The 56,109-nt window shown below is 71.9% G+C and carries 52 protein-coding genes (1 of these 52 only partly in view); 21 read left to right on the top strand and 31 right to left on the bottom strand.

Going from position 1 to position 56,109, the window contains the following annotated elements; genetic code table 11:
* The 3 genes in view from ABZT17_RS17110 to ABZT17_RS17100 are tightly spaced (at most 20 nt apart) and all read left to right on the top strand, a layout consistent with a single transcriptional unit that may run on beyond the window.
* Nucleotides 1-663 carry the 3' end of a carbohydrate-binding protein gene (locus ABZT17_RS17110; RefSeq protein WP_356349408.1) on the top strand. The gene continues 1,140 nt to the left of window position 1, outside the view, so 663 of the gene's 1,803 nt are visible here — the last part of the coding sequence; its start codon lies off the left edge, out of view; its stop codon occupies nt 661-663.
* A 20-nt stretch (nt 664-683) separates the two neighbouring features.
* A complete protein-coding gene (locus tag ABZT17_RS17105) occupies nt 684-3,038 on the top strand; it encodes a glycoside hydrolase N-terminal domain-containing protein (RefSeq protein ID WP_356349406.1) in 2,355 nt (784 codons plus the stop codon).
* Nucleotides 3,035-4,276, top strand: a complete 1,242-nt coding sequence (locus ABZT17_RS17100) for an SGNH/GDSL hydrolase family protein (protein WP_356349404.1) — start codon at nt 3,035-3,037, stop codon at nt 4,274-4,276. The genes ABZT17_RS17105 and ABZT17_RS17100 overlap by 4 nt, the downstream gene beginning before the upstream one ends.
* Here the strand turns inward: ABZT17_RS17100 and ABZT17_RS17095 are convergent.
* The 5 genes from ABZT17_RS17095 to ABZT17_RS17075 all read right to left on the bottom strand — a co-directional run bounded on the left by ABZT17_RS17095 (nt 4,273) and on the right by ABZT17_RS17075 (nt 11,222).
* Nucleotides 4,273-7,218 (bottom strand): AAA family ATPase, encoded by a 2,946-nt coding sequence (locus tag ABZT17_RS17095; protein ID WP_356349402.1) that lies wholly within the window; start codon nt 7,216-7,218, stop codon nt 4,273-4,275. The two genes, ABZT17_RS17100 and ABZT17_RS17095, sit on opposite strands and share 4 nt — an antisense overlap.
* 40 nt (nt 7,219-7,258) lie before the next feature.
* Nucleotides 7,259-7,612, bottom strand: coding sequence for a UBP-type zinc finger domain-containing protein (locus tag ABZT17_RS17090; RefSeq protein ID WP_356349400.1), 354 nt, complete (start codon nt 7,610-7,612; stop codon nt 7,259-7,261).
* The gene (locus ABZT17_RS17085) at nt 7,609-9,066 is read right to left on the bottom strand and encodes an ATP-binding protein (RefSeq protein WP_356349398.1); all 1,458 of its coding nucleotides are present in this window, start codon (nt 9,064-9,066) and stop codon (nt 7,609-7,611) included. The genes ABZT17_RS17090 and ABZT17_RS17085 overlap by 4 nt, the downstream gene beginning before the upstream one ends.
* Nucleotides 9,063-10,739, bottom strand: a complete 1,677-nt coding sequence (locus ABZT17_RS17080) for an FAD-dependent oxidoreductase (RefSeq protein ID WP_356349396.1) — start codon at nt 10,737-10,739, stop codon at nt 9,063-9,065. The genes ABZT17_RS17085 and ABZT17_RS17080 overlap by 4 nt, the downstream gene beginning before the upstream one ends.
* 126 nt (nt 10,740-10,865) lie before the next feature.
* On the bottom strand, nt 10,866-11,222 hold the full coding sequence (locus tag ABZT17_RS17075) for a VOC family protein (RefSeq protein WP_356349394.1): 357 nt from the start codon (nt 11,220-11,222) through the stop codon (nt 10,866-10,868).
* Between the two features lie 60 nt (nt 11,223-11,282).
* Here ABZT17_RS17075 and ABZT17_RS17070 point away from each other — a divergent pair, with 60 nt between their 5' ends.
* Nucleotides 11,283-12,155, top strand: coding sequence for a universal stress protein (locus tag ABZT17_RS17070; RefSeq protein ID WP_356349497.1), 873 nt, complete (start codon nt 11,283-11,285; stop codon nt 12,153-12,155).
* A 1-nt stretch (nt 12,156) separates the two neighbouring features.
* On the opposite strand, the gene ABZT17_RS17065 is transcribed toward ABZT17_RS17070, so the two are convergent.
* The 3 genes from ABZT17_RS17065 to ABZT17_RS17055 form a co-directional block, all read right to left on the bottom strand.
* Nucleotides 12,157-13,392 carry a DUF4032 domain-containing protein gene (locus tag ABZT17_RS17065; protein ID WP_356349392.1) on the bottom strand — a complete coding sequence of 412 codons (1,236 nt, stop codon included), beginning with the start codon at nt 13,390-13,392 and terminating at the stop codon, nt 12,157-12,159.
* A 41-nt stretch (nt 13,393-13,433) separates the two neighbouring features.
* Nucleotides 13,434-14,180 carry an MBL fold metallo-hydrolase gene (locus ABZT17_RS17060; protein WP_356349390.1) on the bottom strand — a complete coding sequence of 249 codons (747 nt, stop codon included), beginning with the start codon at nt 14,178-14,180 and terminating at the stop codon, nt 13,434-13,436.
* A 144-nt stretch (nt 14,181-14,324) separates the two neighbouring features.
* Nucleotides 14,325-14,951, bottom strand: a complete 627-nt coding sequence (locus ABZT17_RS17055) for an alpha-ketoglutarate-dependent dioxygenase AlkB (RefSeq protein ID WP_356349388.1) — start codon at nt 14,949-14,951, stop codon at nt 14,325-14,327.
* 130 nt (nt 14,952-15,081) lie between these two features.
* On the opposite strand from ABZT17_RS17055, the gene ABZT17_RS17050 reads away from it, so the two are divergent.
* Nucleotides 15,082-15,720 (top strand): TetR/AcrR family transcriptional regulator, encoded by a 639-nt coding sequence (locus tag ABZT17_RS17050; RefSeq protein WP_356349386.1) that lies wholly within the window; start codon nt 15,082-15,084, stop codon nt 15,718-15,720.
* 17 nt (nt 15,721-15,737) lie between these two features.
* Nucleotides 15,738-17,408, top strand: a complete 1,671-nt coding sequence (locus tag ABZT17_RS17045; RefSeq protein ID WP_356349383.1) for an FAD-binding dehydrogenase — start codon at nt 15,738-15,740, stop codon at nt 17,406-17,408.
* 4 nt (nt 17,409-17,412) lie between these two features.
* Here the strand turns inward: ABZT17_RS17045 and ABZT17_RS17040 are convergent, their stop codons facing one another.
* The gene (locus tag ABZT17_RS17040) at nt 17,413-17,763 is read right to left on the bottom strand and encodes a DUF488 family protein (RefSeq protein WP_356349381.1); all 351 of its coding nucleotides are present in this window, start codon (nt 17,761-17,763) and stop codon (nt 17,413-17,415) included.
* Between the two features lie 202 nt (nt 17,764-17,965).
* On the opposite strand from ABZT17_RS17040, the gene ABZT17_RS17035 reads away from it, so the two are divergent.
* Genes ABZT17_RS17035 through ABZT17_RS17020 form a run of 4 tightly spaced genes read left to right on the top strand, consistent with a single transcriptional unit; the run spans nt 17,966 to nt 22,658 of the window.
* A complete protein-coding gene (locus ABZT17_RS17035) occupies nt 17,966-19,327 on the top strand; it encodes a M1 family metallopeptidase (RefSeq protein ID WP_356349494.1) in 1,362 nt (453 codons plus the stop codon).
* 41 nt (nt 19,328-19,368) lie between these two features.
* Entirely contained in the window at nt 19,369-20,127 is a 759-nt protein-coding gene (locus tag ABZT17_RS17030; protein ID WP_356349379.1) for a L,D-transpeptidase family protein, read from the top strand.
* Between the two features lie 18 nt (nt 20,128-20,145).
* On the top strand, nt 20,146-20,853 hold the full coding sequence (locus ABZT17_RS17025; RefSeq protein WP_356349376.1) for a response regulator transcription factor: 708 nt from the start codon (nt 20,146-20,148) through the stop codon (nt 20,851-20,853).
* Nucleotides 20,850-22,658, top strand: coding sequence for a HAMP domain-containing sensor histidine kinase (locus ABZT17_RS17020; protein ID WP_356349373.1), 1,809 nt, complete (start codon nt 20,850-20,852; stop codon nt 22,656-22,658). Before ABZT17_RS17025 ends, ABZT17_RS17020 begins: the two co-directional genes overlap by 4 nt.
* Before the next feature lie 12 nt (nt 22,659-22,670).
* Here the strand turns inward: ABZT17_RS17020 and ABZT17_RS17015 are convergent, their stop codons facing one another.
* Complete coding sequence (locus ABZT17_RS17015) at nt 22,671-22,925, bottom strand: WhiB family transcriptional regulator (RefSeq protein ID WP_356349369.1); 255 nt, start codon at nt 22,923-22,925, stop codon at nt 22,671-22,673.
* Nucleotides 22,926-23,033: 108 nt separating this feature from the next.
* On the bottom strand, nt 23,034-24,248 hold the full coding sequence (locus ABZT17_RS17010; RefSeq protein WP_356349367.1) for a saccharopine dehydrogenase C-terminal domain-containing protein: 1,215 nt from the start codon (nt 24,246-24,248) through the stop codon (nt 23,034-23,036).
* Between the two features lie 109 nt (nt 24,249-24,357).
* Between ABZT17_RS17010 and ABZT17_RS17005 the strand changes: the two genes are divergently transcribed.
* Nucleotides 24,358-25,065 (top strand): TetR/AcrR family transcriptional regulator, encoded by a 708-nt coding sequence (locus ABZT17_RS17005; RefSeq protein WP_356349365.1) that lies wholly within the window; start codon nt 24,358-24,360, stop codon nt 25,063-25,065.
* A 347-nt stretch (nt 25,066-25,412) separates the two neighbouring features.
* Here ABZT17_RS17005 and ABZT17_RS17000 read toward each other — a convergent pair whose 3' ends face one another.
* Nucleotides 25,413-26,321 (bottom strand): LysR family transcriptional regulator ArgP, encoded by a 909-nt coding sequence (locus tag ABZT17_RS17000; RefSeq protein WP_356349362.1) that lies wholly within the window; start codon nt 26,319-26,321, stop codon nt 25,413-25,415.
* 66 nt (nt 26,322-26,387) lie between these two features.
* Between ABZT17_RS17000 and ABZT17_RS16995 the strand changes: the two genes are divergently transcribed.
* Complete coding sequence (locus ABZT17_RS16995; protein WP_356349359.1) at nt 26,388-27,002, top strand: LysE/ArgO family amino acid transporter; 615 nt, start codon at nt 26,388-26,390, stop codon at nt 27,000-27,002.
* Nucleotides 27,003-27,110: 108 nt separating this feature from the next.
* Nucleotides 27,111-28,418 carry an MFS transporter gene (locus ABZT17_RS16990; RefSeq protein WP_356349356.1) on the top strand — a complete coding sequence of 436 codons (1,308 nt, stop codon included), beginning with the start codon at nt 27,111-27,113 and terminating at the stop codon, nt 28,416-28,418.
* Nucleotides 28,419-28,422: 4 nt separating this feature from the next.
* Here the strand turns inward: ABZT17_RS16990 and ABZT17_RS16985 are convergent, their stop codons facing one another.
* The 3 genes from ABZT17_RS16985 to ABZT17_RS16975 form a co-directional block, all read right to left on the bottom strand.
* Nucleotides 28,423-28,878 (bottom strand): cyclic nucleotide-binding domain-containing protein, encoded by a 456-nt coding sequence (locus tag ABZT17_RS16985; protein WP_356349353.1) that lies wholly within the window; start codon nt 28,876-28,878, stop codon nt 28,423-28,425.
* Nucleotides 28,879-29,145: 267 nt separating this feature from the next.
* Nucleotides 29,146-30,633, bottom strand: a complete 1,488-nt coding sequence (locus ABZT17_RS16980; RefSeq protein ID WP_356349350.1) for an aminotransferase class I/II-fold pyridoxal phosphate-dependent enzyme — start codon at nt 30,631-30,633, stop codon at nt 29,146-29,148.
* Nucleotides 30,634-30,697: 64 nt separating this feature from the next.
* Nucleotides 30,698-30,919 carry a 3-deoxy-D-manno-octulosonic acid transferase gene (locus ABZT17_RS16975; protein WP_356349347.1) on the bottom strand — a complete coding sequence of 74 codons (222 nt, stop codon included), beginning with the start codon at nt 30,917-30,919 and terminating at the stop codon, nt 30,698-30,700.
* A gap of 201 nt (nt 30,920-31,120) precedes the next feature.
* Between ABZT17_RS16975 and ABZT17_RS16970 the strand changes: the two genes are divergently transcribed.
* The 6 genes from ABZT17_RS16970 (at nt 31,121) to ABZT17_RS16945 (ending at nt 35,173) form a co-directional block, all read left to right on the top strand.
* Complete coding sequence (locus ABZT17_RS16970) at nt 31,121-31,564, top strand: ATP-binding protein (protein ID WP_356349345.1); 444 nt, start codon at nt 31,121-31,123, stop codon at nt 31,562-31,564.
* A 176-nt stretch (nt 31,565-31,740) separates the two neighbouring features.
* On the top strand, nt 31,741-32,601 hold the full coding sequence (locus ABZT17_RS16965) for a SigB/SigF/SigG family RNA polymerase sigma factor (protein WP_356349343.1): 861 nt from the start codon (nt 31,741-31,743) through the stop codon (nt 32,599-32,601).
* Between the two features lie 32 nt (nt 32,602-32,633).
* A complete protein-coding gene (locus tag ABZT17_RS16960) occupies nt 32,634-32,876 on the top strand; it encodes a DUF5133 domain-containing protein (protein WP_356349492.1) in 243 nt (80 codons plus the stop codon).
* Nucleotides 32,877-32,971: 95 nt separating this feature from the next.
* Nucleotides 32,972-33,817, top strand: a complete 846-nt coding sequence (locus tag ABZT17_RS16955) for an ANTAR domain-containing protein (protein WP_356349341.1) — start codon at nt 32,972-32,974, stop codon at nt 33,815-33,817.
* Between the two features lie 56 nt (nt 33,818-33,873).
* Nucleotides 33,874-34,713 (top strand): DUF1206 domain-containing protein, encoded by an 840-nt coding sequence (locus ABZT17_RS16950; protein WP_356349338.1) that lies wholly within the window; start codon nt 33,874-33,876, stop codon nt 34,711-34,713.
* A 28-nt stretch (nt 34,714-34,741) separates the two neighbouring features.
* Nucleotides 34,742-35,173: a hypothetical protein gene (locus ABZT17_RS16945; RefSeq protein WP_356349336.1), complete on the top strand. Its 432-nt coding sequence runs from the start codon at nt 34,742-34,744 to the stop codon at nt 35,171-35,173.
* Between the two features lie 40 nt (nt 35,174-35,213).
* On the opposite strand, the gene ABZT17_RS16940 is transcribed toward ABZT17_RS16945, so the two are convergent.
* The 8 genes from ABZT17_RS16940 to ABZT17_RS16905 all read right to left on the bottom strand — a co-directional run bounded on the left by ABZT17_RS16940 (nt 35,214) and on the right by ABZT17_RS16905 (nt 44,962).
* Nucleotides 35,214-37,457, bottom strand: coding sequence for an FUSC family protein (locus ABZT17_RS16940; RefSeq protein ID WP_356349333.1), 2,244 nt, complete (start codon nt 37,455-37,457; stop codon nt 35,214-35,216).
* Nucleotides 37,458-37,536: 79 nt separating this feature from the next.
* Nucleotides 37,537-38,913 (bottom strand): NAD(P)/FAD-dependent oxidoreductase, encoded by a 1,377-nt coding sequence (locus ABZT17_RS16935; protein WP_356349331.1) that lies wholly within the window; start codon nt 38,911-38,913, stop codon nt 37,537-37,539.
* Nucleotides 38,914-39,131: 218 nt separating this feature from the next.
* Nucleotides 39,132-40,832: a SpoIIE family protein phosphatase gene (locus ABZT17_RS16930; protein ID WP_356349329.1), complete on the bottom strand. Its 1,701-nt coding sequence runs from the start codon at nt 40,830-40,832 to the stop codon at nt 39,132-39,134.
* Complete coding sequence (locus tag ABZT17_RS16925) at nt 40,829-41,884, bottom strand: ATP-binding SpoIIE family protein phosphatase (protein ID WP_356349326.1); 1,056 nt, start codon at nt 41,882-41,884, stop codon at nt 40,829-40,831. The genes ABZT17_RS16930 and ABZT17_RS16925 overlap by 4 nt, the downstream gene beginning before the upstream one ends.
* Entirely contained in the window at nt 41,884-42,324 is a 441-nt protein-coding gene (locus tag ABZT17_RS16920) for an anti-sigma regulatory factor (RefSeq protein WP_356349324.1), read from the bottom strand. Before ABZT17_RS16920 ends, ABZT17_RS16925 begins: the two co-directional genes overlap by 1 nt.
* Nucleotides 42,324-42,743 carry an STAS domain-containing protein gene (locus tag ABZT17_RS16915; protein WP_356349321.1) on the bottom strand — a complete coding sequence of 140 codons (420 nt, stop codon included), beginning with the start codon at nt 42,741-42,743 and terminating at the stop codon, nt 42,324-42,326. The genes ABZT17_RS16920 and ABZT17_RS16915 overlap by 1 nt, the downstream gene beginning before the upstream one ends.
* Nucleotides 42,740-43,639 carry an STAS domain-containing protein gene (locus tag ABZT17_RS16910; protein WP_356349318.1) on the bottom strand — a complete coding sequence of 300 codons (900 nt, stop codon included), beginning with the start codon at nt 43,637-43,639 and terminating at the stop codon, nt 42,740-42,742. Before ABZT17_RS16910 ends, ABZT17_RS16915 begins: the two co-directional genes overlap by 4 nt.
* 135 nt (nt 43,640-43,774) lie before the next feature.
* Entirely contained in the window at nt 43,775-44,962 is a 1,188-nt protein-coding gene (locus ABZT17_RS16905) for a PP2C family protein-serine/threonine phosphatase (protein WP_356349316.1), read from the bottom strand.
* Between the two features lie 57 nt (nt 44,963-45,019).
* Between ABZT17_RS16905 and ABZT17_RS16900 the strand changes: the two genes are divergently transcribed.
* Complete coding sequence (locus tag ABZT17_RS16900; RefSeq protein WP_356349490.1) at nt 45,020-45,493, top strand: MarR family transcriptional regulator; 474 nt, start codon at nt 45,020-45,022, stop codon at nt 45,491-45,493.
* 82 nt (nt 45,494-45,575) lie between these two features.
* Here the strand turns inward: ABZT17_RS16900 and ABZT17_RS16895 are convergent, their stop codons facing one another.
* Nucleotides 45,576-45,947, bottom strand: a complete 372-nt coding sequence (locus tag ABZT17_RS16895; protein WP_356349313.1) for an anti-sigma factor antagonist — start codon at nt 45,945-45,947, stop codon at nt 45,576-45,578.
* A 211-nt stretch (nt 45,948-46,158) separates the two neighbouring features.
* Between ABZT17_RS16895 and ABZT17_RS16890 the strand changes: the two genes are divergently transcribed.
* On the top strand, nt 46,159-46,593 hold the full coding sequence (locus ABZT17_RS16890; RefSeq protein ID WP_356349310.1) for an ATP-binding protein: 435 nt from the start codon (nt 46,159-46,161) through the stop codon (nt 46,591-46,593).
* 5 nt (nt 46,594-46,598) lie between these two features.
* Here ABZT17_RS16890 and ABZT17_RS16885 read toward each other — a convergent pair whose 3' ends face one another.
* The 7 genes from ABZT17_RS16885 to ABZT17_RS16855 form a co-directional block, all read right to left on the bottom strand.
* Nucleotides 46,599-47,030 carry an ATP-binding protein gene (locus tag ABZT17_RS16885; protein ID WP_356349308.1) on the bottom strand — a complete coding sequence of 144 codons (432 nt, stop codon included), beginning with the start codon at nt 47,028-47,030 and terminating at the stop codon, nt 46,599-46,601.
* A 131-nt stretch (nt 47,031-47,161) separates the two neighbouring features.
* Complete coding sequence (locus ABZT17_RS16880; protein WP_356349306.1) at nt 47,162-49,069, bottom strand: AMP-dependent synthetase/ligase; 1,908 nt, start codon at nt 49,067-49,069, stop codon at nt 47,162-47,164.
* 142 nt (nt 49,070-49,211) lie between these two features.
* Entirely contained in the window at nt 49,212-50,300 is a 1,089-nt protein-coding gene (locus ABZT17_RS16875) for a glutamate--cysteine ligase (protein ID WP_356349303.1), read from the bottom strand.
* Between the two features lie 59 nt (nt 50,301-50,359).
* Nucleotides 50,360-52,564, bottom strand: a complete 2,205-nt coding sequence (gene glgB / locus ABZT17_RS16870; protein WP_356349301.1) for a 1,4-alpha-glucan branching enzyme — start codon at nt 52,562-52,564, stop codon at nt 50,360-50,362.
* Between the two features lie 4 nt (nt 52,565-52,568).
* Nucleotides 52,569-53,891, bottom strand: coding sequence for a maltokinase (locus tag ABZT17_RS16865; protein ID WP_356349299.1), 1,323 nt, complete (start codon nt 53,889-53,891; stop codon nt 52,569-52,571).
* A 28-nt stretch (nt 53,892-53,919) separates the two neighbouring features.
* Complete coding sequence (treS, locus tag ABZT17_RS16860) at nt 53,920-55,638, bottom strand: maltose alpha-D-glucosyltransferase (protein WP_356349296.1); 1,719 nt, start codon at nt 55,636-55,638, stop codon at nt 53,920-53,922.
* The coding region (locus tag ABZT17_RS16855; protein ID WP_356349293.1) for an alpha-glucosidase C-terminal domain-containing protein at nt 55,635-56,109 on the bottom strand (475 nt) is incomplete at its 5' end. The genes treS and ABZT17_RS16855, both read right to left, overlap by 4 nt.

Genomic DNA, 56,109 nt, shown 5'->3' with positions numbered 1-56,109 from the left:
GCCACCCCGCCTGCACGCCCCCTCACCCCGTCCGACCCGCAGCAGGTGTGGGCGGCGAGGAACCCCGACGGCAGCTACACCGTCGCCCTGTTCAACCTCGCCGGCAGCCCCGCCGCCGTCTCCGCCTCCTGGGCCTCCCTCGGCTTCACCGGCACGGCGTCCGTGCGCGACCTGTGGAACCACGAGAACCTCGGCAGCCTCAAGGACAAGGTCACCGAGGCCCTGCCCGCCCACGGCTCCCGCCTGTTCACCGTCACCCCGCACGGCGGTGCCCTCGCCTTCACCGGCTACCAGGCCGAGTCCTCCGCCAACACCCTCGCCGGCAATGCCTCCGTCGCCGACTGCTCGGCGTGCTCCGGCGGAAAGAAGGTCGGCAACCTCTACCTCGGCGGAAAGCTCACCTTCAACGACATCGTCGTCCCCAAGGCCGGCACCTACCAGGTCAGGATCGCCTACGTCAGCGGGGATGCCCGCTCGGTCGCCGTCTCCACCGACGACGGCGGCGCGACCACCCACAGGTTCCCGTCCACCGGCGACTGGGGCACGGCCGAAACGGTCACCGTCCCGTTGACCCTCAAGGCCGGCTCCAACACGATCACCTTCGACAGCGGCAACAGCTACGCACCTGACATCGACCGGATCGACGTCCCCCAGTCGTCCTGAACGACCCACCAGGAGCCGCTATGACCCCCGAACACCCCTCCCATCTGCCCAGACGCGACCTGCTCGCCCTGGCCACGGCCACCGCAGCGGCCCTCGCCGGCCTGCCCGCCTTCACCGCCACGGCCGCCCCCGAGCGCCCCGCCGACTCACCGGCGAGTGCACACCACACCCTGTGGTGGCAGGCCCCCGCCGACGACACCTCGATGATCGAACAGGGCCTCCCCGTCGGCAACGGCCGCCTCGGCGCCCTCGCGAGCAACGACCCCGGCCGTGAACTCCTCCTCCTCACCGACGCCACCATGTGGACCGGGGGCCTCAACGACACCCTCGACGCCGACGGCCAGTTCCCCTACGGCCGCGACGACTTCGGCTCGCTCACCCTGCTCGCCCGGCTCACCGTCGACATCCCCGACCACGACCTCGGCGCCGTCTCCGGCTACCGCCGCACCCTCGACCTCGCCCAGGGCGTGGTGACGACGTCGTACCTCCGCTCGGGGGTGACGTACCGGCGGCAGATCTTCGCGAGCCGGCCCGACGACGTGATCGTCCTGCACTTCACCCAGAGCGGCGGCGGCAGCTACACCGGCACGGTGCAGCTGCGGGGCACCCATGGGGAGGAGGCCGCGACCTCCTTCGGCGCCGCGTTTCCCAACGGTCTGAAGTACGGGGCCGCCGTCACCGCCCACGGCAGGGGAGGCCGGGTCGCCGTCAGCGGGACGCGGATCGCCTTCTCGGGCTGCGAGGAACTCACCGTGGTCGTCACGGGCGGCACCGACTACGCGCCGGACGCGGCCAAGGGCTACCGCGACCCGTCCCTCGACCCGCTGCGGCTCGCCCGCGCCAAGGTCCGCGACGCGGCCGCCCACTCGGCGGACACCCTGCTGCGCACCCATGTCGCCGACCATCGTGCCCTGTTCGGGAGGTTCGACCTCTCGCTGGGAGAGTCCAGCGCCGAGCAGCGCTCCCTGGACACCTGGGAGCGGATCACCGCCCGCGCCCGGGACGGCGTGCCCGATCCCGAACTCGAAGCGGCCTATGTGCAGTTCGGCCGCTACCTGATGATCTCCGGTTCCCGCGGCAGCCTGCCGCTGGGGCTGCAGGGCCTGTGGCTGGACGGCAACGACCCCGCCTGGATGGGGGATTACCACACCGACATCAACATCCAGATGAACTACTGGATGGCCGACCGCGCGGGCCTGTCCTCCTGTTTCGACGCCTTCACCGACTACTGCGTCGCTCAGATGCCCTCATGGACCGACCTGACCCGCCGCCTGTTCAACGACCCCCGCAACCGCTACCGCAACTCGTCCGGGAAGAACGCCGGTTGGACCGTCGCCATCTCCACCAACCCCCACGGCGGAGGCGGCTGGTGGTGGCATCCGGCGGGCAACGCCTGGCTGTGCAACACCCTCTGGGAACACTACGAGTTCACCCGCTCGCGCTCCCATCTGGAGAAGATCTACCCCCTGCTCAAGGGCGCCTGCGAGTTCTGGGAGGCCCGGCTGCTGACGACCACCCTCCCGGGCACCTCCAAGGAGGTCCTGATCGCCGACAGCGACTGGTCACCCGAGCAGGGACCGCTCGACGCCAAGGGGATCACCTACGCCCAGGAACTGGTCTGGGCGCTCTTCGGCAACTACTGTGTCGCGGCGGCCGAGATCAAGAAGGACAGCGCCTACGCGGACACCGTCGCCGGCCTCCGCAAACGGCTCCATCTGCCCCAGGTCAGTCCGAAGACCGGCTGGCTGGAGGAGTGGATGTCGCCCGACAACCTGGGGGAGACCACCCACCGCCATCTCTCCCCGCTCATCGGCCTGTTCCCCGGCGACCGCATCCGCCCCGACGGCTCCACCCCGGCCGACATCGTCACCGGCGCCACCGCCCTGCTCACCGCGCGCGGCATGGAGAGCTTCGGCTGGGCCAACGCCTGGCGCAGCCTGTGCTGGGCCCGCCTCAAGAACGCCGACCGCGCCTACCAGCTGATCGTGAACAACCTCCGTCCGTCGGCCGACGGCGGCAACGGTACCGCCCCCAACCTCTTCGACATCTACCAACTCGGGCCGCACCACGGCGTCTTCCAGATCGACGCCAACTTCGGCACCCCCGCCGCGGTCACCGAGATGCTCCTCTACTCCCGCCCCGGCCATCTGGAACTCCTCCCGGCCCTCCCCGACGCCTGGGCCGCCGCCGGGTCCCTCACCGGAGCCCCGGCGCGCGGCGGATTCGTCGTCGACCTGAGCTGGAAGCACGGGAAGCCGACCGAGGTACGTATCCGCAGCGTGGGCGGGCGCACCACGACAGTGGCGTACGGCGGCGCATCCCGGACGGTGACCGTGGAACCCGGCGCATCGATGATCCTCCAGGACTTCACATGACGAGGGCCCGATTCGCCCGGGCCGCCCGGACGGCCGCGCTGCTCGTCCTGGCCGGCGCGGTCCAGGCGGCACCGGTGCACGCGGCCGACATCCGGCCCGGGTTCGCCGTACGGGGCGAACCCCTCGACCGCCATGACGTCGTCACCTGGGGCGCGAGCGCCGACCGGATGGGCGACGGCGTCGCCGACCGCGCCTATCGCCTCGTCGTGCACACCAGTGTCGGCGGCGCCGGTCTGCGCATCCGGCTCTCCAACGCCTTCGGGGACCGGCCGGTGACCTTCGACAGCGCCTACGCCGGCATCCGGCGGACCGGCGCCGCACTCGTCCCGGGCAGCAACCGCGCCCTGACCTTCGACGGCGCCCGGTCGGTCACCGTCCCCGCCGGTGCCATGGCGCTCAGCGACCCCCTGCCCGGCCGGCTGCCCGCCGCCACCGACCTCGTGATCAGCATCCACTCTCCAGACGCGGCGGGCCCGGCGACCGGCCACTGGATGGCCATGCAGACGTCGTACACCGCCCAGGGCGACCCCACCGCCGAGGAGGGCGCCGACGACTGGACCGGGACCACGGGCTCCTGGACCTATCTCGACGCCGTCTCCGTACGACCACCCGCGGGCACCGGCGCCGTCGTCGCCCTCGGCGACTCCATCACCGACGGCTGGCAGTCCACCAGCGACCTCGACCGCCGCTGGCCCGACTACCTCGCACGCCGGCTGCGGAAGAGCGACACGGACGTCAAGGGCGTCGCCGACGAGGGGATCTCCGGCAACAGGGTGCTCGCGGACGGCGCCGGACAGAGCGCCCTGAACCGCCTCGGGCGCGATGTCCTCTCCCTGCCGGGTGTCCGTACCGTCTTCCTCTTCGAGGGCGTCAACGACATCAAGGCCCATACCGGGGTCACCGCCCAGGACCTGATCACCGGCTACCGCGAGATCGCCGCGCGAGCCCACGCGGCGGGCAAGTGCGTCGTCGTCTCCACGGTCGGCCCCTTCAAGGGCTGGTCCGAATGGGACCCGGCCGCCGAGGCCGTACGCCAGGAGGTCAACACCTACCTCCGCGGCAGCGACGACTTCGACGCCGTCACCGACTTCGACCGCGTCCTGCGCAGCCCCTACGACCCCGAGCGCATCCTGCCCTTCTTCGACGGCGGCGACCATCTGCACCCCGACGACAAGGGCATGGCGGCGATGGCCGACGCGGTCGACCTCAGGAACCTCGACTGCGAAGGGGGGCCCTAGAACCCGGGTGCGACGGACCCGGGTGCGACGAGGCCCTGCCGGTAGGCGATCGCCACCGCCTCCGTACGGCTCGTCGCGCCCAACTTGGCCAGGATGTTGGACACATGCACGCTCGCCGTCTTGCCGGTGATGTACAGCTCCTCACCGATCTGCCGGTTGCTGCGGCCGAGGGCGAGCAGCCGCAGCACGTCCTGCTCGCGGGCGGTGAGCGGCGAGGTGCGGGTGTTGTCCGTGGGCTCGTCGGCGAGGCGGCCCCGGCGTATCAGCCCGTCCAGCCGCTCCAGCACGGGCGCCGCCGCGAGCCGCTTGGCCACCGCACGCGCCTCACTCGCCCCGGCGGCCGCCTCCTCCCGGCGCTCGGCCGCCAACAGGGCCTCCACATGGCCCACTTGGCAGCGCAGCCGCTCGTAGACGTCCCCGTACCCGAACGCGGCCACCGCCTTCTCCCAGGCCGCCGGGTCCGGTCCGGACACGGCGCGCGCCCACTCCGCCTCGGCGCGGGCCAGCCAGGCCTGTCCCTCCGGGCCCTGGGGCGTGCCGTTCTCGTCGCTGCCCGCCGTCTCGCGGGCCAGCTCGATCATCTCGTCGGCGGTTTCCTTCCAGCGCTGCGAACCGTCGCCGCCGAGGCGCAGTTCCGCCGCCGCGTCGGCCACCGCCGACAGCGCGAGCGCCGCCAGCCGCACCGAGGCGTAGGGCCGGGCCCCCGACTCGTCGGTCAGGGCCCGCACCGCGGCCCGCGTCCGCCGCACCGCCTCCTCGGGATCTCCCCGCAGCACGGCCGCCTCGGTCAGCGCGATCTCCGCGACCAGCGTGGCCATCCAGTCGAAAGGCCCCTTCAGCAGTGCCTCGGCGCGCTCGGCGGCTCCCAGGTCACCTCGGGCCAGGGCCACATAGAGGGCAGGCGCCAGCGCATAGCCGCCCGCCGCGGGCAGTACCGCCGCGTCGGTGGCCGCGGCCCGGACGCACTCGTCCCAGCGGCCCAGCGTGTACAGCACCAGCAGGTGCAGATACCGGATCTCCAGCGGATACGGCGACGACAGCAGTCCGGCCCGCCGGGCCCGGTCCAGCCCCTCGGTCACCCACGGCAGACAAGCCTCCAGGTCGCCGGACTCGAAGCAGCCCACGGCGAGGTTGAACAGGGCGCGCATCTCCACCGGCGCGTTCCCCGCCCGCCGGGCCAGCTCGCGGGCCTCCTTCAGGCGCTCGCGCCCCTCGGGCGAGCGCCGGCCGCCGCCCTCCAGGATCGCCAGGGAGATCAGGAGATCGGCCTGCGCGTCCGGCACCCCCAGCCGCTCCGCCACCCGCAGCGCCTCCCGGGCGACCCGTACCGCGGTCTCGTTCTCGCCGATGTGCCGGGCGGCCATCACATGGGTGGCCGCGGCCCACACCCAGGTCCTCGTCGGCGGCTCGGCGGGGATCAGCGCGAGGGCCTCGCTGCTGTAGGCGAAGGCGGCCGTGAGGTTGTCGACGCTCATCAGATTGCCGGCCAGTGTGTAGCGCACCCGGGCGGCGAGTTCGGAGTCCGCGTCCTGACCGATGCCCGCGAGCGCGGCCCGGTTGAGCGCCACCGCGCGATGCGAGTCACCGGCGTGCGCGGCCGCCGCCGAGGCGCGCAGGGTGAGCGTGATCCGGTCGACGCCCTCGCCCGAGGGCCGGGCCGCCGCGTCCACCGAGGCCCACAGGTCGAGCGCGGTCTCCAGATGGCGCAGCTCCTCGGCGGGCGCGCCCACCCGCTGGGCGTGACCGGCGGCCTCCAGCGAGGCGGCGAGCGCCTCCGCCAGGTCATGGCTCTCGCGGTAGTGGTGGGCGCGCTCGGCGGCGGTCTCACCCGGCTGACCCCGCCCCACGAGCAGCCGGGCGAAGGTGCCGTGCAGCCGGGCCCGTTCCCCCGGCAGCAGGTCCGCGTAGACCGCCTCGCGGGTCAGGGCGTGCCGGAAGGCGTAGGTGTCCCCGGCACCGGGAACCAGCAGCTGCCGCCCGATCGCCTCGCGCAGCGCGGACTCCAGCTCCTCCTCGGGCAGTCCGACGGCCGCCCGCAGCACCTCGTGTTCCACCCGCCGCCCCGCGACGGCGGCGGTGCGCAGCACCTGCTGGGCGGTGTCCGACAGCTGCTCGACCCGGATGAGCAGGACATCGGCCAGCCCGCTCGGCACCCCGCCCTCCTCCGCGTCCGTCGCCGCGACGAGTTCCTCGGCGTAGAAGGCGTTGCCCTCGGCCCGCTCGACGATGCGCAGGATGGTGGCATCCGGCAGCGGACGGTCCTGTACGGCCCGCACCAGCCGGGCCACCTCCCCGTCGGGCAGGGGGCGCAGCTCCAGCCGCTCCACCGCCGGCAGCCGCACCAGCTCGGCCAGCAGGGGCCGCAGCGGATGCCGCCGGTGCAGGTCATCGGCCCGGTAGGAGGCGAGGAGACCGAGCCGATGGGTCGGGGTACCGCCCGCGGACCGCTGCAGAATGCCCCGGCTGAGCAGGAACCGCAGCAGATCCCGGGACGACTGGTCCGCCCAGTGCAGATCCTCGAGGATCACCAGCAGGGGCGAGTGATCGGCGACGTCGGCGAGCAGCGCGGCCATGCCCTCGAAGAGCTCCAGCCGTCCGCCCGAGTCCACGCCCGAGCCGAGCAGCCGCCCCACGACAGGATGCGCGTCCAGGACACCGGCGAACCGCTCGTCCCCGGCGAGCACCCCGAGGATCTCCGTGAACGGCAGATACGGCAGCCCCACATCACCGAGATCGACACAGTGCCCGACCACCACGGTCATCCCGGCCCCGACGGCCCGCCCCGCGACCTCCCCGAGCACCCGCGTCTTGCCCACCCCGGCGTCCCCCGCCACGAGCACGGCTCCCGCCTCGCCCCGCCGGGCACGCTCCAGCACCTCGACCAGCCGTCCGACCTCCTCGCCACGACCGACCAACGGGCTGTTGAAGACGCTCTCAGTCACCCATACATCCTGGCACGCGCCACTGACAGCACTTCTGGATCTACGACCGCAGTACCCGGGCCCAGTCCGCCGGCACCCGCCCGGCGGGCCCCGGCGTGGGCTGATCCGCCGGATGACTGACCGGTGGAGCGAGTTCGGGCCCCGACTCGTACAACTGCGAACTCGAGAAGTCCCAGAACCATCCCTCACCCGGCTCGAAACTGCGGATCACCGGATGCCCCGTCTCCCGGAAGTGCGCGGTCGCGTGCTTCGAGGGGGAGTCGTCACAACACCCGATGTGCCCGCACTGGGCACAGCGCCGCAGATGGAACCACCACCCGCCCGCCGCGTCGCACTCCACACACCCGCTGCCGCTCGGCAAAACGCTCGGATCGATTCCGTCGGCGCTGCTCATTCGGACTCCTTGGGTGTCTCGTCGGCCGCGGCCGTCAGCGGTAGCAGGACCTGGAAGCGTGTGTCGCCGGGCTCGGACTCCACCTGAAGCGTGCCGTGGTGCTTGTTGACCACGATCCGCCAGGAGATGTCCAGCCCGAGCCCCGTGCCCTCACCCACCGGCTTGGTGGTGAAGAACGGATCGAAGATACGGCCGCGGATCTCCTGGGGCACCCCTGGCCCGGTGTCCCGGAACTCCACCAGCAGCTGCTCGTGCTCCAGCGCCGTCCGAACCGTCAACGTACCTTCGCCGCCCGCGCTGTTGATGGCGGAGACCGCGTTGTCGATCAGGTTGGTCCACACCTGGTTGAGCTCCGCCGGGTAGGCGGGGATCTTCGGGAGCGTACGGTCGTAGTCCTTGACGACCTCGATGCTCTGCCCGATCTTCCCGGAGAGCATCAGCAGGGTGCTGTCGAGGAGTTCGTGGACGTCGGCGACCTGGTACGGCGCCCGGTCCAGCTGCGAGTACTGCTTGGCGGCGTCGACGAGGTGCGAGATGCGGTCGGTGGAGTCGTTGATCTCGTCCATCAACAGCTCGGTCTCGACGGTGTAGTTGAGCCAGCCGATGGCGTTCGGCAGGATCTCCTCGTCCACGCAGGCCGCGATGTGGTCGAGCCAGTCCACGTCCAGGCCCGCCTGGACGAAGGTCGGTGCGATCCGCCAGCCGTCCTGGATGTCGTGGTCGTCGAGCCAGTCGCTGAGTTCGTCCTCCCGGTCGGACGCCTCCAGCGGGCTCAGCGCCGGTGCCTTGGCGACGCGTTCGGCGGTGCGTTCCTGGATGTCGATGAGGTTCGCCATGACCTCGGGGGCGTAGTTGCCCTGCGCGATGACGGCGAGCTTGTGCCGCATCTTGCCCACCCGCTCCCGCAGGGTCGCGGTGGCCCGGACGGCCGCGGCGGCGGGGTTGTTGAGCTCGTGTGTCAGGCCCGCCGACAACGAGCCGAGGGCCAGCAGCCGTTCGCGCTGACCGATCGCCCGCTGGGTGCTCTTGGAACCGAAGAAGAGCCCCTCCAGCAGATGGACCGCCATCGGGAACCACTCCTGCATGAAGTCCGAGAACTTCTCACCGGGCAGCACGAAGAACCGGGTCGGCTCGGTGACCCGCATGGAGTTGTTGTAGACCTGGGGGACCCGGTCCCCGAGGTAGGCCTGCATGGACCCCGCGTAGACCCCGCTCTGGGAGGTGCGGGTGACCTCCACGTCGTCGCCGCCGACACGACGGGACAGGACGACCGTGCCCTCGATCATGACGTAGAAGCAGGTGGCGGGGTCACCCTCGGCGTAGACCGGACCGGGCTCGAAGAGCTCGACCCGGCCCGCGGCGCACAACTGCCCCAGCTGGACGGGGTCGAGTTTCTCGAACAGGAACAGCGACCCTATCTCCGCCGCGTCGCACGGCATCAGCCGGCCGCTCACGACTGCTCCAGATACCGGTGGACGAGCATCACGGCCATGGCTCCCTCTCCGACGGCGGACGCGACGCGCTTGGCGGACTCGGCGCGCGCGTCGCCCGCCACGAACACGCCGGGGACATTGGTCTCCAGGTGGTACGGCGCCCGGTCCAGCTCCCAGCTCGCCGGCGGACGTCCGTCGGCGGTGAGGTCGGGTCCGGCCAGGATGAACCCGTGCTCGTCGCGCAGCACCGTGCCGTCCAGCCAGCCGGTCAGCGGGGCCGCGCCGATGAACACGAACATCCACTGCGCGTCGACGAGTTCGGTCTCGCCGGTGTCCACGTCGCGCAGGGTGAGCTGCTCCAGACGGCCCGAGCCGTGCGCCGACTCGACGACGGTACGCGCGCGGACCGAGATGTTGGGCGCCTCGTCGATCTGCTGGATCAGGTAGTACGACATCGACGCGGACAGGTCGGGCCCGCGCACCAGCAGCGTCACGGACTTGGCGCCCCGGGACAGGTACATCGCGGCCTGTCCGGCGGAGTTGGCGCCGCCGACGATGTACACGTCGTGGCCCTGGCAGGAGGACGCCTCGGTCAGCGCCGAACCGTAGAACACCCCGCAGCCGGTGAGGTCGTCGCAGCCGGGTGCCTCCAGCTGCCGGTAGGAGACACCGGTCGCCAGGATCACGCTGTGCGCGGCGACCGCCGAACCGTCCGAGAACCGCACGGTCCGCGCGGCCCCGTTGGCCTCCAGGCCCGTCACCTCGCGCGCGGTGAGGATCTCGGCGCCGAACTTCGCCGCCTGCCGCCGTGCCCGGTCGGTGAGCTGGGCGCCGGAGACGCCGTCGGGGAAGCCGAGGTAGTTCTCGATCCGTGAGCTCTGTCCGGCCTGTCCGCCGGTCGCCGAGCGCTCCACCAGCACGGTCCGCAGGCCTTCGGAGGCGCCGTACACGGCGGCCCCGAGCCCGGCCGGCCCGCCGCCGATCACGACGAGGTCGTAGAAGTCCTCCGCCGGTGTCGTCGCGAGGCCCACCCGCGCGGCCAGTTCGGGTGCCTCGGGCTCGACCAGCGGATCGCCGTCCGGGGTGATCACCAGGGGCAGCCGGTTCCCGTCCTGTCCGGCGGCGGAGAGCAGCCGTCTGCCCTCCGGTTCGTCGGCCGAGTACCAGCGGTAGGGCACCTGGTTGCGGGCCAGGAACTCCCGTACGTCCGACGAGCGCGCCGACCAGCGGTGACCGACGACCTTGGTGCTGGGCACCGGCCGGAAGTCACTGCACCGCCACGCCTCCAGGAGGTCGTCCAGGACCGGATAGAGCTTCTCCTCCGGAGGGTCCCAGGGCTTGAGCAGATAGTGGTCGAGGTCGACGACGTTGATCGCGTCGATCGCCGCGTTCGTGTCCGCGTACGCCGTCAGCAGGACGCGCCGGGCGCCCGGATAGACGTCCAGGGCCTGTTCGAGGAACTCGATGCCGTTCATCTGGGGCATGCGGTAGTCGGCCAGGATCACCGCCACCAGGTCACCGCGCAGCTTCAGCTCGCGCAGCGCGTCCAGCGCGGACTCGCCGGACTCCGCGCGCACCACGCGGTAGGACTCGCCGTAGCGCCGCCGCAGGTCCCGGGCGACGGCCCGGGACACTCCCGGATCGTCGTCCACGGTCATGATCACGGTCCGCGCTGCGTCGGACGCCTGGGCCATACGTCTCCACCCCGAGGTCGGAATGACGGCACGGCATCCCCGTACCGCGCCGACTCCCGCCCATCGTATGTTCGATCGCCCCGGTTCGCTCCGGATAAGGCTCCGGGCGACCAAGATCACCCCGGTTCAGCTCCGCCGTGAACCGAGCACGCAGAACTCGTTGCCCTCCGGGTCCGTCAGCACCACCCAGGACTCGTCACCGGCCTGCCCGACGTCCGCGCGCCGCGCTCCGAGGGCGAGCAGCCGGGTCACCTCCGCGTCCCGGTCGTCGGGCCGGAAGTCCAGATGCAGCCGGTTCTTGGTCGTCTTGGCTTCGGGCACCGGCACGAACAGCAGTCCCGGCATCCGGTCCTTCTCGGGCCGGATCTCGAACTCGTCGGCCGCGTCATTGACCACGACCCACCCGAGTGCCTCGGTCCACCACCGTCCGAGGGCGACGGGATCGGCCGCGTCCACGATCACCTGCTCCCACTGCAAGGCCATGGGGCAAGAGTAGAGAAGACTGTCGCGAACGGCATGACCACGACACTGAGAGGCAACCGCATGACGCGCCCGATCACCGCAGGGATCGACGGAACCGAGGAGAGCCTGGCCGCGCTGGACTGGGCGGCCCGGGAGGCGGTCCGCCGGGGACTTCCGCTACGGGTGGTGCAGGCCTGGCGGTTCCAGCCGTACGAGGGGATCGACGCCGCCGATCGGGAGACGCAGGCGGGCTGGGTGCGGGACGCGCTCGCCGAGGCGGCCCGGGCAGTCACCGCGCGGTACTCCGGCCTGGAGGTGACCGCGGACCTGCTGGCGGGGGAGACGGTGGACGCGCTGGTCGGCGCGGCGGCGGAGGCCGAACTGCTGGTGCTGGGCTCACGCGGGCACGGGCCGGTCGTCGGGTTCCTGCTCGGGTCGGTCGGGCAGCAGGTCATCGCCGAGGCGACCCGTCCGGTGGTCCTGGTACGGGCCGGGGACCAGCCCTCGGCCGAGGCGGCGGGCCGCGAGATCGTCGTCGGCCAGCAGGGCGAGCCGGACGACAGCGCCGAGACGCTGCGGTTCGCGTTCGAGACCGCGGCCGCCCGCGGGGCCACGGTGCGGGCGGTACGGGCCTGGACGCTGCCGCCGGTGTTCGCCTACAGCCCGGCCTCCATGAAGCTCCTCGACGAGGCCGGGGGACTGGAGCCGTACGAGAGGAAGGCGCTCGGCGCGGCCCTCGAGCCGTGGCGGGAGCGGTTCCCGGACGTCCCCGTGGTCGAGCACGTGGAGCTCGGCAGCGCGGGGCAGGTGCTGCTGTCGGTGGCCGCGCGGGCGCAGCTGATGGTCGTCGGCCGCCGCGTCCGCCGTACGGCGGTGGGCGCGCGGATCGGCTCGGTGGCGCACGGGGTGCTGCACCACGCGGACTGCCCGGTGGCCGTGGTGCCGCACACCTGAGTCACTCGGCGACGGTGGGCTGCAGGGTCTCGCGGGCCGTGGGCAGGATGTTCGTGATGTAGTCCTCGACGGCCACGTCCAGGCCGATGTCGTGCTGGGCCCGCTCGGACAGGTACCAGCGGTGTTCCAGCAGCTCGTGGTAGATCTCGGCCGCGTCCATGGTGCCGCGCAGTTCGAGCGGCACCGCCCGCACGGTGGGCCGGAAGACGTCCCGCACCCAGCGGTGGGCCAGCACCTCGGGGCGGGCGGTGAGGGGGTCGCCCGGGGCGTGGTCGTCCTGGGTGGCCATCCAGCTCTCCAGGTCGTTCAGCAGCCGTCTGGCCTGGTTCTCCTCGGCGTCCAGGCCGGTCAGGCGCAGGAGCTGGCGCTGGTGGTGACCGGCGTCGACGACCTTGGGCACGAAGGTGACCGTGTCGCCGTTCGAGGAGTGCTCGATCTGCATCTCGGCCACGTCGAAGCCGAGGTCGTTCAGCCGGCGGATCCGGTGTTCGATGTACTGGTACTTGCCGGCCGGGTAGACGGAGGTGCGGGTCAGCTCCTCCCACAGCGCGCCGTAACGCGCGCAGATCTCCATGCCGAACTCGACCGGGTCCACCGACGGGTGCAGTGCCCCGGATGCCTCCAGGTCCAGCAGCTCTCCGCTGATGTTGACGCGGGCGAGGTCGAGGTCGTACTCCCGCTGCCCGGTGCTGAGCTGGGGGTGCAGATCGCCGGTCTCGGCGTCCACCAGGTAGGCGGCGTAGGCGCCGGCGTCCCGTCGGAACAGGGTGTTGGACAGGGAGCAGTCGCCCCACGCGAACCCGGCCAGGTGCAGGCGCACCAGCAGGACCGCGAGGGCGTCCATGAGGCGGTGCATGGTGGCCGGCCGCATGGTCGTCTCGAACATCGAGCGGTACGGCTGTGATCCGCGCAGATGACGGGTGATCAGGACCGGCTCCAGCGGGGCGTCCTCGGCGTCGGTGCGGCCGGTGACCACGGCCAGCGGATCGACCGCGGGGATGGAGAGCCGGTCCAGGTCGCGCAGCAGCTCGTACTCGCGCAGCGCGGGCCGTTCGGCGAGCTCCTTGACGGCGATGACCTCGTCCCCGGCGCGGGCGTAGCGGACGACGTGGCGGGAGATGCCGCGCGGCAGCGGGACCAGGTACTCCTCCGGCCACTCCTCCAGCGGCAGATGCCACGGCAGGGCCAGCAGGAGCGCGGGGTGCTCCGGGTTGGTCGCGCTGATCTGCAGTGCCATGGCTCGCGTGTCCTTGCCTCGCGGGTGATCGTCACCTCACCTTAAAGGGCGCGCTCCTTGGCCTGAAGTGCCGCTTCACGGATCGGACCGCGGTGGGCCGGCCCGTGCCCGGGCAGCAGCAGTTCGCCCTCCAGTTCGGCGATCACGTCGAGCGAGGCCACGGCCCGGGCGCGCTCGTGCTGGAACATGTCGGGCAGCAGCTGCGGACCCAGGACGCGCGAGGTGGGGTGGGCGGTGCCGATCGCGTCACCCGCGACGACCACACCGGCGTCCGGCAGATGGAAGACCACATGCCCGTCGGTGTGGCCCGGTGTGTGCACCGGGACCGGCCGGCCCGGCAGGTCGAGCGCGCCCGGTACGGGGAACGCCTCGCAAGCCGCGACGGGCACCTCGGCCATGCCGCCGACGCGCAGGGTGTGCAGCGCCCACGGCAGCACGCCCGGCCGCCAGCTGTTGCGCACCACCTGCCCGACGCTCACCTGCTGCAGGAACTCCCGCCGGGCGTGCGGCACCTCGGCCGCGTGGAGATAGACGGGCGTGCCGTAGGCGCAGCGCAGGAACTCGGCGGACCCCAGATGGTCGTTGTGCGCGTGGGTGATCAGCACGGCCGCGACCGCCTCCGGCGCACTGCCGACCGCCGCGAGGGAGGCCAGCAGCTGCTGCCGGTCCCCGAGATAGCCGGTGTCGACCAGGGTGACCTCGTCCCCGTCCGCGAGGACCACCCAGTTGGTGTTGCTGCCGTGCACCAGATGAATACCGTCGGCGATCTGCCGCACCTCTGCCTGCATGGCCTCAGCAAAGCAGACCGGGGCCCGACCGGAGGCGTCGGGTCCGCGCCAACCTCAGGCGCCTTCGGCAGGAGGAAGGGCGGCCTCCGGCACCGTCCGCCGGAGGCCGCCCCCGCGTGCGCCCGAAGCGGCCGCCTCTCCGCCTCAGCGCACGCCGTGCGGGCGGAACTGGATGCTGATGCGCGGTCCCGAGGCCCGTGTGCTCTTGGGTACGCAGTGCTCCCAGGTCCGCTGGCAGGAGCCGCCCATGACGATCAGATCTCCGTGCCCCAGCGGCCGGCGGAGTGTCTCGCCCCCGCCCACCGGGCGCAGCAGCAGATCGCGCGGGGCGCCCACGGAGAGGATGGCGACCATGGTGTCCTGCCGTGCGCCGCGCCCGATCCGGTCGCCGTGCCAGGCCACGCTGTCCCGGCCGTCGCGGTAGTGGCACAGACCGGCCGTGGTGAAGGGTTCGCCCAGCTCGTCGGCGTAGTGCGCGCTGAGCGCCGCCCGCGCCTCGTCCAGCACCGGATGCGGCAAGGGGTCGCCCGCGCCGTAGAACGCCAGCAGCCGCGGTACGTCCACGACGTGGTCGTACATGGCGCGGCGCTCCGCCCGCCACGGCACGTCGGCGGCCAGTTGTTCGAACAGCGTGTCCGAACCGGCCAGCCATCCGGGCAGCACGTCGATCCAGGCGCCGCGCCCGAGCCGCGTCCGCCGGATCCCGTCGAGGGGGCCGAGACGCAGCTCGTCGGTCTGGTCGAAGAGCGAGCCCTGGAGGTGCCTGGTCATGCTTCCAGCGTACTCCTAATCGAAAATATGTTCCCAAGGCATCTCGGGGGCGTGGGGAGACCTTTCGATACATCGGTGTATCGGATACATTCCCGTATCGAACGGCTCCCCTGTCGAACGGAGGACCGGTATGGCGGTCGAGGAGACGACGCGGCGGGTGACCAGGCGCCGGGTGCGCACACGTGCGAACCTGCTCGACGCGGCCTTCGCGGTGTTTGCGGCCAAGGGCTTCGGACGGGTCTCCATCGAGGAGGTCTGTGAGGCCGCCGGATACAGCAGGGGCGCCTTCTACTCGAACTTCGACAGCCTGGACGAGCTGTTCTTCGCGCTCTACCAGCAGCGCGCCGACCTGATCGCCGAGCAGGTCGCCGGCGCCCTGGCCCTGGACGGCCCCGACCTCGACGTACCGTCCGCCGTGGACCGGGTCACCGAGGTGCTGCTCCTCGACCTGGACTGGCTCCTGGTGAAGACCGACTTCCTGGTGCACGCCGCCCGCGACGCACAGGTCGCCGAGACGCTGCTCGAACACCGGGCACGGCTGCGGCGGGCGGTCGCCGACCGGCTGGCCCGCGCCCAGGGCTTCCCCCGGCTGCCCGCCGTCCTCGGCGACGTGGACGGCGCGGCCCATGCCGTGGTCGCCGCCTACGACGGAGTCACCACCCAACTCCTGCTGGACAAGGACGTCGAGCACGCCCGCGTCTGGCTGAAGCAGCTCCTCACCGCGCTGTTGACCGACGGCAGCGGCAACAACCCCCAGCGCGCTCACTGAGAAAGGGAACGGTCGCCATGGATGCGGACGTCATCGTCGTCGGAGCGGGCCTCGCGGGCCTGGTCGCTGCGCACGAACTCACCAGCAGGGGGCGGCGGGTCGCCCTGGTCGACCAGGAGAACGCCGCCAACCTCGGCGGCCAGGCGTTCTGGTCCTTCGGCGGGCTCTTCCTCGTCGACTCCCCGGAACAGCGCCGCCTCGGCATCAAGGACTCCTTCGACCTGGCCTGGAGCGACTGGCAGGGCAGCGCGCGGTTCGACCGGACGGACGACGAGGACTCCTGGGCGGTGCGCTGGGCGCGCGCCTACGTCGAGTGGGCGGCGGGGGAGAAGCGGCCCTGGCTGGAGAGCCACGGCATCAAGCTGCTGCCGACCGTCGGCTGGGCCGAGCGCGGCGACCTGCGCGCGGACGGACACGGCAACTCCGTGCCCCGCTTCCATGTGACCTGGGGGACCGGTACGGGTGTCGTCGAACCCTTCGTGAACTCCGCGAAGCAGGCCGCGCGTGACGGGCTGCTCACCTTCCACCACCGCCACCAGGTCGACGAGCTCGTCATCGAGGACGGCACCGCCCGCGGCGTGCGCGGCACGGTACTCGCCGCGGACGACTCGGCCCGCGGTGTCGCCTCCAGCCGCGACCGCGTCGGCGACTTCGAGCTCACCGCCCAGGCCGTCGTCGTCACCACCGGTGGCATCGGCGCCAACCACGACATCGTCCGCCGCTACTGGCCCGAGCGCCTGGGCACCCCGCCCACCGAGATGGTCACCGGCGTACCCGCCTACGTCGACGGCCGCATGCTCGACATCAGCGCGCGGGCGGGCGTACGCCTGGTCAACCGCGACCGTATGTGGCACTACACCGAGGGCGTGCGGAACTGGGACCCGATCTGGCCCGGCCACGGCATCCGCATCCTGCCCGGCCCGTCCTCGATGTGGTTCGACGCCCTCGGCCGGCGCCTGCCCGACCCCTGTCTGCCGGGCTACGACACCCTCGGCACCCTCCGGCATCTGCGCACCACCGAGGACATCGCCGACCACGACCACTCCTGGTTCGTCCTCACCCAGAAGATCGTCGAGAAGGAGTTCGCGCTGTCGGGCTCCGAGCAGAACCCGGACATCACCGCCAAGGACAGGGCCGCGGTGCTGAAGAACCGTCTCGGCAAGGGCGCCCCGGCCCCGGTGGACGCCTTCCTGCGCAAGGGCGCCGACTTCGTGACCGCCCCGAACCTGGAGCAGCTGGTCGCCAGGATGAACGAGCTGACGGACAAGCCGCTCCTCGACGCGGCCGAGCTGCGCCGCCAGATCGAGGCCCGCGACCTGCAGATGGCCAACCCGTACAGCAAGGACTCCCAGGTCCAGGGCATCCGCAACGCCCGCCGCTACATCGGCGACCGGCTCGGCCGCGTCGCGACCCCGCACCGCATCCTCGACCCCGCGGCCGGCCCCCTCATCGGCGTCAAGCTGCACGTCCTGACCCGCAAGACGCTCGGGGGCGTCCAGACCGACCTCGACTCCCGCGCCCTCGGCGCCGACGGCGCCCCGATCGAGGGCCTGTACGCGGCCGGCGAGGTCGCCGGCTTCGGCGGTGGAGGCGTCCACGGCTACAACGCGCTGGAGGGCACCTTCCTCGGCGGCTGTCTCTTCTCCGGGCGGGCCGCGGGGCGGGCGGCGGCGCAGCAGACGCGCTGAGGTCTCACGACCGCAGAAGGCGGGCCAGCACGGTCGCGTGGCTCTCGTCGGGAGTCTTCGACGCCGTCAGCAGGGTGATCGTGCCCCGGCCCGCCAACTCCCGCACATGGCCGAGGAGTTCCGACGCCTCCGGCCCACTCAGCTCGGCCTCGTAACGGCTTGCGAACTCCTCGTACGACCCCTCGCCCGCGTGATACCACCGGCGCAGCTCGGTCGACGGGGTGAGGGCCCTCGGCCACTCGTCGACACGCGCCGCCTCCTTCTTCAGGCCGCGCGGCCACAGCCGGTCCACCAGGACGCGCACGCCGTCGTCCGGCTCGGGCGGGTCGTAGACGCGTCGTACACGCACGCTCACGGTCGGGCCTCTCTCGGGTGGCGGATGCCGCCGAGGGTAGTGCGGGAAATTCGGGTGACGCTGGGTGACTTGGCCAAAAGGAGGAGGAATCCCAGTCGTTCGGCTCTCTAGCCTGGGGCCGACCGATCAACGCCATCCCCCAGGAGCGCACGTGAGGCAATCCCGATCCCGTTCACGGATCGTCAGACACACCGCCGTGACCATGACGGTCCCCGTCGCCGTGGCGGCCCTGCTCGCCGGCGCGGGCACCGCGGTCGCCGTCGACACCGGAGCGCCGGGCGTCGGCGACCCCTACTTCCCGCTCGCGGGCGACGGCGGCTACCACGTCGAGCACTACGACCTGACTCTCCGTTACGACCCGGCGAGCCACCACCTCGACGGCACCGCGGTCCTCACCGCCCGCGCCACCCAGCGGCTGACCCGCTTCGACCTCGACCTCAAGGGCCTGAAGGTCGCCGGTGTGACGGTCGACCGCACCCGGGCCGCCTTCCGCCGCGACGGACAGGAACTCGTCGTCACCCCGCGCCACGCCCTGCGCAAGGGCCAGGAGTTCCGCGTCAAGGTCACCTACAGCGGCACCCCCAAGCAGGTCACCGACCCCGACGGCTCACCCGACGGCTGGATCACCACCGACGACGGCGCCTTCGTCGCCGGGGAGCCGCAGGGCGCGATGACCTGGTTCCCGGGGAACAACCACCCCAAGGACAAGTCCTCGTACGACATCACGATCACCGTCCCCAAGGACCGTACCGCCGTCTCCAACGGGACCCTCCTCTCGCGGCGGACCGCGCACGGCAGGACCACCTTCCACTGGCGCGAGCGTGAGCCCATGGCCACCTACCTCGCCACCGCGACCGTCGGGAAGTTCAAGGTCGAGCACTACACCACCGCCGACGGCATCCGCGTCTACAACGCCGTCGACCCGCGTGAGGCGGCCGCCGCGGCCCCGGTCCTCAAGAAGCTGCCCTCCGTCCTCGCCTGGGAGAGCAAGCTGTTCGGACCGTACCCGTACCGCGACGCCGGATCGATCGTCGACAAGGCGCCCGACGTCGGATTCGCCCTGGAGACCCAGACCCGGCCTCTCTACGACTCGGCGCCCGACCTGAGCACCCTGGTCCACGAGAACGCCCACCAGTGGTTCGGCGACTCCGTCTCGCTGACCACCTGGAAGGACATCTGGCTCAACGAGGGCTTCGCGACGTACGCCGAGTGGCTCTACGGCGAACAGCACGGCGGCGACAGCGCGCAGAAGACCTTCGACTCCCTCTACGCCCGCCCCACCAGCGACGACCTGTGGTCCTTCCCGCCCGGCAACCCCGGCAGCGGCGCCAACATCTTCGGCACCCCCGTCTACGCCCGCGGCGCCATGGCCCTGCACGAACTGCGCGAGGCCGTCGGCGACCCGGTGTTCTTCCGCATCCTGCGCGCCTGGGCGGCCGAGCACCGGGGCGGACACGGAACGACGGCTCAGTTCACGAAGCTCGCCGAGCGGGAGTCCGGCAAGGATCTGCACCCCCTGTTCCAGACCTGGCTCTACCAACAGGGCAAGCCCAACAAGGCCTAGAAGCTGACCAGTTCCTCACATGTCTGCGCCAGGATGCGTTCATGATCACGCGCAGACCCCGTGCCGCCCTGCTCGCCGCGTCCCTGTTCGTCCTGACGGGATGCGGCGGCGGGGCCGTGGCATCGCCCGGCCACCCCTCCGGGGGCGACGCGGCGGGAACCACGACCTCGGCGGCGGTACCGATTCCGACCCCCACGTCCCAGGTGAGCTCCTCGCCGCTCCTGCCCGGCCTGGGACCGAAGACGCTGGGCCGGATACCGGCCGGCACCCGCCAGGCCGTCGTCGTCACCGGCAGGGGCAAGAACTCCCCGCTGTCCACCGTCGTCCTGTATCAGCGCACCGGCGCCGGCTGGGAGGCCGGCGCGAGCTGGCCCGCGCACAACGCCCTCCGGGGCTGGACCGACCAGCACATGGCCGGAGACCTCCACTCACCGATCGGCGTCTACGAGCTCACCGACGCCGGCGGCCTGCTGAACGACCCCGGCTCCCGACTGCCGTACCACCAGTCCTCCGCCTTCACCGCGCCCGGCACCGGCTTCGAGGGCGAACCGCTCGCGGGCGCCTTCGACTACGTCATCGCCATCAACTACAACCGCACACCCGGCACTTCACCCCTCGACTGGAGCCGTCCGCTCGGATCGGGACGCGGCGGTGGCATCTGGTTCCACGTCGACCACGGCGGCCCCACCCACGGTTGTGTGAGCATCGCCGCGAAGCACATGAAGGAGCTGCTCCGCGCCCTCGACCCGGACCTGCACCCCGTGGTCGTCATGGGCGACGCCGCGTCCCTGGCCCACTGACCGCTTAGGATCCGCCGAGTGTGCGCACATGTGCTGGTCGCCGAGGACGACGAGATGCAGGCCGAACTCATACGCCGGTCCCTGCTGGCCGAGGGCCACACGGCCACCGTCGTCCATGACGGGGCGGCGGCGCTGGACGCCGCCCGCCGGCTCAGACCCGACCTCGTCGTCCTCGACCTGATGCTCCCCGTGATCGACGGCTTCGGCGTGTGCCGGGTCCTGCGGGGCACGGACCCCGAACAGGCCGAGATCCCGGTCCTGATGCTCACCGCGCGCTCCGACGAGGACGACGTGCTGCTGGGCCTGGAGCTGGGCGCCGACGACTACATGACCAAGCCGTACAGCCCGCGGGAGCTGATGGCCCGCATCCGTACGGTGCTGCGGCGCAGCGGCCGCGCCGTCGGCGTCCGTGAGGATCCCGTCGTACGGGCGGCGGGCCTCGCCGTCGATCCGCAGCGTCACGAGGTGCGGTGCGACGACGAGCCCGTGGAATGCACGCCGGCCGAGTTCCAGATCCTGCTCGCCATGGCGGGGGAGCCTGAACGGGTGTTCACCCGGCGGCAGTTGCTGGAGGTCACCCGGGGCATCGACCGGGCCTCCACCGAGCGGGCCGTCGATGTGCACATCATGAACCTGCGCAGGAAGATCGAGGAGAACCCGCGCCGCCCGGTCCGGCTGCTGACCGTGTTCGGGGTGGGCTACAAGCTCAGCGGCGGCCGCCCGTGAAACGCCGTATCCCGCTGCGCAAACGTCTGCTGGTCCGGCTGCTGTTCGCCTCGGCGCTCATCGCGGTGTGCTCCGTGGCGGCGACGACCTGGCTCGCGGTGGAGACCACCACCCGTGCCCTGCGCGAGGAACAGGGCCAGGACCTCGCCGACGACATGAAGATCCTCGCCGAACTCAGCGGCTACGCCGCCACCCATCCGCGGTGGACCGGCGTCCAGCCCCTCGTCCGCACCCTCGCCGCGCGCACCGGCCGCCGTATCGCCCTGACCACCCCCGACCGCACCCCCATCGCCGACTCGGCCGGCAAGGGCACCGCCCTGCCGCTCGGCGCCGCCGCCACCGTCGACCCCCTGCACACCGACACCTACAGCGAGACCGGGGCCCAGCTGAACGGCGTCGACCCGCGCGCGGTGGGCCCCTACCGGCTCACGGCGGGGGAACGCGCCGAGCTGGAGGCGATCGCCGAGAAGAAACGGACCTGCTACTCCCGCTTCGGCATCGACACCAAGGTCGCGACGATCCCCGGCGGCCGGCCGGTCATCCTCGACCGGGACGGCTCCCCGACCACCCAGCCCCTCCCCGCGGAATGCGGCTACGACCGCCTCGACGTCCCCACCTCCACCGAGCAGAAGGCCCTCGACGGCCTCACCGACGGGGTCCGCGCCTGTCTGGAGCGGCACGGCCGGCACGGGAACGCGCCCCTGTACCTCCGGCTCAACCCGAGCGGCAGGAACCCGCTGACCAGATTCGTCCTCGCCAAGTTCGCCGTGGACAGCGAGGTGGACCGGAAGACAGCGCAGAGCTGCGCCGAGGACGAGCTGCGGGCCCAACTCGACCCCTATGTGGCCCCGGTGGCGGAGCTGTTCCTCGGCGGTGACGACACCACCCCGCCCCGCTGGAACATGTCACCGGCCAACAAGGCCAAGATCGTCGGCGTGGTCGGCCTGGTCCTGGCCGTCACGGTCGCGGTCACCGCCGTGGTCGCCACCCGCCTGGTACGGCCCCTGCGCGCACTCACCGCGGCGGCTCAGCAGCCCCCGGAACTCCATGTGCGGGTCCCGGTCACGACCCGGGACGAGACGGGCATCCTGGCCGAGGCGTTCAACGACCTCACCGAGCGCCGAGAACGCCTGGAGGAGCAGCGCAAGGCCATGGTCAGCGACATCGCCCATGAACTGCGCAGCCCGCTCACCAACATCCGAGGCTGGCTGGAGGTGACCCGGGACGGAGTCGTCGACCCCGACCCGGCCCTTCTCTCCTCGCTGCACGAGGAGGCCGTCGTCCTCCAGCGCATCATCGACGACCTCCAGGATCTGGCGGCCGCCGACGCGGGCACGCTCCGGCTGCACCCCGAGCCCCTGCGCGCCGACGAACTCCTCGACCAGGTGGCCGCCGCCCACCGCGTCGCCGCGGCCACGGCCGGTGTCACCGTCCACACCAAGGCCGACGACACCACCTGGCTCGAGGCGGACCCCGTCCGGATGCGCCAGGCCCTGGGCAACCTGGTATCCAACGCCCTGCGCCACACCCCGCCCGACGGCACGGTCACCCTCATGGCCCGCCGGGACGCCGACGAGGTCGTCCTCACCGTCACCGACACGGGAAGCGGAATCGACCCCGAGGACCTCCCGCACATCTTCGACCGCTTCTGGCGGGCCGAGAAGTCCCGAAGCCGCCGCACAGGAGGCAGCGGCCTGGGCCTGTCGATAGTCCGCCACTTGATCGCCGCGCACGGGGGAACCGTCACAGCCACCAGCGAGCCCGGAACGGGAACCGAGTTCACCATGCGACTGCCGGCCGGCTGAGGGGCTTACGCGCTACCCCCGGCGCGCTTCGGCCCGCGCCCGCCTCCGGCGCAGGGCCCGCCGTTCGTTCTCCCCCGCACCACCCCAGACTCCCAGAATCTCTCCATGGTCCAATGCCCACTCCAGGCACTGCTCCCGCACCGGGCAGCGCGCGCACACCGCCTTCGCCTGCACCGTCTGCAACAACGAGGGACCCGACGTGCCGATCGGGAAGAACAGCTCGGGGTCCTCGTAACGGCACGCGGCCTGGTCTCGCCAGTTGTCCATCAAATTCACCTGCGATCGAAGTCGTACGTGCCCTCGCGAATGGCTTACTCGTTTTCGGGTCACCTGTCGATGCGCGAGTGAAACAGCGAAAGTCGCGAAGAAACGGTGTCACTGCTCCCGCATGCCCCACGGAGAGCCGTACGCGTGCAGCAGATCCAGGAACGGACCCGCCTCGAACGCCTCCGGGCCGAGGACGCCGGACCCCGACCACGCACCGGTGGCGAGGAGTTCGAGGGCGACGACCGGGTTGACGGCGGTCTGCCACACCACGGCCTGGCTGCCGTACTCCTTCATGGACCACTGGTTGTCGACCACGTGGTACAGGTACACCTCGCGCGGCGTGCCGTCCTTGGTGCCCCGCACCCAGGTGCCGGCGCAGGTCTTGCCGTGCATCCGCTCGCCCAGCGTCGCCGGGTCGGGCAGACACGCGGCGACGACGTCACGCGGTGAGACCGCCACCGGTCCGTCCGCGCTCGGCACGGTCACCGGCGCCGTCCGGTCCAGACCCAGCAGGCGCAGGGTGCGCAGCGTCTCGATGAACTCGGCGCCCAGGCCGTACTTGAAGGTGACCCGGCGGGCGTCCACCCAGCGCGGTACGAGGAGCACCTCCTCGTGCTCCACGTTCACGCACTCGACCGGACCGATCCCCTCGGGGAAGTCGAACACCTCCGGCTCGCTGAACGGCTCGGTGGTGAACCAGCCGCGGTCGGCCTCGTAGACGACCGGTGGGTTCAGGCACTCCTCGATCGTGGTCCAGATGCTGAAGGAGGGGGCGAAGTCATAGCCGTCGACGGTGAGGTTCGCCCCGTCGCGGACACCGATCTCCTCGATCTCGTCGAAGAGCTCGTCGGCGGCGTACCGGGCGAAGACGTCGGACAGCCCCGGCTCCACACCCATGCCGACGAGGGCCAGCGCGCCCGCCTTCTCCCACTCCTCGGCCCGCGCGAACTGGTCGTCGCCGAGCTTGACCCCGCACTCGGTGTACGGGCGCTCCGGATGCGGGTGGGACAGCGACATCGCCATGTCGACATAGCCGGTGCCCGCCGCTCGCGCCGCCCGGAACAGCGGCATGACGAAGCGCGGGTCGGTGGCGTTCAGGAGCACGTCGCAGTCGTGCCGGCGCAGCAGTGCCGTCACCGCGGCCTCGTCGCCCGCGTCGACGCGCTCGGCGTGGAAACGGGCGTCGTCGACGGCCGCGACCGCCGCCTCGGCCCGTGCCGGGTCGTAGTCGGCCACCACCATCGCGTCGAAGAACGAGCGCCGGGCCGCGATCCGGGTGACGGCGGTGCCGACTCCGCCGGCGCCCACGAGCAGTACACGCATGACAGATCTCCCTGTCCTTGAGGAGTGATGACGAGGGGCCCCGCCGGAGATACAACGCCGCCGGGTCACGTAAGGTCAATGGCGTTGGCATAAGGGTCGAGGAGGACGCGTGCCCAAGCCCGTCGTGCCCGAGGAGAAGCGGCGCCGGCGCCGCCCGACCAAGAGCGGCACCGTGCTCTCCGAGCGGCTGATCGTCGAGACCGCGCTGCGCATGCTGCGCGAACACGGCAGCGCCGGCCTCACCGCCCGCCGCCTCGGCCTCGCCCTGGACGCCGACCCGAGCACGCTCTACCGCTACTTCCGCGGTATGGACGACCTGACGCTCGCCATCGGCGACGCGCTCATCGGGCAGGCCCTGGACGGCTGGCGGCCGACGGGCGGGTGGCGGGCCGATCTGCGCTCCGTCGGGCTGCGCATCCACGGCGTCTACGTCTCCCACCCGCAGGCGGCCGTCCTCACCACGAGCCGGGTCACCGGCCGGGCCAACGAACTGGCCGCGGACGAGGCCGTGCTGGACATCCTGCGCACCGCCGGATTCCCCCTGCCCGACACGGTCCGCATCTACCACGCCTTCATCGACCAGACCCTGGCCTTCGCCGCCCTCGACGCCGCCTCCCTCGCCCTGCCGCGCGCCGCCCTTCGGGCCGACGAGGACATGTGGCGCTCCACCTACGCCCGGCTGCCCCGCACGACCCACCCCCGTATCGCGGAGGCCGCGCCCCTGCTGGCGGCGCGCATGGTCGGCAGCGCGTATCCGACAGCGCTGGAGATGCTGCTCGACAGCGCGGCCGACCAACTCCGGCACCCGCGTCCCTGACCCACCGCCTCCCGCCCCCGCCCCCCCCACGACGACTTCGGCGCACGCCGCGAGCGCCAGACTGCCCCGCGCCGGTCACCCCTGCATCGCGGAGGCCGCGCCGCTGCTGGCGGCGATGCTCGACAGCACGCCCGACCAGCTGCGGGACTCGCGTTCCTGACCGACGAGTTTCCGCGCGCCCGCCCCACCGCGACGCGCCTCAGCCGCGCAGCGCCTCGCCCGCTGCCCCTACGACGAGTTCGGCGCGCGCAGTGAGCGCCCGGCTGTCCCGGGCTCGTCACACGCGGCCGGGCAGGTGCCGTTCCTGGCGCACCGGTTCCCCGCCCCCGCCAGCGCCGGGACGCGCTTCAGCCGCGCAGCGCCTCGCTCGCTGCCCCCACGACGGCCTCGGCGACCGCCGCGAGGGCCGGGGAGTCCAGTTTCCACTGCTGCCAGTACAGGGAGACGTCGACGGAGCGTCCCGGTGCGAAGTTCACCAGGCGTCCGGCGCGCAGCAGCGGCTCGGCCTGCACCTCCGGTACCACGCCCCACCCGAACCCCGCGGCGACCGCCTCCACGAACCCCTCCGACGTCGGGACGAAGTGCCGTACCGGACTCGCGCCGCCCGCGCCGCGCCGCAGCCGGCGCACGAAGCCGTCCTGAAGGTCGTCGCTGCGGTCGAAGGCCACCGTGGGCGCCACGGCGAGGACGTCCCGCAGCGGGCCGTCGAGGTGGAGACGGGCGAACTCCGGCGTCGCCACGGGGAGATAGCGCATCCGGCCCAGGTTGCGCGCCGAGCAGCCCGTGACCGGCTCGGGCGACGAGGTCACCGCCGCCATCACCAGCCCCTCGCGCAGCAGCGACGCCGTACGGGTCTCGTCCTCACGGCGCAGCTCGAAGCAGAGCCGGGGTTCGTGCCGCACCCGGGTGAGCGCGGGGAGGAACCAGGTGGCCAGGGAGTCGGCGTTCACCGCGACCGACACCCGCGTCGGCTCCCCGGCCCCGCTCATGCCCAGCTCGGCGCGTGCGTCGCGCTCCAGCCGCGCCAGCTGGCGGGCGAACCGCACCACCACCTCGCCCGACTCCGTGGGCCGCACCGGTTTCGTGCGCATCAGCAGCACCCGGCCCGTGCGCCGCTCCAGCGCCTTCACCCGTTGGCTGATCGCCGACGGCGTCACATGCAGCGCCACGGCGGCCGCGTCGAACGTGCCCTCGTCCACGACCGCGAGCAGCGTCCGCACCTGGTCCAGCGGGAGCTCGGTCAGCTCGGTCTTCATGTGAGCTAATGATACGTAAGAATCTTTAGCTGTACGCCTGGTGATCGTCTCCGTAACGTCGAAGCCATGACCAACGCTCTGACCACCGCGGCCGCGGGATTCGGCACCGGCCTCTCGCTCATCGTCGCCATCGGCGCCCAGAACGCCTTCGTCCTGAGACAGGGCATCCGCCGCGACGCCGTCCTCGCCGTGGTCGGGATCTGCGCCCTGTCCGACGCCGTCCTGATCGCCCTCGGGGTCGGCGGAGTGGGCGCGCTGGTGGTGGCGTACCCGGAGGCGCTCACCGCGGTCGGCTGGATCGGTGGCGCCTTCCTGCTCTGCTACGGCGCCCTGGCCGCCCGCCGTGTGGTGCGCCCGCAGGGCGCGCTGGACACCGGGGGCGGGGCCGAGGGGTCACGCCGGCGGGCGGTCCTCACCTGCCTCGCGCTGACCTGGCTCAACCCGCATGTCTACCTGGACACGGTGTTCCTCGTCGGCTCGATCGCCGCCGACCGCGGCGCGCTGCGCTGGACCTTCGGCCTCGGCGCCGCCCTCGCCAGCCTCTGCTGGTTCGCGGCGCTCGGCTTCGGCGGCCGGCTGCTCAGCCGCTTCCTGGCCAGGCCGTCCTCCTGGCGGGTGCTGGACGGACTCGTCGCGGCGACCATGATCACACTCGGCGTCACGCTCGTCGCGAGGGCGTGACCCCGCGCGATGCGCAGTCCACGGACTGAGATCGTGTGCCCGAACTCGCTTGCGGTGCTGGGATAGTGAACCCCGGCCCGAAAGATGTATCGAGCAACCAGGAAGCCCGTGGACACCAGCGAGAGCAGCACCGAGCCCCAGTCACCGGCCCCCGCCGCCGAGGAGGAGCAGGCCCCGCCGCGGCGCGGCTGGCGCCGCTGGGCGATGGACACCCGCCCGCTGCGCGTCCCCGCCTACCGCAGGCTCTGGTCCTCCACCATCGTCACCGCGGTGGGCAGCCAGCTCACCGCGGTCGCCGTCCCCAAGCAGATCTACGACATCACCGGCTCCTCGGCATGGGTCGGCGCCGCCAGTCTCGCCGGCCTCCTGCCGCTGATCGTGTTCGCGCTGTGGGGCGGCGCGGTCGCCGACAGCATGGACCGCCGCAAGCTGCTGCTGATCACCAACGGCGGCATAGCCGTCACCTCGCTGCTCTTCTGGCTCCAGGCCGTCACCGGCCTGGAGTCGGTGGCCGCGCTGATGCTCCTGCTCGCCCTGCAGCAGGCGTTCTGGGGTCTGAACGCCCCGGCCCGCAACGCGTCCATCGCCCGTCTGGTGCCCGAGGCCCAGCTGCCCGCCGCCAACGCCCTGGGCTCGACCGTCATGCAGACCGGCCAGGTCGTCGGCCCCCTGCTCGCCGGCGCCCTGATCCCGGTCATCGGCCTGCCCGAGCTGTACCTGATCGACGCGCTCGCGCTGTGCGTCACCGTCTGGGCGGTCTACCGGCTGCCGGCGCTGCCCCCGCTGGCGGGCTCGACGACGCGACGCGCCGGAGTGCGCGAGATCGCGGAGGGCTTCCGCTACATCTCCCTGCACAAGGTGCTGCTGCTGTCCTTCCTCGCCGACATCATCGCCATGGTCTTCGGCATGCCCCGCGCCCTGTTCCCCCAGCTCGCCGCCGAGACGTACGGCTCCTACGGCGAAGGGCTCGCCCTCGGCCTGCTGTTCGCGGCGATCCCCATCGGGGCGGTGCTGGGCGGGCTGTTCTCCGGCACTTTCTCCCGGGCCCGCAGACACGGCTGGATGGTGATCGGCGCGGTCGTCACCTGGGGCGCCGCGATCACCGGGTTCGGACTGAGCGGCAACCTGTGGATCGGGGCCGCCTTCCTGGCCGTCGCCGGGGTGGCCGACATGGTGTCGATGGTCTTCCGCGGGGCGATCCTGCTGTCCGCGGCCACCGACGAGATGCGCGGTCGTATGCAGGGCGTCTTCACCGTCGTCGTCGCGGGCGGTCCGCGACTCGCCGACGTCCTGCACGGCACCGCGGGCTCGGCCTTCGGTCCGCGCGCGGCCGTGGCGGGCGGCGGTCTCCTGGTCGTCGCCGTGATGCTGGCCCTCGCCGCCGCGGTGCCGGCCCTGCGCCGCTATCGCGTCTGAGCGGCTACAGCCTCCCGCGCCGGTGGCCCGCGTACTGCTCCATCAGCTTGCCGCGGGTCATCTCCAGCCGGTGCGCGAGGATCTCGGCCACACTGCGCACCAGCACGATGCCCAGCTGCGGGTCCTCCTCGCACAGCCGCAGCACCCGCGCCGCGTCGAACTCGTAGGCGCGCACCGGGCTGAAGGCCTCGGCGCCGAAGTCCCACTCGTGCGGGGGGAACAGCCAGGACCAGCCGAGCAGATCGCCCGAGCCGAGGCTGGCCACCGTCACCCGCTGCAGCGAGTTGACGCGCTGGTCGAGGGAGACCGCCCCCGAGCGGATGACCCAGAACCGGTCGGCCCGGCCCCCCGCCTCGAAGATCCGGGTGTCCTCCGGGAAGGAGACCTCCTTGGCGAGGGTCATCAGGTGCTGGCGCTGGGGCTGGGGGAGGGCGGTCAGCAGTTTTATCGCTTTGGTCATGGCGCGGGGCTCCTCGCCGGCAGGGGGTCCGGTGTTTGCCTACGCCCATTTCAGCCGCTGTGGGCGCCCCGGGCACCTCGGCGGACGACGGCTTTCGCGCGAGGACGTGCCAGGGCATGAAAAAGCCCTGGCTGGACGGGGGAGGCCAGCCAGGGCCGTTCTCGGTGATGGTGGAGGACGATACGGTCGACTCCGCCACCACGTATGGATGAACGGTAAACCATCCGGGGCGTTTCGCGTAGCCGGAATCGGGTCACGTGACCGGTTTCACTTCACGGACTCCTCGCCCGCCGCCACGACCCTGATCGTCTCCAGCTCCGGATCGCTCGGGTCCGGCAGGTTCATGCCCGCCTCAAGCCCCGTGCGCAGATAGCGGAGCACGGGTTCGGTCAGCCGTTCGCCCGGCAGGATCGCGGGGATCCCCGGCGGATACGGCGTGATCATCTCCGCCGTGACCCGGCCCGCGGCATCGGACAGGGGCACGTCCTTGGTGCGTCCGAAGAAGGCGTCCCTGGGCAACATGGCCTGCGCGAGCCGCAGTTCGCCGGGTTCCGGCACCTCCACGCGCGGGGCGCGCGGCAGTTCGGGCGCGGCCCGCGCCAGGTCCTTGAGCGCGGCGAGCAACTGGTCCGCCGTGTCCTGGTCGTCGGCGTGGGTGATCTGGGCGCCGATCCTGCGGTGGTCGCTCAGATGCATGTCCAGCTTCCGGTGCTCGCGCAGCCAGTCGGAGGCCTGGAAGCCCGTGACCCCGAGACCCGTCACATCGATGACGCAGGGCAGCGGGTCGAAGTCGTCGGCCAGCCCCGGTCCGCAGAAGTCGGACCGGTCGTTGACATGCATGCCGTCGATCTCCTCGACGGCCGCCCGCACTTCGGCCGCCAGACCCAGCGCACCGCCCATCAGCTCCTCGCCGCGCAGCGCCATCTGCCGGCGCCAGCCGTCGAGCCCCGCGTACAGGAGGACCGAGGGGCTGGTCGTGCCGAGCAGGTCGGAGCGCATCTTCAGCACCTGTGGCGGCACCAGATCACCCTGCAGATGGAAGACCGAACCCTGCTCAAGACCGCTGCCCATCTTGTGGATGCTGGTCACGCAGATGTCGGCGCCCGCGTCCATCGCCCAGGACGGCAGGTCCGGATGGAAGGGCAGATGCGCTCCCCAGGCCTCGTCCACGATCAGCGGCAGCGAACGGCGGTGACAGACCTCCGCGATCGCCCGCAGGTCCGCGGCGGCGCCGTACGGTGTCGGGCTGGTGACCAGGGCGCCCTTGGCGTCGGGATGGATGTCGAAGGCCTTCTCGAAGCTCTCCGCCGACGGCGGGTGCGCAAGGCGCCGCTCGGCGTCCCACCGGGGCTCCACCCACACCGGCTCGATACCGGACAGGACCAGCCCGGAGACCACCGACTTGTGGGCGTCCCGGCCGATCAGCAGCTTCTCGTGCGGTCCCGCGACCGCCAGCATCGCCGCCTTGACGGACAGCGAACTCCCGCACGTGGTGAAGAAGGTGTGATCGGCGTGCACGACATCGGCCATCAGCTCCTCGGCCCGCTCCAGCACCTGCCCCCGGGTGAGCCGGTCGTCCAGCCCGCCCGACGCCAGCACATCACCGAGGAAGACCGCGTCACCGAGCACCTCGCGCACGGCGGGATCGGCGCCCCGGGCCTGTTTGTGCCCGGGCGGGGTGAACGACAACCGCTCCTTCTGGTGGTAGTCGGTCAGGGCTTCCAGAACGGGTGCACGGCTGTGATCGTTCGACATGCGCTCCGGGTTCCCGCCGACCGGCACCGCCAATCGGCCCGTACGGCGGCAACCGAACGCCCGGTCAGTCCCGGCCGCCGTGCTTGCCGGGGGTCAGGATCTCGTCCAGCACCCGGACCACGGTCTCGTACGCCAGCGTCCGCACCACGGCGTCCCGCGCTGGATCCGACCGCTCCGCCCCGAGTTCGTCGCGCCGCGCCCGCCAGGCGCGCTCCTCCTGCTGTGCGCATGCGCGGGCGCGCTGGAGACGGCGCAGCAGTTCGTCTGAGTCCACGACATCGGCCATGACGACCGGGTACCCCCTCCGCCCGTCGAAATGACAGGTGACCACGGACCCGGCCAGGAAGGTTTGGCGGGACCGATGCCGGTGAGCCGAAACAGAGGAGACCCGCGGTACCCGCCCGGTGCGCTACCCGTGGGCGGCCGGGCCCGGCTGCGCACCACCCCGATCAGGAGCCAGTACTCTCAGCCGACAGGGAGCCAGGCGATGTGCGAGCAGCACACGACCGAAACCGTTGATGAGCCGACGCGCGCGGAGAGCCCCGCGTCGACCCGTCTGTGCAAGCCGGCCGAGGCGCGCCGCGCCGTGGAGCGAGTGGTGCGAGAGCGCTGCCGGGTCACTCACACGACATGCGATCCCGACGCCCTCGGCGACGCCCTGCTGGTGGCCTCCGAACTCACGAGCAACGCCATCCTGCACGGCGGCGGGGTCACGGACTTCCACGTCGACGTCGCCGGCCCCTGTCTGTGCGTCTCGGTGAGCGACCGCAGCGACGAGGTGCCGATGGTGAGGCCGCCGGTCGACCCGCGCGGCCGGTACCGGGTGGGCGGACACGGGTGGCCCATCGTCTGCCGCCTGGCACGCGATGTGCGGGTGTCCGAGCTGCCCGCCGGCGGCAAGCGCATCACCGCCGTGGTGGAGCTGCCGTGAAAATTTCTCGCGTCTGCTGTTTGCGGTCGTAAGCGCAGGGCAGGCGGAATTTCGTGCTTCGGACCGGAGGCGCGCCAGCGGGAGCGGAACGACCGCCCCGGGCCCCTCGACCGGTCCGGGCGGCGCCCGTCCCGCGGTAAGTCCCTGAGACCCCCCTCGTTCAGGAGCGAATCCGCATGCTCATCGACACGTCGACCAGCCGTCCCGGCACGCAGACCCGGCCGACCGCGTCCTCCGCGCGGCGGCACGACGACGCACCCGACACGGCGGACCTCTTCGTCCGTCTGGCAGCCCTGGAGGACGGCCCCGAGCGGGACGCCATCCGCGACGAACTCGTCACCGCCTGGCTGCCCATGGCCCACCGCATCGCCGGCCGGTTCCGCGACCGCGGTGAGTCCGTCGAGGACCTGCGCCAGGTCGCGGCCCTCGGACTGGTCAAGGCCATCGACCGCTTCGACCCGGAGCGCGGCGCCTTCGAAAGCTACGCCGTGCCCACCATCACCGGCGAGGTCAAGCGCCACTTCCGGGACCGGATGTGGGCCCTCAGGGTGCCCCGCCGCGTCCAGGAGCTGCGCAACAAGGTCCGGGTGGCCCGCCGAGAGCTCACCCAGACCCCGGGCAGCCCCGAACCCACCGTCGCCGACCTCGCCGCCCACACCGGGCTCACCGAGGACGAGATCAGCGCAGGACTGGAGGCACTGGAGAGCTTCAGCACCCTCTCCCTGGACGCCGAACTCTCCGGCGACGAGGACGGCTACAGCCTCGCGGACACCCTGGGCGCCTCGGACTCCTCGTACGACGTCGTCATCGACCGCGAGTCCGCCAAGGAAGGTCTGCGCCGGCTGCCCGAGCGTGAACGGGCCATCCTCTACATGCGCTTCTTCGAGGACATGACGCAGAGCCGGATCGCCGACCAGCTCGGCATCTCGCAGATGCACGTCTCCCGCCTCATCAGCCGCAGCTGCGCCCGCGTGCGTGCCGAGGCCATGGATCAGCAGAACCGACGGGACGGCCGGCGGCGGCCCACCGTCGCCTGAGCGGTCCGGATTCGACAAGGAGTGAGCGAATGATGCTGATCCCTCATCCAGCCGTTCTGCGCAAACTCGTGGACGAGTACGAGGCTCTGCTGGCCGAGGAGGCCGAGACCGGCCGGGGCTGGGCGGGACCACGGGCGCAGGACCTGGCCTACACCCTGTGCGTGACCACCGGGACACGCGACGTCAGACGGGCCCTGGAGGCGGCCCACCGCCTGCTGGCGGCGGGGTCGGCGGACCACCACTTCCGGCCGACCGCCACCCCCGTCGCCGACTGAACGGAACGCGAGCCACGGCCGTGCCCGAATGCGCACTCCGGCGCACCGGGCACGGCTGCGTGAGGACGACCGGAACGGAAGGACCGAGACAGACCATGACAGCGGACGAGCCCGCGGAGCACGACGAGGTGGAGCGGCTGCGCGCCGAGGTGCGCGGACTGCGCGTCCGTGCCCGCACCCGTCCGCTGATCGCCCAGGCGCAGGGCATCCTGCAGGAGCGCTACCGGCTCTCCGACGCGGACAGCGCGTTCGCGCTGCTGCAGCGGGCCTCGCAGCGCCACAACGTCAAACTGCGGACGCTCGCGCGCGTCCTGGTCGCCGCCCCGCGGCCCGGGACGGACGAGCTGTGGTTCCCGCAGCGAGTCCGGGAGCCCGAACCCGCGCTCGGCTTCGTGCCGCAGCACCGGCCGGACGCCGGCAACCGCGGCGCGGTCCTGAGCGCGGTCCTGACCCGGACCCTCGCCGTCGTCGGCGCCGACATGGGCAATGTCCAGGTGGCCGACCGGGTCGACGGCGGCCTGTACATCGAGAAGCACACCGGTCTCACCGAGGAGTTCGTCGACTTCTTCGCGTACGTCGGTGACGACGGCACCGCCTGCGCCAAGGCCGCGCGTGACATCGCCCAGGTCACCGTCCGGGACGTGGAGAGCGACCCGGTGTTCGACGAACCGGCCCGGGCGGCGATCCTCGCCGCGGGCTGCCGGGGCGTGCACAGCGTTCCGCTGACGACCACTTCGGGTCTGTGCGTCGGCATGGTGTCGGCGCATGTCGCACACCGCCTGGACGAGCTGTCCCGCGCCCAGCTCAAGGCCCTGGACGTGCTGGGCGCCGAGAGCGGCCGCTGGCTCGCCTGGCACGAGGGCACCGTCGTCCTGGACGCCCTGGAACATGTGCACGCCCTCGGCCGCGACGGGTGGGGCACACGGATGCGGAGGTCCTGAGCGCCGGGCGGGTGTGCGGGGGCCGGGGCGGGGCAATCGGACGACGGGAGGGCCGGATGAATTCCAGTGCTATGTCACATACCACTCGCATGGACGCCGAGCGGGCGGCGCGGGGATCCGTGACCGAGGGCGCCGCCCGTGCCGGGCTCGCCGCGCGAGGCACGATCTATCTGCTGGTCGGGGCGCTGGCCCTGCAGGTCGCCTTCGGCGACACGAACCAGCAGGCGGACCGGGGCGGCGCCGTCGCCGAACTGGCCCGGCAGCCCTTCGGTGCCGTTCTGCTGTGGGCCCTGGGCCTGGGCCTCGTCGGCATGGCGCTGTGGCGCCTTTCGGAGGCCGTCTTCGGCTCGGTCGGGAAGGACGGCCGCAGCGTGCGGAAGCGGCTGCTCGCTCTCGTCCGCTGTGTCTTCTACGCCTTCGTCGCCTACTCGGTGCTGGCGTTCGCGGCCGGCCCGCACGGGGGGAGCGGCGGCTCCAGCGACCGGCAGTCCCGCGACGTCACCGCCCGGGCGCTCGACCTGCCGGCCGGACAGTGGCTGGTGGGCGCGGCCGGCGCGGGGGTCGTGATGGCCGGCCTGTGGGTGGGCGCACGGGCCGTGCGCCGGGACTACCGCCGTGATCTCAAGCTCGGCCGGATGTCCCGCTGGGCGATCCGGCTCGTGGACGTCACGGGCGTGGCGGGCGGGGCGGCGCGCGGACTGGTGTTCGCCGCCGCGGGATGCTTCGCGGTGCGTGCCGCCGTCGACTACCGGCCGGACCGGGCCAAGGGGCTCGACGACACCCTGCGTTCCTTCGCCCACACCCCGCTCGGCCCATGGCTGCTGGCCTGCGTCGCCGCCGGTCTGGTGCTGTTCGGTGTGTTCTCCTTCGCACTCGCCCGGTGGCGGCGGGTCTGACCCGGGCGAGGCTGGGCACACGGACGGGATGAACGAATCCGAGTTCCCACCCGAGCACCGGCCCGTCGACATGTACCTCGGAATCCTGCGCACCCGGATGGACACGGACGACTACCGGCTCCTGCTCGACGTCGTGGAGCCCGTCCTGCAGGCGATCGAGGAGGAGCGGCTGCCGGCGCTGGACTTCGCACTCGACGGCGAGGGCACCGACGGACTGCCCCAGGAGATCCGCGACGAGGCCGCCCTGGTCATCGCCGCGGCCGTCACCGGCAGGCTGGACAACGAGGTCATCGAGATCCAGCTGGAGGAGACCGGCCCGATCCGCGTGGTCACCGACGCGGACACCGCCTCCGATCCGGCGCGGCTCGGCGAGATCGCCGACTACATCCGGGAGCGGCACCGCCAGAACGAGGAGTTGCGCGGCATCGCGGAGGCGAGCGGGCTGCCCACGGACTTCTGAGGGCCTCCGGCTTCCGCAGGCCCGCCGACTTCCGGGGCACTCACCGCTCGGGCGCGGCCACCGGCACCTTCAGCGGCCGGCCCAGTCCCACCACGGCCTCGTCGAGCCGCTGGAGATGCCTGAGCACCCGGTCGGTGATCCGCCCGTACCGTGAGCCGCCGGGCAGCTCGGACTCCAGCAGGGAGGCGATGCTCGGGCCCGTCTCGATCGCGACGGCGGCCCGCTCGTCGGCGACCCGGGCGCTGACGGCACGGATGTTGCCCAGGATGCGCTGCCCGGCCCGGCGCAGCCGCGGATCGGCCGCGATGGACGGATGGGTGGGCAGCAGCTCGGCCATCGCGGCCAGCGAACGGGAGTGGTAGGCGCACGTCTCCAGGAGCGCCACGACATAGCGGGCCGTGTCGCGCCGGGTTCGCAGCGGTGAGACCGGATGCGTGAGCGGCTGGGTCGCGGCCCGCAGATCGGCCAGCGCCTGGTCCAGGTCGCGCGCCCGGTCCAGCAGCTCGTCCGGCGGTCCGCCGCTGAGCTGGTCGATCGCGGCCCCGGTGACCTCGGCGAGCCGCTCCAGCGTGGTGACGAGGAGATCGTTCGTACGGCGGTCCGTGTGCACCGGCAGCACGAGTGCCGCCGCGATGATCCCGCAGGCCGCGCCCAGCGCCGTCTCCTCCACCCGCAGCACCAGCACCGACAGGCTGTAGGTGTGCAGCAGCGTGTACAGGACGCCGAGGGCCGCCGTGACGAAGAACGACATCAGCGTGTACGACAGCGGCGCCGTGTAGAACATCGCGAACACGCACAGCAGCACCAGCGCGAACGCCGTCCAGGTGTGACGGCCGACCAGCCCGGCGAGCAGCAGCCCGGCCACGACGCCGAGGACGGTGCCCAGCAGCCGCCGGTAGCCCTTGACCAGGATCTCGCCCGTCGAAGCCGTGTTGAGGAAGACGATCCAGCAGGTCAGCACCGCCCAGTACCAGCGCTGACTGGAGAGGAACTCGCCGCCGACGATCGCCAGCGACGACCCCACCGCGACCTGCACGGCCGCCCGCGTGGTCGGTCGCTCCCACCCCTTGGGCCGGTCCTGGGCCTCCGTCCCGCCCGCGTCGATGGCGGCGTCCTCGGCGTCCAGCTCCTCCCGGGAGCGCGCCGTCGACGGGGTGTCGTCCGACTCGTCCCGCGGTCCGCCCAGCGCGATCCTGAGCCCGAGCACGGCCCTCGCCGCCTCGCCGATGCCCCGGAAGACGTCCTGGACGGCGGGGGAGGCCTTCGGCAGGTTCTCCTCGTCCCGGTAGCCCAGCAGCCGGTTGCGCACCTGGGCCAGACCGGTGCCCGTCCCCGCGGAGACGGGCCGCAGGACCAGCAGACGCAGCGCCTCCAGATCGCGGCGCAGGACGGCGGTCGCCTCCTCCCGCACCGGCAGCAGACCGCCCTCCGGGACGGGCGCGCCCGGCAGATGCAGGGTCAGGGTGTCGGCCCGCTCGGCGCTGCGCGCCGTCAGCAGCAGCAGCCCCAGCCGCTCCGCGGCGATCTCGGCGTCCGCGATCCGCCGCTGCACCAGCCGCGCCACGGCCTCGTCGTCGGTGCCGTCCTCCAGCCGGCCCTGGATCATCATGGCCGTCTCGTGCAGCCGCGCGGTCCCGTCGCGTACGGCGACCAGCGCCCTGTCGATCTCCTCGGGACCGGCGTCGAGCAGCTCCAGCTGCGCCGACACCAGCTGGGCGAGCCGGGCCCGGAAGGCGTCGCGCAGCCGCTCCAGGATGCCCGCGGGCGTCTCCGGCACGAGGACGAACCGCACCAGGGCGCTGCTCGCGAAGGCCACCGCGACCACCCCGTACAGCTGCGGCAGGGTCGAGGCGGTGGCGCCGACGAACAGGGACATGAAGTAGATCTGGAAGCCCATGAGCCCCAGCGCGGTACCGCGGTCGCCGAACCGGCGGGCGTAGACCGCGCAGAAGATCAGGGCGACGAAGAAGACGTCACCGGCCACCACCCGGGAGTGCAGCACCGCCGCCAGGGTCAGCGAGGCCAGCGCCACCGGCAGGCCCAGCGCGAGCGTGCGGGCCTGCCGCGCCCGTTGCTTCTCCCGGATGGCGAACGTGGCCACCATCGCCGCGATCGCCCCGCCCACCAGATGGGGCACATCGGCCCCCAGCAGGACGAGCACGACCAGCGTGAGGGCGATGGCGCCGACGGTCCGCAGGCCCGCCGCCAGTCGCAGCAGCCCCGGGTCGGAGGCCGCGACGAGATCGCGCAGCCTCGCCCGGACCGACCCACCCACTGCCCTCACGCCGCCGTACTCACTCCCGCTTCACGTCATGATCCGGATCTCAGCATGACACGAGACGGCCGGTGCGCCTGGGCCCGGCTCATGCCCCCTGGCCGCCCTGTCCCTCGATCCGCTCCCGCACCTGTTCCGGTGTCAGGTAGGCGTCGGTGTACTCGAAGTCCTTCAGTTTGGCGGCCTTGCGGGCCTGGAAGCCGGTGCGCACGAAGTCGTCGCCGGCGATCGCGTTCAGCGTCCAGTTGGTGGCGACACGGACCTTGGCCACGTTGGTGCGCAGCGCCATCCAGTGATAGCCGCGGGCGGCGAACTGGGCGGGCAGGCCGTGCAGTTCGATGCCGAGCGGCTTGGACACCGCGTCCTTGCCGCCGAGGTCCACGACGAGGCCGAGGTCCTTGTGCACATACGGCGTCAGGGGCTTGCCCCGCAGGGTCGCGATGACGTTGTCGGCGATGTGCTTGCCCTGGCGCATCGCGTGCTGGGCCGTGGGCGGGCAGACCGCGGCGTCGTCGTCCTTGGCCTTGTCGGGCACCGCGGCGGAGTCGCCCAGCGCGAACACGCCGTCGTGGCCGGGCAGGTTCATCTCGGCGGTGACCGCGAGCCGGCCTCGGACCGTCTCCGCGCCGAGCGTCGCGATCAGCGGGCTCGCGACCACACCGGCGGTCCAGATCAGGGTGCGGGTCGGCACCACCCGGCCGTCGGTGAAGGTGACCTCCTCGGGGCCCGCCTTCTCGATGGAGACGCCCAGCGAGACCTCGATGCCCCGGCGGGCCAGGATCTGCTGGGCGCTGCGGCCCAGCTTGTCGCCCAGCTCGGGCATCAACTTCGGCGCGATGTCGATGAGATGCCACTTGATCAGCTTCGGGTCGATGCGCGGGTAGCGCTTGACCGCGGCGTGGGTGAGTTTCTGCAGACAGGCGGCGGTCTCCGTGCCGGCGTATCCGCCGCCGACGACCACGAACTGCAGCCTCGACTCGCGCTCCGCCGGGTCCTGGCTGGCGTCGGCCAGGTCGAGCTGGGAGATGACGTGGTCGCGGATGTAGGCGGCCTCGGCGAGGGTCTTCATGCCGAAGGCGTGCTCGGTCAGCCCCGGGATGTCGAAGGTGCGGGTCACGCTTCCGGGGGCCAGCACGATGTAGTCGTAGGGCTCGTTGACGATCTGGTCGGTGATGGTGCGGATGACGCACACCTTGGCCTTGAGGTCGACGCCGATCGCGCCGCCGGGAATGATCCGGGTGCGGTACTTCCTGCTGCGGCGCAGCGAGACGGCGATCGACTGGGGCGTCAGCACACCGGAGGCGACCTGGGGCAGCAGCGGCAGATACAGCTGGTAGGAGAAAGGCGTCACCAGTGTGACGTCGGCTTCGTCGGGCCCGAGTTTCCGCTCCAGCCGGCGCACGCACTCCACGCCGGCGAAACCCGCGCCGACCACCAGGATCCTGGGTCGTGTCACGTCGTTCATCCCTTTCTGCGGCTCCAGGCGGTCTGCATCCAACGCCCTTCGCATGCCCTGGATCGCTGCTCGCACCACATCGATCCCACCGCGGCCCCAGCCGTTCCGCCAGCTGGACGCGGCAGGCAGACGAACGCGTCGAGGACAACCTTGCCCGCCCCACCGCCGAAACGCACCGGGCCGGAGACAACCTTTTGGATCACAGGGCCCCGGCACGCCGTGGACGGCTACCCCGTGACATGGCACAGCAGCAGACAGACGTCGTCGTCGCGTTCGGAGTCGCTCAGCATCGGGTCCAGCACGCGGTCGGCCGAACCGTCCAGGTCCGCCAGGTCCGCGGGGCCGAAGGACCCCAGCGCGTCCGCGAGGCGCGCTATGCCCGGATCTATGCCCTGGGCCCGGCGTTCCACCAGACCGTCCGTGTAGAGGGCCAGGGTGGAGCCCGGCGGCAGGGGCACGGTGTGGTCGTCGATCTCCTGGGACAGCGGGATGCCCAGCATGGCGCCGGGCTTCGCGTCCAGCGTGTGCACCCGCCCGTCGGGAGTGCGCAGCAGGGGCGGGGGGTGGCCCGCGGCGGCCCAGGTCAGTGAGGGCTGACCGGGCCGGAACCGGGCGATGACGGCGGTGGCGTAGAGGTCGGGCTGGAGATGGTGCAGGAACGTGTGCAGCCGGGTCAGCAGTGTGCCCGGACTGCCGCCGTCCACGGCGTACGCCCGCAGCGCGGTGCGCAGTTGGCTCATCATGACGGCCGCGTGCAGCCCGTGCCCGGTGACGTCGCCGACCACGGCGATCAGGGACCCGTCGGGCTGGCGGAAGGCGTCGTACCAGTCACCGCCGATGTTCAGTCCGTGCGTCGCCGGCAGATAGCGGGCGGCCAGGCTGAGGCCCGGCCCGGCGGGCAGGTCGGTGAGCAGGGCCCGCTGGAGCGTCTCGGCGATGTCGCGGTTGTGCTCGAAGCGCCGGGCGTTGTCGATCGCCACGCTGGCCCGCCGGGCGAACTCGATGAGCATGACCACGTCGTCCGGGTCCCAGCCGTCGCCGGGCGGTGCCAGGGTCAGCACCCCCAGGGGAGCCCGGCGGGTGGGCAACGGGACACACAGCAGGGGGCTTTCGGGATCCAGTGCGGACGGCGGCTGGTGGTCGACCCCGGGCAGGCCGCCGGGCTCGCGGGCGGCGTACTGGGGGCGTCCGGTGCGGGCCGCGACCACGGCCGCGGCCGGGTGCGGCGCCGCGGTACGCCGGTCGTCGTCACCGTCGAACAGCCAGACGTCGACGCTGCGGGCGTACTCCGGGACGAGGAGCTCCGGAAGCCGGCGCACCACCTCGTCGTGGTCGAGCGAGGAGGTCAGGGCGGCGCTCGCGTCGGCCAGGAAGGTGAGGCGCCGGCGGGCGCTCTCCGCCTCCTCGCGGGCCCTGCGCTCGGCGCCGAACGCCTCCTGCTGGGCCTGACCGGCGGCGTCCAGCTCCGCGTGCAGGGCGAGCACGCCCTGGTTGGTCTGGTGCAGTTCGTCCCGGTGGAACGCGACCAGCCGCTCCTGCTCGGACAGCCGCTCCAGCAGCAGGGCCGTGTCCTCGTCGGCGCCCAGCAGGGACTCGGCCAGGGCCGCAGGGGAGTCCTCCACCGGCCCGATCTCGGCGATGGGCGTCCGCGCGCAGGGGACGGTCGTGCGCCACGGGGGATGCGCGGCGGGATCGGAGGCGGTCAACGTGAGCCGTAGCCGCGCCAGTTCGGCGGGCGGCTCGCTGACGTGCAGCGTGAGCCGCCACGAGCCGCCCTTGGCCAGGCACTGCCGGAGCTGGGCGCTGAGCGCCGTGGCCAGACGGGTGCGTCCGACCGACGGCACGGCGTACGCCGACGCCACGCGGGCGGTGGCGATGCGCGCCAGGGCTGCGTCGGTGACGGTGTCGATCTGCCAGGTGCGCCTCATCGGCCCTCTCGCGGTACGGGGGCCAGGACGGCCACGGTGGTGTCGTCACGGGCGGGGCGGGCGGCACTGCCGCTGTCGCGCAGGGTGACCGCCGCGAGGACGGCCGGGTCGGCCGTGAGCAGATCCGGTGCGGACGTCGGCCTGGTACGGCTGGGGAGGCCGTCGCTGTGCAGGAGCAGCACCCGGTCGGAGCCCCAGGCCCGCACGTCCTCGCGCAGGGTCCTGGGCCGGTGGACACCCACGATGCCGGGACGCGACAGCAGGCAGTGCCAGGCGTCCCCCTCCCACAGCCACGCTCCCGCGTTGCCCAGGCCGGCGAAGCGGAAGGTGCCGGTACCGGTGTCGACCTGGGCCACGGCGACGGCCGCGCCCCGGGTGCCCCGCAGGGCGGTGTCCAGGCGACCCAGGGCCTCGGCCGGGGGGAGATGCGCGGACCGGCGCAGCGCCTCCACCGCCGCCGTCGAGGCATGCGCGGCCTGCCGCCCGTGCCCCAGGCCGTCGGCCAGCAGCAGCGTCACCCGGTCCCCGTCCCGGACCCACGCCCAGGCGTCGCCCGAGTACTCGGCCCCGCCGAAGGGGAGGCTGATCCCGCCGGCCCGTAATCCGCACACCGCCGGCACGGCTGCCCGTGCTCCGGCACCGATCCGGGCCAGCGCCACGGTGCCCCGGCCCGGGGTGCTGTGCAGCGCGAAGCTGTCGGCGACGCGCCGGCAGGTACCGAGACCGGCGCCCAGGGAGCTCGTGGTCGTGAAGCCGTCGCCGAGGGCGGCCGCCACATCGGGGATGCCGGGCCCGTGGTCGATCGCCGCGATCTGCACCAGGCGGGCCGGCTCGCCGCCGTCCGCCGCCTCCGGCTCGGGCACCACCTCGATGAGCAGCCTTCCGCCCCGGCCGTGCTTGAGCAGGTTCGTGGCCAGTTCCGTCGCCACCAGCGCGGCGGACGCCGTCCGTGCCTCGTCGAACTCGGTCAGCCGCGCGGCGTGCTCCACGGCGACCCGGGCGTCGCGCACCCGGGTCGAGTCCTGGACGGGCACGTCCCAGACGCGGGCCATCAGCGTCCTCCGTAGGCGGCGGGCGCGGCCGATGCCCAGCACACGACCGTGACCGTCGTGCCCGATCCCGGAGTGCTGTCGATGGTGAACTCGTGCACCAGACGACGGGCACCGCCCAGACCCATGCCCAGACCGCCGCCCGAGGTGTAGCCGTCGCCGAGCGCCCGCTCGATGTCCGCGATGCCCGGTCCCTCGTCGCTGAAGACCAGCCGGAGGCCGCGAACCGGCCCGCGGGTCACCTCGGCCGCGTCCATCCGGCCGCCCCCGCCGTGCACCAGCGTGTTGCGGGCCAGCTCGCTCGCCGCGGTGACCAGCTTGGTCTGCGCCACCAGGCCGAAGCCGAGCAGCCCGGCGGCCTGGCGCACATGACCGCGCACCCACGCCAGATCCATCTCCGAACGGATCGGCAGGCTCGCCTCGACAGCTGCGGACGACGGCATCAAGGATGCTCCTGGGGCGCTCCGCCGTGGCCGGCGACCGGACCGTGACTCGCCAGCAGCTCCACGGCCGACTCGGTGGTGAGGGCGGTACGCAGACCCGGCAGGGTCAGGCCGAGCTCCACCAGCGTGATCGCCACCGCCGGGCGCATCCCGGCCACCACGGTCCGGGCCGCCAGCAGTGAGGCCCCGGCGGCGATCTCCGCCAGTACCCGGCCCAGGAACGAGTCGACGATCTCCACCCCGGAGATGTCGATCACCACCCCGGTCACCCCGCTGCTCGCGACGCGCTCGGCGAGGTCCTGCTGCAGCTGCTGCGCCGTGCTGTCCTGAAGGTCGCCCTGGAGCGTGACCAGCAGGACCTCTCCGAGGCGCAGCACCGGCACATGGCCCGTGAGGCCGTGCTGGAATCCGTTCGTCATCGCGTGCCCACACCACCGGACGCCGGCCCGACGACGGCGACACCGAGCTCGTGCAGTGCGTAGGCGAGCGCGTCCGCCAGGCTCGCGCGGGTCACCACCGTGCCGAGGTCCAGGCCGAGGTGGACGATGGTCTGGGCGATCGCGGGGCGGATGCCCGACACCACGCACTCGGCGCCCATCAGCCGGGCGGCCGCCACGGTCTTCATCAGATGCTGGGCCACCAGTGAGTCCACCGTCGGCACCCCGGTGATGTCCAGGATGGCGAAGCGGGCGTGCTGCTCGACGATGGCCTCCAGCAGCGTCTCCATGACCACCTGGCTGCGCGCGCTGTCGAGCGTCCCGATCAGAGGGACGGCCACGATGCCGTCCCAGAGCTTGATCACGGGGGTCGCCACCTCGATGAGCTGGAGCTGCTGTCGCTCGATGAGGGCCTGACCCTCGGACAGCGCCGTGTCCAGCACAACCAGCCGCAGGGTCCCCATCAGCACCGTCAGGGCGGTCGCGCGCTCCCGCACCTCCTGGGGCGAACCGTCCGGGAACTCCTCGACGAGCAGGTCCGCGATCGGCGGGCGCAGGGCGTCCACCTCGGCCGACACCTGCGCCATGGTGATCCCGGCGCGTGCGCGCGCGCTGGTCATCCGGCCCAACTGCTCGCGCACCGCGGTGAACCCGGGGGCCTCCGTGTCGTGCACCCGGTCCGACTCGGCGACCTGGACCAGCGCCTCGACGACCGTCCGGGCGGCCTCCACGGCCTCGTCCCGCGAGACGGTGAACACGCTGCGGAACAAGGGCTCGTCGGCCCACCGCTGTGCGATCCGCTCGCGATGGCGGTACAGGAAGTCCCCGACCTGCCGAGCCGACGATCCCTGTCGTACTGCCGCTTCGTGTTCCGGCACCTGCGCTCTCCTCATCCGAGTCGTCCCTGTGGCGTTCGCCCCGTGGCCTTCGCCCGGTCACGGGCCGCGCCCATCATTGCCGGACGACAACTGTAATGAGGCTGAGCCGTTACAGACGCCCGGGGTTCGGTCCGCCTAGACGGCCGGCTCCCTGCCGAACCAGTCGAGACAGACGACCAGTGCGTCGTCGTCCCCCTCCGGCCGCCCGCGATGGCTGCCGAGCTCCCGCAGCACCGCGGCGGGCACGTCGGCGGCCGGCAGCAGCCGGGTCGCCATGATCGCCCGGGCGAGGGCCCGCTCCCCGTACTCCTCACCGCCCGGCGCCACGACCGAGTGGACGCCGTCGCTGACGAACAGAAGACGGTCGCCCGGCTCCAGCCGGAACTCCTGCGCCGCGTAGTGGGTCTCCTCGAACATGCCGAGGGGAAGCTGGGCGTCGGGATCGAGGCGGGTGACGGCGCCCTCCCGCAGCAGCAGCATCCGCGGCGATCCCGCGTCGACGACCCGCACCGTCCCGGAGGACAGTTCGAGGTCGACGAGCAGCACGGACAGATACGCCTCGCCCCGGTAGCGGGCGTACAGGGCCTGGTCGGCGAGAGCGGCCTGGTCGTCGATGGGGACGCCGGCCCGCCGGGCGTTGCGCAACGCGTTGATCCCCAGGCTGGTGAGCAGGGACGCCTCGATGCCCTCTCCCATGCCGTTGGTCACGTACAACAGCAGTCGGTCGGCCGAAGCCGACCAGTCGAAGTTGTCGCCGAAGATGGCGTACGCGGGCTCCAGCTGGGCGCCGAGGGCGTACTGCGGCCCGGAGCAGGACCGGGCCGGGAGCAGCTGCCACTGCATCTCTGCGGCGAGGGTCAGCCGGTCCCGGCGCCGGGCCCACTGGTACACGTCGGTGTCGCGTTCGGCCACCACCACCTCGTGCCCCAGGAGCCGGGCCACCTCGGCGAGTTCCTCCACCTCGGTGTCGAGCCGGGCGCCCGGCGGGAAGGTGACGGAGAGCACGCCGAGCCGGTCCCCGCGTACGGTGACCGGTAGATGGACGCACACCCGGCCGTCCCCGTCCTGTGTGACGAAGGGCTGCTGCGCCCCGAAGGCACGCCCGGCCGCGCTGCCGTGCACGGGCAGCACATGCTCCGGAGGGGCGGGCCTGGTGGAGACGGGCTGCAGCACGGTCAGCCCGTAGTCGACCAGGAGGAACTCCGCGCTCTGGGCGCCGTATCGGCCGCACAGCACGTCGCGGACGACGGCCGGCAACTGGTAGGGAGCCGCGGAGCGCAGTGCGCGCCCGGCGGCCACAAGTCTCTTCACGTCTTCGGTCATGTCGTTCCGTACGAGGCTGACAGCGGTGGGGATGCCTGAGAAGGTGTGCGGGTGACGATCTCGCCCGACCCGCGCCCGCAGCCCTCGGAAGTGGCGCGCGTGACCTCCGAGGCGGCCGAGCTGCTGGAGGTCCTGTGGGGCCGGGCCTCGACAGCGCCGGTCTCCGCCTCGCAGCTGCGCGTGCTCTTCGTCCTGGAACACAACGAAGGGATCAACCTGCGCACGCTCGCCGACGCGCTGGGCTCCACGCCCCCGTCGACCAGCCGCCTGTGCGACCGGCTGCAGGCCGTCGGATTCGTGGAGCGCAGGCCCGCCGTCACCAGCCGGCGGGAACTGGAGCTGTACCTGAGCCGGCGCGGCCGGGCCTTCCTGACCGACCTGCGCGCCCGTCGGGAGAGCGCCCTCGAGTCCGTCCTCGAGCAGATGCCGCCCGCCGGGCGGACCGCACTGCTCAGGGGGCTGGAGGCGTTCTGTGCCGCCGCCGCGGCACAGATACACGAGGAGGGCGAGTCCACCGCTCGTTCCGCCTGACGCCGCTCCATGCCCAGCCCTTCCCGCGCGAGTGCGCTCACTCTGTTGCCTCCCCCCGACAGTTGTCAAACGGCAACTGTTATCAGGCCTGTGCCTCTCCGACCAGGGCGAGTGCCTCGTCGGCGCTCTCCGAAACCGGCACGGTGATGCTGACTCCGGTGAGATCCAGAATCCGGCGCACGGCGGGCGTGGGGGAGATGATGTGCACACTGCCGGGCAGATCACGGGCCTCCTGGTAGACGCGGAGAATGATGTTCATGCCGGACGAGTCCATGAACGGCACGTCCGAGAGGTCGAGCAGGAAGTGCCGGCGGCCGTGATGCAGCTGGTTGGCCAGATGGTGCTGGAACTCGGTCGCGGTGTCGACGTCCAAAAAGCCCTGCACCGTGATCAGGGCCACATCCTCGCGAGGCAGGCTGACTTCGACGGACAAGGGGTTCTGGGCAACAGACACATCTACCTCCAACAACAACGGGTCGCGGCGTTCACCGCGGATGCGCGATTACCCCTGAACACGCATGTCATGCACCGCATGTCCCCAGCCGGGTGAGCCGACGCCGGTGGCGAATGCGAGCGGGAGAGCCGGGTAACTGCTGGTGTGGAGCCCCGGCCCGGGCTCCACACGGAGCGACGCGGAACATCGGAAGGCTGTTTGGAGTGGAGCGGTGAGCGGTGTGGGCCGGATGCCCGGTGGGACACGGGTCGCGCCCCAGGTGACGACCGCGGCCCAGGCGCGGGCGTACACGCGGTCGGTGGTCCGGGAACAGTGGGACTCGGGCGCGCGGACGGCACGCGAGGAGGACGTGATCGACCTGCTGCTGGTCGTCTCCGAACTCGTCACCAACGCCATCCGGCACGGCGGCGGGCTGGGAGCCTTCGAGGTCGCCCTCGCACCGGACGGTGTCCGTGTCGCCGTGCGCGACAGCAGTGACGCCGTCCCCGATGTCGCGCGCCGCGCCGCGGCCCTCCCCGTGGGGCACCACGCGCACGGCTACGGCTGGCCGCTCGTCGTCCGTCTGACGCGTGAGATCGTGATCGACCGGCACCGCGAGGGCGGCAAGACCATTCGTGTGCTGGTACCGCTGCACGCCTCCGGGTGACGCCCTCACCAGGGGAGAAAGACGTGGATGTCCTTCCCGTCCGCCTGGATGACGACGCTGACCTGACTGCACAGGGTATGGATCAGATGCCAGCCGACCCCGCCGCCCCCGCCGCGGTCGAAGGGACGCGGCGCCGGCGGGGTGGTGCTCGTGTCGTGGACGACGACGTGTACGCCGTCGAAGGTTCTGCGCAGCCGGACCTCGAAGGGGCCCGGTGCGTACTGGACCACGTTGGCGGTGAGCTCCGCGACGACCAGGAGGATGTCGTCCCAGTGCTCCCGGGCGGCCGGTGGCGTCACCCGGGCGAGGTCCTCCAGGAAACCCTCCGCGTCGAGGCGCGCGTCCGTCACGTCATGCAGCTCGCCCGCATAACGCCCGACCCGTTGTGGGACGTCCCCGGAGAGCGGACCTCCCTGTCCACGGCGTTCGGCTGCCATCTCACCTTCTCGCTCCGGCCCGGCCGGTCGGCCCGGCTCACTCGCCCCTGCCGTTTCTTGGTTCCCGGGTCGGCGACGCCTACGCATTCCAGGAGCGGTCGGTCCGCACCGGCCCGCGGCGACACCCCTGCTCAGCGGAAGACGTTGTCCGCCTCGTCCCAGCCGGACAGCTCGTCCGGCACCATCTGCCGCGGGGCGCGCGAGCGGGCCTGGTACATCGCGTCGATCTCGAAGGCGTAGTGCCGCACGATCGCGTCCCTGCGCAGCTTCATGGACGGCGTCAGCAGGCCGTTGGCCTGGTCGAACTGCTCCGGCAGCACCCGGAAGACCCGGATCGACTCCGAGCGCGACACGGCGCTGTTGGCCGCCGCGACGGCCCGGCCGATCTCCTCGCGCAGCGCGTTCTCCTCCCGGGCCTCCCGGCTCGGCACGTCGCTCTGCAGCGACAGGGAGCCGCGCCAGTACGCCAGGAACTGCGGGTCCAGTGTGATCAGGGCCCCCACACAGGGCCGGTTGTCGCCGACGACGACCGCCTGGTGGATCAGCGGATGCATCCGCAGCCGCTGCTCCAGGGCGGCCGGCGCGACGTTCTTTCCGCTGGTGGTGACGATGATGTCCTTCTTGCGGCCGGTGATCGTGAGATAGCCCTCGGAGTCCAGCTGCCCGATGTCCCCGGTGGCCAGCCAGCCGCCGCGCAGGACGGTGCGGGTCGCCGCCTCGGCGTTGATGTAGCCCTGGAACACCGAGGGCCCGCGGACCAGGATCTCTCCGTCGTCGGCCACGATGATGTCGTTGCCCGGGAGCGCCTGCCCGACCGTGCCCGACATCTCCCGCCCCAGCGGCTGCGCGGTGACCCCGCCGGCGGCCTCGGTGAGGCCGTAGCCGTCGTTGACGTAGATCCCGATGCCCTCGTAGAAGAGGGAGAGCTCCCGGCTGAGGGGCGAGCCGCCCGATGTCGCGCGGACCACCCGGCCGCCGAGCGCCGCCCGCAGCTTGCGGTACACCGTGCGCTCGAACAGCGCGTGCTGCAGCCGCAGGTCGAAGCCGGGGCCCGAGCCGCCGCCCAGCCGCTGCCGTTCCAGGGCCGCCGCGAAGTCCCGCGCGGTGTCCGCGGCCCGCTCGAACAGCGCGCCTCGGCCCGTCTCCTGGGCGGCGCGCAGGAAGTTCTTGTAGATCTTCTCCAGCAGCGAGGGAACCGCGCAGAGATAGGTGGGGCGGAACGACCGCAGGGACGCCGAGAGCGCCTCCTCGGTCATGTCCGGCTCATGGGCCATCAGCATGCCGCCGCGGATGCACAGGCTCTGCACCAGTAGGCCGTAGACATGGGAGAAGGGCAGGAAGGCGAGGACGGACGCCTGCCGCCCGCCCGGCGGGACCACCGTGTGGCCCCAGCCCTCCAGCAGGGTGTCGCAGGGGCTCGCCAGGTTGCGGTGGCTGAGCGCGCAGCCCAGCGCGCGGCCCGTGGACCCGGAGGTGTAGGTGATGGCCGCGGTGGAGTCCGGCAGCACGATCCGGCGCAGCGACTCGACCGTGGCCAGCGGGATGAAGGCGCCCCGCTCCACCAGCTGGGACATGGCTCCCGCGTCCAGCTGCCAGACGTGGCGCAGCAGCGGCAGCGCACCGCACACCGAGCCGACCGTCATCACGGCCTGCTCGTCCTCCACCACGACGGCCACACAGCCGGCGTCCCGGAGGATCCACTCGACCTGGTCGCGCGCGGAGGTCGGGTAGATGGGGACGACCTCGGCGCCCAGCGCCCACAGCGCGTAGCTGAGCACGGTCCACTCGTAGCGGGTGCGCGCCATGATCGCCACGCGGTGGCCGGGCGAGATCCCCGACGCGACCAGGCCCTTGGCCAGGTCCATCACCTCGTCCCGCACCTCGACGGCGGTCACCTCCTCCCATGTGGTGGAGGCGGGGTCGGGACGGCGGGCCAGCAGCGGAAGGGTGGGTTCGAGGGCCGCCATGTCGAAGAGGCTGTCGGCCAGCCCGCCGGTCAGGGGCGCGACGGTGCGGGGAGCGAGGGCGACATCGCGCATGCGCTGCTCCTGAGCTGTACGGAGGGTGACCGTGCCGACGGGTTCTGTTGTCGACGGTGCTCGAATCTAACCCAGGTGGGTTCGGATGGTGACCGGAACGTGTGAAGTTGCGGAGCTGTGATGATCTCGGGGTGGAGCATCCCTACTCCTGCGTATGACGCACGCACGCGACGACCACCTCCCGCAGGCTTCCCGTCCGCTCCAGCAGCTCGCGCTGCACCCGCGCTCCCGTACCGCCCTCCAGCAGCGCCGCACAGCCCGCGCGGGCCCGCTCCAGGTCGCCGCTCTCCGCGAGGGCCTCCTCGACGTGCTGCAACAGCCCCGCCACCACGTTCTCGGCCGGCAGCCGCCGCATCGTCGCCGGGTGCAGCAGCTCCCTCGTCAGCCCGGAGCGCGCGGCCTGCCAGGAGGCCAGCCGGAGCAGGCTCACACTGTGGTCGATGGGTGCGCGGCCCGCCCGCCACTCCCGCGCCGCGGTCTCCACCAGCCCCCGGGCCAGCAGGGCGATGAGCACCGCCGTCCTCGCGTGCAGGCACACGTCCGCCACCCGGATCTCCACCGTCGGATACCGCCGGGACAACCGCGCGTCGAAGTACACCATCCCCTCGTCCAGGATCACCCCGCTCGCCACCATGTCCGCCACCCGCCGGTGATAACGCTCGGCCGAACCGAACACCTCGGACGGACCGGCCGACGGCCAGCGCGGCCACACCCGGCTGCGGTAGCTGTCGTAGCAGGTGTCCTTGCCCTGCCAGAAAGGGGAGTTGACGCTGAGGGCCGCCAGCACCGACAGCCACGGGCGGATCCGGTCGAGGACCGCGACGCCCTCCTCGTCGGACTCGACGGACACATGGACATGGCAGCCCAGCACCAGCTGCTCCCGCGCGGCGATGCCGTACTGCTCCGCCATCCACTGGTAGCGGCTGCCCCTCGTGACCGACGGTCTGACCGGCAGGGGCGAGGAGGCGAGCGCGGCCACCGCGCACCCGATCTCAGCCGCGTGCCGGGCGGCCTCCCGGCGGCAGCGGACGATCTCCTCGTTCAGGTCCGCCATGTCGACCTGGGGATGCGTGGCGAACTCCAGCATCTGGCCGTACAGCTCCTTCTCGAACACACCCCGGTCCTGGTCGCACTGCTGCGCCCGGGCGAGGAGGGCGGCGGACAGCGCCTTCGGGTCGCCGGTCTCCGGGTCCACCAGGAGGAGTTCCTCCTCCACTCCGACAGTGCGCACGTGGGCTGCCTCCGGGACATCGCTGTGGATACGACGTCACCGGGTACCCACACGTTCGGTCAGTGCAACGGGGTCAGCCACACCGTCGCGAGAGGGGGCAGGGTGAGGGTGATCGTCCCTTCCTCGGGTTTGAGGTCGTCGGCGTTGGTGACGTCGCCGCCGCCGTAGCACGCGGCGTCGGTGTTGAGGATCTCCCGCCAGGCCGGGATGTCGTCCGGGACGCCGAGGCGGTAGTCGTGGCGGACGACGGGGGAGAGGTGGGAGACCGCGAGCAGGGGCGAGCCGTCGGCGGCGAAGCGCAGGAACGCGAAGACGTTGTCCTCCGCCGCGTCGCCGATCACCCAGCTGAAGCCCCCGGGATCGGTGTCCCGCTGCCACAGCGCGGGCGTACGGAGATAGACCGCGTTGAGGTCGCGGACCAGGTCCCTGACCCCGCGGTGGTCGGCCTGTGCCCCGTACGCCGGATCGAGCAGCCACCAGTCCGGGCCGTGCGGCTCCGACCACTCGCCGCCCTGGGCGAACTCCTGCCCCATGAAGAGGAGTTGCTTGCCGGGGTGGGCCCACATGAAGCCCAGATACGCGCGATGGTTGGCACGCCGCTGCCACCAGTCGCCGGGCATCTTCGACACCAGCGCCTGCTTGCCGTGGACGACTTCGTCGTGGGAGATGGGCAGGATGTAGTTCTCGCTGTAGGCGTACACCATCGAGAAGGTCATCTCGTTGTGGTGGTACTTGCGGTGCACCGGCTCATGGGCCATGTAGCCGAGGGAGTCGTGCATCCAGCCCATGTTCCACTTCAGGCCGAAGCCCAGACCACCGCTGTCGGTGGGGCGGGTCACCCCGTCCCACGCCGTCGACTCCTCGGCGATCGTCACCACACCCGGCGCCCGCCGGTACACGGTCGCGTTCATCTCCTGCAGGAACGCCATCGCGTCCAGGTCCTCGCGCCCGCCGTGCACATTCGGGGTCCACTGGCCGGAGTCCCGCGAGTAGTCGAGATAGAGCATGGAGGCGACGGCATCGACCCGCAGCCCGTCGATGTGGAACTCCTCGCACCAGTAGACGGCGTTCGCCACCAGGAAGTTGCGCACCTCGGTCCGCCCGAAGTCGAACTCGTAGGTCCCCCAGTCCGGATGCTCGGCCCGCCGCGAGTCTCCCGGCTCGTACAGGGGATCCCCGTCGAACCGGGCGAGCGCCCAGTCGTCCTTGGGGAAGTGCGCGGGCACCCAGTCCACGATCACCCCGATACCGGCCCGGTGCAGCGCGTCCACCAGGTACTTGAAGTCGTCCGGCGTCCCCAGCCGTGAGGTCGGCGCGTAGAAGCCGGTGACCTGGTAGCCCCAGGAGCCGGAGAAGGGGTGGTGGGCGACCGGCATGAACTCGACGTGGGTGAAGCCCAGGCCGCCGACGTAGGCGGGCAGTTCGTCGGCGAGTTGACGGTACGTCAGCCCTGGGCGCCAGGACGGGAGATGGACCTCGTAGACCGAGAAGGGCGCCTCGTGCACCGGGATGTCACCCCTGTGCGCCATCCAGTCGGCGTCGTCCCATGCGTAGTGCGAGGCGTGCACGATCGACGCCGTGTCCGGCGGGACCTCCGCGTGGCGGGCCATGGGGTCGGCCTTGAGGAAACGGCCGCCGTAGCGGGAGGTGATCTCGAACTTGTAGCGCGCGTCCTCGCCGATACCGGGCACGAACAGCTCCCACACACCGGACGCGCCCAGCGAGCGCATGGGCAGCGCCGTGCCGTCCCAGCAGGTGAACTCCCCGGTGACGCGCACCCCTTGGGCGTTCGGCGCCCACACGGTGAAGCGGGTGCCGGTGACGCCCTCGTGCGTCATCGGCTCGGCGCCGAGCGCCTTCCACAGCTGCTCGTGCCGGCCCTCGCGGATGAGGTGGAGGTCGAGCTCGCCGAGGGCGGGCAGAAAGCGGTACGGGTCCGCCGACTCGTGCTCACCGTCGGCGTACCGCACCGCCAGGGTGTACGCGGGGATGCCGGTCAGCGGCAGCACCCCGGAGAAGAGGCCGTCGCCCTCCGAGGTCAGCCGGTGCCGCTCGCCTTCGATGACGACGGCGACCGTCCGGGCGTACGGCCGCAGGGCGCGGAAGGCGATCCCGCCCGGCACCGGGTGGGCGCCGAGCAGGGCGTGCGGGTCGTGATGGCGGCCGGACAGCAGGCGTTCGCGGTCGCCCGGGTCCAGGGCGGGGGCCGCCCCGGTGGGCGCCGGGCCGGATGCCTCGGGCAGTGATGTGTCACGCAGGGCCACGGGGTCAGCCTCCTCTCACGGCGAGACGCTCGATCGCCGCCATCGGTACGGGGAGCCAGTCGGGGCGGTGCCGGGCCTCGTACAGCACCTCGTACACGGCTCGGTCGGTCTCGTGGGCGCGCAGCAGCCCGTGCTTCTTGCGCGGATCCCAGCCGGCCCGCTCGGCGTAGCCCGCGCAGTAGGCCTCCCGGCAGCGGCGCGCCCACTCCGGGCGCCAGGGGCGGCGCTGCCGGGCCGCGTAGTCGAAGGAGCGCAGCATGCCGGCGATGTCGCGCACCGGGGACTGGGCGGCCCGGCGCTCGGCCAGCGGACGGGACGGCTCGCCCTCGAAGTCGATCACGAACCAGTCCCGGCCCGCCCGCAGCACCTGCCCCAGGTGCAGGTCGCCGTGGATGCGCTGGGCGGGCGGCCCGGGGTCGCAGGCGACCAGGGCGCCGAAGGCGGTACGCAGCCCGGGCACGTACGGCCGCAGTGCCGGCACGGCGTGCGCGGCGGCGTCGAGCCGGTCGGCCATCGCCACCGCCGTCCGGCCGCCCTCGTCATGGGCCCCGGTCGGGAAGGCGGCACCCAGCGCGAGATGCACCTCGGCGGTGGCCCGCCCCAGCTCACGGGCCTGCGCGGTGAAGTCGTCACCCGAGGCGAGCGCCTGCAGCGCCAGCGTCCAGCCGTCGGAGGCGTCGCGCAGAAACGGCTGCAGCACTCCGAGGGTCGCCTCGTGGGGATACGTCGTCCGGAACCACGCCACCGGCGCGGGCACCCGCCGGCAGCCCTGCCCGGCCAGCGCGCCGGGCACCTCCAGGTCCGGGTTGACCCCGGGCTGGATGCGTCGGAAGACCTTGAGGATGAACTCCTCGCCGTACACCAGCGAGGAGTTGGACTGCTCGGCCTCCAGCACCCGCGGCACCAGGCCGGCGGGCACCTTCGTCCCCGGGTCGGCCTCGAATCGCAGCGGACCCGACATGCCGGGCTGCCGCAGCCGCTCCAGCAGCAACTGCGCGGTCCTGGGCTCCTGGAGCGCGTCGTACACCGTCAGACCGGCCAGCGGGCCGGTCTCCGCCCTGCCGATCAGGGCCCGTCCGTGACGGGGCGACAGATGCCGGCGCACGCCGAGCAGCAGCTGGTAGCAGTCGTGTCCGGCCTGCACGAGCAGATGCAGACAGCCCGGGAACAGCTCGGTCAGGGAGAGCAGGCCGAGTTCCGTGACGGGCCGGTCCTTGCCCGCGAACCAGCGCTGCCGCGGCAGCCACTCCCGCAGCAGCCCGGCCAGCGAGGCCATGGGATCGGTGACGACCTCGGGTCTCGGGCTCAGAAATGCGGTCTTCGCCATGGTGACGCGTCCTTTCCTCGGCATACGCTCAAGATCGTCGGCCGATGCGGGATGCGACTCGGGTGAGCCGGAACCAGTAGAAGCCGTGACCGGCCAGCGTCAGCAGATACGGCAGCTCACCGATGGCCGGGAAACGCACCCCGCCGATCAGCTCCACCGGATGCCTCCCGTCGTACGCGCGCAGGTCGAGCTCGGTCGGCTGGGCGAACCGGGAGAAGTTGTTGACGCACAGCACGAGATCGTCTCCGTGCTCCCGCAGGAAGGCCAGGACCGCCGGGTTGGAGGACTGGAGCTCCGTGAAGGAGCCGAGCCCGAAGGCGGGGTTCTGCTTGCGGATCTCGATCATCCGGCGGGTCCAGTGCAGCAGGGAGGACGGGGAGGCCATGGACGCCTCGACGTTGGTCACCTGGTAGCCGTGGACGGGGTCCATGATCGTCGGCAGGAAGAGACGGCCCGGATCGCAGGACGAGAAGCCCGCGTTGCGGTCGGGGGTCCACTGCATGGGGGTGCGTACGGCGTCGCGGTCGCCGAGCCAGATGTTGTCGCCCATGCCGATCTCGTCGCCGTAGTAGAGGATCGGCGAGCCGGGCAGCGACAGCAGCAGGGCGGTGAACAGCTCGATCTGGTTGCGGTCGTTGTCGAGCAGGGGGGCGAGCCGGCGGCGGATGCCGATGTTGGCGCGCATCCGCGGGTCCTTCGCGTATTCGGCCCACATGTAGTCGCGTTCCTCGTCGGTGACCATCTCGAGGGTCAGCTCGTCGTGGTTGCGCAGGAAGATGCCCCACTGGCAGTTCGACGGGATCGCCGGGGTCTTGGCGAGGATTTCCGAGACGGGATAGCGCGATTCCCTTCGCACCGCCATGAAGATGCGCGGCATGACGGGGAAGTGGAAGGCCATGTGGCACTCGTCGCCGCCGGACTGGTAGTCGCCGAAGTAGTCGACGACGTCCTCGGGCCACTGGTTGGCCTCGGCCAGCAGGACCGTGTCGGGGTAGTGGGCGTCGATGTCGAGGCGGACCCGCCGGAGGAAGGCGTGGGTGGCGGGCAGATTCTCGCAGTTGGTGCCCTCCTCGGCGTAGAGGTAGGGCACGGCGTCGAGGCGGAAGCCGTCGATGCCCAGGTCCAGCCAGAAGCGCAGGGCGGCCAGGATCTCCTCCTGCACCGCCGGGTTCTCGTAGTTCAGGTCGGGCTGGTGCGAGAAGAAGCGGTGGAAGAAGTACTGTCCCCTGACCGGGTCGAAGGTCCAGTTGGAGGCCTCGGTGTCGACGAAGATGATCCGGGCGTCCGGATACTGTTTGTCGTCGTCGGCCCACATGTAGTAGTCGCCGTAGGGCCCGTCGGGGTTCTTCCGGGACTCCTGGAACCACGGGTGCTGGTCGCTGGTGTGGTTCATGACGAAGTCGATGATGACGCGCATCCCGCGCTGGTGGGCGGCGTCCACGAACTCCACGAAGTCCGCGAGGTCGCCGAACTCCGGGAGGACCGCGGTGTAGTCGGAGACGTCGTAGCCGCCGTCCCTGAGCGGTGACTTGAAGAACGGCGGCAGCCAGAGGCAGTCGACGCCGAGCCACTGCAGATAGTCCAGCTTGGCCGTGATGCCCTTGAGGTCGCCGACTCCGTCGCCGTTGCTGTCCTGGAAGGAGCGGACGAGGACCTCGTAGAAGACCGCGCGCTTGAACCAATCCGGGTCACGGTCCTTGGCGGGCGTGTCCTCGAAGGTGTCCTGAACGGGTTCGTTGACGATCATGTTGTGGGTGACCCTCCGATCTGCGGGGTGGACGGTCGCAGGACGGTCAATACGTGCGCCGGACGAGTGCCCGGTTCGAGACGTACGTAATTGTTCCTGCCCCAGTGATAGGTCTCACCGGTGAGCTCGTCGCGCACCGGCACCGACTCGTGCCAGTCCAGGCCGAGTTGCGGCATGTCCAACGAGACCGTGGCCTCCTGGGTGTGGTGAGGGTCGAGGTTGGCGACCACCAGAACCGTGTTCGAACCGCTCCGTTTCGAATACGCGATCACCGCGTCCTTGTCCGCGTGGTGGAAGTGCAGGTCGCGCAGCTGTTGGAGGGCGGGACTGGCGCGCCGGACGGCGTTGAGTCGGGTGATGAGGGGGGTGATGGTGCGGCCCTGGCGTTCGGCGGTGTCCCAGTCGCGGGGTTTGAGCTGGTACTTCTCGGAGTCGAGGTATTCCTCGCTGCCTTCGCGCAGGGGGGTGTTC

The sequence above is a fragment of the Streptomyces sp. NPDC005648 genome (genome assembly GCF_040605395.1).
Classification (GTDB): domain Bacteria; phylum Actinomycetota; class Actinomycetes; order Streptomycetales; family Streptomycetaceae; genus Streptomyces.
This window is presented reverse-complemented; position numbering and strand designations above follow the sequence as displayed.

Excerpts from the sequence above, each read along its gene's own strand:
- ABZT17_RS17105 (WP_356349406.1), top strand. The coding sequence starts at position 684 with ATGACCCCCGAACACCCCTCCCATCTGCCCAGACGCGACCTGCTCGCC.
- ABZT17_RS17100 (WP_356349404.1), top strand. The coding sequence starts at position 3,035 with ATGACGAGGGCCCGATTCGCCCGGGCCGCCCGGACGGCCGCGCTGCTC.
- ABZT17_RS17090 (WP_356349400.1), bottom strand. The coding sequence starts at position 7,612 with ATGAGCAGCGCCGACGGAATCGATCCGAGCGTTTTGCCGAGCGGCAGC.
- ABZT17_RS17080 (WP_356349396.1), bottom strand. The coding sequence starts at position 10,739 with ATGGCCCAGGCGTCCGACGCAGCGCGGACCGTGATCATGACCGTGGAC.
- ABZT17_RS17075 (WP_356349394.1), bottom strand. The coding sequence starts at position 11,222 with ATGGCCTTGCAGTGGGAGCAGGTGATCGTGGACGCGGCCGATCCCGTC.
- ABZT17_RS17070 (WP_356349497.1), top strand. The coding sequence starts at position 11,283 with ATGACGCGCCCGATCACCGCAGGGATCGACGGAACCGAGGAGAGCCTG.
- ABZT17_RS17065 (WP_356349392.1), bottom strand. The coding sequence starts at position 13,392 with ATGGCACTGCAGATCAGCGCGACCAACCCGGAGCACCCCGCGCTCCTG.
- ABZT17_RS17060 (WP_356349390.1), bottom strand. The coding sequence starts at position 14,180 with ATGCAGGCAGAGGTGCGGCAGATCGCCGACGGTATTCATCTGGTGCAC.
- ABZT17_RS17055 (WP_356349388.1), bottom strand. The coding sequence starts at position 14,951 with ATGACCAGGCACCTCCAGGGCTCGCTCTTCGACCAGACCGACGAGCTG.
- ABZT17_RS17050 (WP_356349386.1), top strand. The coding sequence starts at position 15,082 with ATGGCGGTCGAGGAGACGACGCGGCGGGTGACCAGGCGCCGGGTGCGC.
- ABZT17_RS17045 (WP_356349383.1), top strand. The coding sequence starts at position 15,738 with ATGGATGCGGACGTCATCGTCGTCGGAGCGGGCCTCGCGGGCCTGGTC.
- ABZT17_RS17035 (WP_356349494.1), top strand. The coding sequence starts at position 17,966 with ATGACGGTCCCCGTCGCCGTGGCGGCCCTGCTCGCCGGCGCGGGCACC.
- ABZT17_RS17030 (WP_356349379.1), top strand. The coding sequence starts at position 19,369 with ATGATCACGCGCAGACCCCGTGCCGCCCTGCTCGCCGCGTCCCTGTTC.
- ABZT17_RS17015 (WP_356349369.1), bottom strand. The coding sequence starts at position 22,925 with ATGGACAACTGGCGAGACCAGGCCGCGTGCCGTTACGAGGACCCCGAG.
- ABZT17_RS17010 (WP_356349367.1), bottom strand. The coding sequence starts at position 24,248 with ATGCGTGTACTGCTCGTGGGCGCCGGCGGAGTCGGCACCGCCGTCACC.
- ABZT17_RS17000 (WP_356349362.1), bottom strand. The coding sequence starts at position 26,321 with ATGAAGACCGAGCTGACCGAGCTCCCGCTGGACCAGGTGCGGACGCTG.
- ABZT17_RS16995 (WP_356349359.1), top strand. The coding sequence starts at position 26,388 with ATGACCAACGCTCTGACCACCGCGGCCGCGGGATTCGGCACCGGCCTC.
- ABZT17_RS16985 (WP_356349353.1), bottom strand. The coding sequence starts at position 28,878 with ATGACCAAAGCGATAAAACTGCTGACCGCCCTCCCCCAGCCCCAGCGC.
- ABZT17_RS16980 (WP_356349350.1), bottom strand. The coding sequence starts at position 30,633 with ATGTCGAACGATCACAGCCGTGCACCCGTTCTGGAAGCCCTGACCGAC.
- ABZT17_RS16975 (WP_356349347.1), bottom strand. The coding sequence starts at position 30,919 with ATGGCCGATGTCGTGGACTCAGACGAACTGCTGCGCCGTCTCCAGCGC.
- ABZT17_RS16970 (WP_356349345.1), top strand. The coding sequence starts at position 31,121 with ATGTGCGAGCAGCACACGACCGAAACCGTTGATGAGCCGACGCGCGCG.
- ABZT17_RS16965 (WP_356349343.1), top strand. The coding sequence starts at position 31,741 with ATGCTCATCGACACGTCGACCAGCCGTCCCGGCACGCAGACCCGGCCG.
- ABZT17_RS16960 (WP_356349492.1), top strand. The coding sequence starts at position 32,634 with ATGCTGATCCCTCATCCAGCCGTTCTGCGCAAACTCGTGGACGAGTAC.
- ABZT17_RS16955 (WP_356349341.1), top strand. The coding sequence starts at position 32,972 with ATGACAGCGGACGAGCCCGCGGAGCACGACGAGGTGGAGCGGCTGCGC.
- ABZT17_RS16950 (WP_356349338.1), top strand. The coding sequence starts at position 33,874 with ATGAATTCCAGTGCTATGTCACATACCACTCGCATGGACGCCGAGCGG.
- ABZT17_RS16945 (WP_356349336.1), top strand. The coding sequence starts at position 34,742 with ATGAACGAATCCGAGTTCCCACCCGAGCACCGGCCCGTCGACATGTAC.
- ABZT17_RS16935 (WP_356349331.1), bottom strand. The coding sequence starts at position 38,913 with ATGAACGACGTGACACGACCCAGGATCCTGGTGGTCGGCGCGGGTTTC.
- ABZT17_RS16930 (WP_356349329.1), bottom strand. The coding sequence starts at position 40,832 with ATGAGGCGCACCTGGCAGATCGACACCGTCACCGACGCAGCCCTGGCG.
- ABZT17_RS16925 (WP_356349326.1), bottom strand. The coding sequence starts at position 41,884 with ATGGCCCGCGTCTGGGACGTGCCCGTCCAGGACTCGACCCGGGTGCGC.
- ABZT17_RS16920 (WP_356349324.1), bottom strand. The coding sequence starts at position 42,324 with ATGCCGTCGTCCGCAGCTGTCGAGGCGAGCCTGCCGATCCGTTCGGAG.
- ABZT17_RS16915 (WP_356349321.1), bottom strand. The coding sequence starts at position 42,743 with ATGACGAACGGATTCCAGCACGGCCTCACGGGCCATGTGCCGGTGCTG.
- ABZT17_RS16905 (WP_356349316.1), bottom strand. The coding sequence starts at position 44,962 with ATGACCGAAGACGTGAAGAGACTTGTGGCCGCCGGGCGCGCACTGCGC.
- ABZT17_RS16885 (WP_356349308.1), bottom strand. The coding sequence starts at position 47,030 with ATGGCAGCCGAACGCCGTGGACAGGGAGGTCCGCTCTCCGGGGACGTC.
- ABZT17_RS16880 (WP_356349306.1), bottom strand. The coding sequence starts at position 49,069 with ATGCGCGATGTCGCCCTCGCTCCCCGCACCGTCGCGCCCCTGACCGGC.
- ABZT17_RS16865 (WP_356349299.1), bottom strand. The coding sequence starts at position 53,891 with ATGGCGAAGACCGCATTTCTGAGCCCGAGACCCGAGGTCGTCACCGAT.
- treS (WP_356349296.1), bottom strand. The coding sequence starts at position 55,638 with ATGATCGTCAACGAACCCGTTCAGGACACCTTCGAGGACACGCCCGCC.